Raw genomic sequence first — 53,540 nt, 5'->3', positions numbered from 1 at the left:
GCCGCCGACCAAGCTGACCTCGCTGCAATCGGCGGTGACCGTCGCCGCCGACGCGGTGCCGGGCATGACGCCGAGCTTCGTCGCCTTCCCCGGAACGCTGTTCAGCAGCAAGAGTCATTATGCGGTGTTCCTGAAGGGCGACACACCTGTGACCTCGCGCCTGCTCAAGCCGGCCTTGATCGATGCGGAAACCGGCAAGCTGACCGACAGCCGCGACATGCCCTGGTACGTCACCACGCTGTTCATTTCGCAGCCGCTGCATTTTGGCGACTATGGCGGCATGCCGCTGAAGATCCTCTGGGCGCTGCTCGACGTGCTGACGATCATCGTGTTGGGGACAGGGGTCTATCTCTGGCTGCGCCGGCGCAAGGCCGGCGTCAGCGTCGATCGCGCCATCGCCCAGGGTTCCGCCCTGGATACGCCCGTGCTGTCCAGGTGATCGCTTGAGAAACCATCGGACGCTGCGGCAAATCTTTTCGCTGCCTATACTGATAGGCATCCTCTCCACCGTGGGCCTTGTTGCGGCCCTCGTCGGTGACGGCTGGTGGGACGGCCTGTCATGGACCTCGCTGTCCCTGCCGGTGTTGCTGTATTTTTTCTTCACCATCCGCAGGCAGGCGACGTCGCGCGATTAATTGCTGCGACATTTGTGTGACGTGGCATTCGTGAAATGCCATGAGCAAATTGCCAAGAGAAAGTCGTCTCCATGGCAAACTTCCGACACATGATGGCGGCGAAAAGGGCTCTCCGACATGACGCTGGCGCGGCGGCAAACCGGTTCCGGTTTTGCCGTCGTGCGCATTTAAAAGGGGCCTCGATGTCGCACAAATTCCTGCCCTCGCTGCTGCTCGTGTGCGCGCTGTTTGCCTGCCCCGCGGCGCTTGCCCAATCCAACACCGCGCCGACCGCCGCTGCCCCGGCGGCCAACAGCACCAACGCGCTGACGCCCGATCAGGCGAAGCGGGCGCTGGAGACGCTGCAGGACGACAAGAAGCGCGCGCAGATGATCGACACGCTGCGGGCGATTGCGGGTGCGTCTTCATCGCCGCAGGCCGCCGAGCCCGCGCCCGAAGCGAAGCCGGCCATCCCGCTCACCGCTGACAGTCTTGGCGCGCAATTGCTGCTGACGGTCTCCGAACAGGTCGGCGATATATCGCGCGAAGTCACCTATCTGGTGCGCTCGGTGACGCATTTTCCGGCGTTCTATTATTGGTTCCTGCGAACCGTCAACGATCCCGCGGCTTACGGCCAGATCTTCGACATCGCATGGAAACTGGCGCTGGTGTTCGGCTGCGCTTTCGCCGCCGAATGGCTGGTGTTCCGCCTGATCAAGCGGCCAGTGGCGCTGTTGGAAGCGCGGTTGCCGCAAACCGCGCGCGCCCCGGCGCAGACGCTGGCAATGGTCGATCCGCCGTCCTCCGCCGCTGGCGTCACCGTGGAGCCGGCGTCGCACCGGCGGCGTCTCAGCCTGGCGCGGGCCTGGCAGTCGCTGATCAGGTTGCCGTTCGTGCTGGGGCGGCTCGCGCTCGAACTGCTGCCGGTGCTGGTCTTCGTCGGCGTTTCTACCATGCTGCTGAGCACCGAGATCGGCGATCGCCCGACGGTCCGGCTTGCCATCCAGGCGGTCGTCAATGGCTATGCGCTGTCGCGCGCGCTGATCTGTGCTGCGCGGGCGCTGGCTGGGCCGTACGGCCTGTTTCGGGTCCGCGCCGAGACCGCGGCCTATATCGAGATCTGGGTCCGGCGCATCGTCGCGGTCGGCGTGTCCGGCATCGCCTTTGCAAACGTGGCGCAGCTGCTCGGGCTGAGCCGCGGCGGCTATGCCGCGCTGCTGCGCCTCGTGATGCTGGTCGTGCATCTCTTTATCGTGGTCATCATCCTGCAATGCCGCCGCCAGATCGCCGCCGCCGTTCGCGCGCCTCACGGTCGCACGGGTGCGGCCGCCCAGATACGCAACCGCATTGCCGGTGTGTGGCACTATCCTGCAATCGCGCTCGACCTCGCGCTGTGGACGGTGTGGGCGCTGCACATCCGCAACGGCTATTCGCTGCTGTTGCAGTATTTCGTGGGCGGCATCGCCGTCATCCTGATTGCAAGGCTCGCGATCATCGTGGTGCTGAGCCTGATCGACCGAGGCTTCCGCATCCGCCCCGAGATTCTGCAGCGCTTCCCGGGTCTGGAGACCCGCGCCAACCGCTATCTGCCGCTGCTGCGCAAGATCGTCGCTTCGGTCATCGCCTTCATGGGCTTCGTCGCACTGCTCGAAGTATGGGGCATCGACGCCATCGTCTGGTTCTACGGCGGACAGATCGGCAGCCGGCTGCTGTCGGCGGTGGTGACGATCGGCATCGCTGCGCTCGCGGCCGCCGCGATCTGGGAGATCAGCAACGCGCTGATGGATCGTCAGGTCAATGCGCTGTCGCGCGAGGGGCATTACGCGCGCGCGGCGCGGCTGCGCACGTTCCAGCCGATGCTGCGCACCGCGCTGCTGTGCCTGATCGTCACGGTGGTCGGTCTGACCACGCTCAGCGAAATCGGCGTCAACGTCGCGCCGCTGCTGGCCGGCGCCGGCATCGTCGGCATCGCCATCGGCTTCGGTTCGCAGAAGCTGGTGCAGGACCTCATCACCGGGCTGTTTCTCCTCCTGGAGAACACCGTCCAGGTCGGCGACAACGTCACGGTGTCGGGCCTGTCCGGCACGGTCGAGAATGTCTCGATCCGCACCATTCGCTTGCGGGCCGGCGACGGGTCGGTGCACATCGTTCCCTTCAGCGCGGTGACGACGCTCACCAATTCCAGCCGCGGCGCCGGCAATGCGTCCGTCAGTGTCAATGTTTCCTACAAGGAAGACACCGACCGCGCCGGGCAGATCCTCAAGGACATCGTCGCCGAGATGCGGCGCGAGGACGCATACCGTCACGCGATCCGCGGCGATCTCGAATTGTGGGGCGTCGACAAGGTCGACGGTTCGATGGTCTCGATCGTCGGTCAGATCCGTTGCACCGACAGCGGCCGCTGGCCGGTGCAGCGCGAGTTCAACCGGCGCATGAAGCAAAAATTCCAGGACGCCGGAATCGAAATCGCATCCGCCGGGCAAACCATCCTGATGCACCTCCCGCAGCCTTCCGAAGCCAAGCCGGAGCAGATGCCGCGGCGCGCGGCGGGCTGATGGCGGCGAAGGCCTGTGTCCTGATAAGGGAAACCCCCGACCTCAGATCTTCATTCCTCCCCACCCAAGAACCGCGCCAGCGTCTCGTTGCTGTAATTCTCTCCGGCCGACATCGCGCAGATGCGTGAGAGCTGCACGTAAGGCAGGCCGGTTTCCTCGGCCCAGGCGTTGAACTGCGCCTGCACCTTGGCAAGGTCGCGCTTCGAGGTCACGGTCTCGGCGATATCTAGGCCGGACTCGCGCAGGCACGCCACCATGTCCTTCGACGTGACGAAGCCGTCGAAGCCGATAAAGCGCAGCATCATCTGGCCGGTGTTGCCGCCGAGCCGGCTGCCGCGTTTTGCGAGCAGGTCGAGAAGTCCCGCCTGATCTGAGGAGGGCCAGTTCGCGAGGAACTTGCCGAAGCTGCCGTGCTCTTTGGCGATCTCGCGCACGAAAGCCGCATTTGATCGCACCGACATGATCTTGGCGCCGTTGCGCACGATGCGGGTGTCCTTCATCAGCGCGTCCCAGAATTCGTCCGCCTGCAGCGTCAGCGGCCCGGGCTTGAAGCCGAGGAACGCCTTCTCGAAGCCGGGCCATTTGTTCTCGATCACGCTCCAGGCAAAGCCCGCCGAAAACACCCGCTTGGTCATCTCGGCGAGAACCCGGTCGTCGCCGAGTTTGGCGAGCGCCTTCGCCTCCGGCTTGGGCGGCAGCAGCTGCTGCAGCGCCTTCGGCCCGCCCTTGCGCTTCTCGGCGCGTGCGCGAATGGTCTTGAATGGGATGGTCATGCGGAAAATCCTGCGGGCTGTCTCGGCCTCTGGCGCGGCACTTAGGATGGGTCGAGTGCAGGGCCAACTGATGCGCATCCATCCTACGCAATGATGCCGAGCTTGCGCCACACGAATGGTCGGCTCCCTCCCCCCTTGCGGGGGAGGGTTGGGGAGAGGGGTGGCCACAAGCGAGACTGCCCGTGAGAACCCCTCTCCCTAGCCCTCCCCCGCAAGGGGGGAGGGAACAGAGCGAGTTCGGGGCGAGCTTCAGTGCCTGAGTCGCATCGCTCGCAATCTCAAATGTCGTCGTCGCCTGCGACAAAACAACCCGACGGGCAAATCACTTCTGATTTACGGAAGTCGTGTCAAGCCCCGAAATAAAAAATATTTCTGTTTACCAGAACGAAAATCAGGTGCATATCTTTGCCCATCCCGTCCTGGTCAGAAGGGCGTCGGCCGTCGTCACGGACGTTGGGCGGGTTGCGGTGGACGCTGGTTTACGCCTCGACGACGGCGTGGACAGGCGTACGGCAAAACCGTGTGGTCCTGGCGCCCGTTGCAGGTGTCAAGCTGTCGGGTAGGCGAGAGCTGAACGGCAGCGACGGAGTCAACCAAGAACTCGTCTCCGGGGAGAGCACGGCATAAGCCGTAAAGCCATTGCGCAGGGAAGGCCGGGTGTTCTCCGCTGCCCTGTATGCTCGTGTGCAGCATTTCTTGTGCTAACCGCACGCGAGACCGCGGGTGCAGCGCGCACCCGGTCTTCCCTGCGCCCTCTCGATGAGAGGGCGGGAGTTTCCAGCAAACCTCGGGCGCAATGCGTCGCGAGAATGCGAACTCATATCCAGCTGTCATCACCCGCGCATGCGGGTGATCCAGTATTCCAGAGACGCTCATGATTGAACCGATAGGCCGCGGGGTACTGGATCCCCGCCTCCGCGGGGATGACAGCTCTAGTTGGAGCTACACCATCCCGGTCATTGCGAGCGCAGCGAAGCATCCATGCCGCCACGCAAGAGAGAATGGATTGCTTTGCGGAGCCTGTCATTGGGCGCGCATTCGCGCGACCCGGTGCTCGCAATGACGCGGCGACGCCGCCCCTCAATCAAACAAACTCGAAACCGACTCTTCCGCCGCGGTGCGGCCGATGGCTTCGGCGATCAGCGGCGCGATCGAGAGCGTGCGGATGTTGGCGGCTTTGTTGACCGCTTCCGTCGGCAGGATCGAGTCGGTGATGACGAGCTCTTTCAGCCTGGAGCCGGCGATGCGCGCGGCGGCGCCGCCCGACAGCACGCCATGGGAGATGTAGGCGTAGACTTCCTTGGCGCCGTTGGCGATCAGGGCGTCGGCCGCGTTCACCAGCGTGCCGCCGGAATCGACGATGTCGTCGATCAGGATGCAGGTATAACCGGCGCAGTCGCCGATCACGTTCATGACTTCGGATTCGCCGGCGCGTTCGCGGCGCTTGTCGATGATGGCGAGCGGCGCGTTGATCCGCTTGGAGAGGCCGCGGGCGCGCACCACGCCGCCGACGTCGGGCGACACCACCATCACATTGGCGAGGTCGAAGCGCTCCTTGATGTCGCGCACCATCAGCGGCGAGGCGTAGAGATTGTCGGTCGGGATGTCGAAGAAGCCTTGGATCTGGCCGGCATGCAGGTCGAGCGTCATGACGCGATCGATGCCGGCATGCGTGATCAGATTGGCCACCAGCTTGGCCGAAATCGGCGCGCGCGAGCCGACCTTGCGGTCCTGCCTGGCGTAGCCGAAATAGGGGATCACCGCCGTGATGCGGCGCGCGGATGAGCGGCGCAGCGCATCGGTGATGATCAGCAATTCCATCAGATGGTCGTTGGCCGGAAACGACGTCGACTGGATGATGAACGCGTCCGAGCCGCGCACGTTCTCGAGCACCTCGACGAAGATTTCGTTATCGGCAAAGCGGCGGACGCTGGCCTTGGTCAGCGGCAGATTCAGCCCTTCGGCGATGGCCTTCGCCAAAGCAGGGTTCGAATTGCCGGCGACCAGCTTGATGGAGCCGTTCTTGGCGGACATCGAGGCCTCTCCCCGCGCCTTGCTGGATACGACGTTCAGCATCTCGGATACCTGTAGCCCGGCGGGTTTCGATGCGCGAGGAGATATCAGGCAGGTGGCGCGGCTGGCAACCCGTCGCGGCTGTTTTCCCGGTTAAAAATGAGCCGATACGGGACTTTACGGGGTAGGCTTAATGGCTGCTGAAGCCGAGCGCGGCGACACCGAATGCACCCTCGGCGGGTGGGATCTGCTCCATGCTCGCAACCGCGGAGCCGCGGGGCGAGGGGGCCGGCGCGGGCTGCGGTGCTTCCGGCGCGCCGTTGATCATGCCGCTGAGGCCGCTAAGGCCGGCCTGCGCGATTTTCCGCAGCACGAGATCGTCGGCGGCGGCCCAGGCGTCGCGTCCGGCCTTGCCCGCCGGTTCCTCGCCGGACAGCCGCAGCGCGCGCTGCTGGTTGTTGTCGTAGACGTCCCAGACCCAGGCGATCATGGTCTTGCCGCGCACCACCTGCGCCGAGAGATAGCTGCGCACGCGGTAGGAAGCGCCGCCCTCGCGCGAGACGATCTGCAGGTTCCGCAGTTTCGATTCGCTGTCGATGACCCCGACCATGCGGTCGAAGACGTGCGGCGGCGGACCGTCGATCGATTCGAACGCCACGGTCGAGCCGCCGCCAGCGCTGCTGCTCGCCATCGCGAACGATCCGCTCGCCGCGCCGCCACCGGCGCAGCCGCCGAGCGCACAGGAAACGGCGAGCAGCGCCGCGGCGATCATCGCGCGCGGGGCTCGCAGGCAGGAGGTTGGGATGAGGTCCCTCATTGCCCCCCGATATCGTTAAAAAGCATTAAGGTCTAGGGCAGGGGAGCCACAGCAATGGTTCAAACCCAATCACGGTTCCAAGGCGATGGCGTGAACATGCCGTCCGTAATCCGGCTCTTTGCGATGCACCGAGCGGCGGTAGCTGTAGAAGCGTTCGTCGGAATAGGTGTCGACGCCGATGTCATCGATCATCAGGACGCCGGCATTTTCCAGCCGCATCCGGATGTAGCCGGCAAGGTCGAACATCGAATGCCCGGCGCGCTCCGAGGCAATGAAGTAGGCGGCATTGCCGGCGTCGGCATCCAGAAAACGCTCGACGAATTCGCCGCCGACTTCGTAGGAGTGCTGGCGGATCAGAGGGCCGATCGCCGCGACCGTGCCGCTGCGGTCGGCGCCGAGCCTTTCCATCGCATCCACGGTGGATTCGATGATTCCGGTCAGCGCCCCCTTCCAGCCGGCATGGGCCGCGCCGATCACGCGCGCCGTGGGATCGACGAACAGGATCGGCCCGCAATCGGCTGCGGTGACGCCGATCGCAAGGCCTTCGGTGCGGGTGACCAGGGCGTCGCCGCGCGGCTTGTCCCCGGTCCATGGCCCGGTCGCCACCACGGCGTCGGGCGAATGGATCTGATGCAGGCTGACAAGGCGATCCGGTGCGACGCCCATCTGCTCGGCCATCCGGCGGCGATTTTCCGCGACGTGGGCGGCATCATCGTTCGACCCGAGGCCGCCATTGAGGCCCTCGTAAATCCCGCCGGATACGCCGCCCTCGCGGCTGAAGAAAGCGTGGCGCAAGCCCGGAATGGCCGAAAGCAACGACGATCCGTAGGTCATGACGCCTCTTCGTCGGCAGCGGCCTGTTCGTCGGACAGGCCCGCCACCGAGGTGAGATGCGGCTCGGTGATCGCCAGCACCTTGAACATCGAACCCATGCCGCCGCGGCCGCTATCGGTCAGCCGCTTCAGCGCATTGGAAATATCGGCGGATACTTCCGGCGTGGTCTTGCCCATCAGCGTCAACGCGCGGGTCTCGATGCCGAGCCGCTTGAGGAACTCGCCCTGCGTCACCGGGCCGTGGGTGCGCGCGCCCATATCTTCGGCGGCGCGCACCAGCGCCTGGAAATCGACATGGGCGGTCACGTCGGCCTGTCCTGGATTCTTCAGGGGATCGGCGAAGCTGTGGCGGGCGATGGCCTGGAAGGTGTCGCCGGCGTCGCTGCGCAGATGGCCGTAATCGATGATCAGCGCCGCGCCGTCCTGTTCGCGCACGCGCCTGGCGATCTTCATGATCTCGGCGTCGGGCCGCCATTCGAACACGGCGCCGACCGGGGCGGCCCGCACCAGCGGCGGCAGCAGCACCTCGAAGCGGGGCGTCGGCTCGTCGGCGGCCGCGAATACCAGCTTGCCGCCGTCGTCGAGCTTGACCACGCGCTCGTGCCAGCCGGTCTCGCGCTTCACCACCTGGTGGATCGGCAGCACGTCGAAATATTCGTTGGCGAAAATGACCGCAGGGCCCTCGGGCACGTCGTCGATGCTGTCGTGCCAGCTGAGATTGCGCACGCCCGACAGCGTCGCGCGCTGCTTCTCGCGCAGCACCGGATTGATCTCGACGAGGTGCGTGCTCAGCGACTGATAGAGCGGCGGCAGCACCCGCAACGCGCGCAGCGCGTCCGCCATCATGGTGCCGCGGCCGGGCCCGAGTTCGACCAGCCGCAGCGCCGGCGGCGAGCCGATCGCCCTCCAGACCGAAGCGGCCCACAATCCGAGCAGTTCGCCGAACATCTGGCTTACTTCGGGCGCGGTGGTGAAGTCGCCCTCGCGGCCGAGCGGATCGCGCGACACGTAGTAGCCGTGCTCGGGATGCATCAGGCACAATTCCATGTACCGCCAGACCGGCATCGGGCCTGACGATTGGATCAGCTTCCTGATCTCGGACTGCAGCGGCGAAAGTTCGGTCACGGCCTGCCTTGCGTTAAATTGACTTCTGCGAATGCTCCGGCGCCTTGCGCCATGCCATCACCATCAGGATGGCTCCGGCAATGATCATCGGCACCGACAACAGCATACCCATAGTCAGCCCGCCCCACAAAAATCCAAGCTGCGGGTCCGGCTCACGGAAGAACTCGCTTATTATTCGGGCAATTGCGTAGATCGCGATGAAACTGCCGAGGATCAGGCCCGGCCGTTTCAGGGCGCCCATCCGAATCATGACCGCCAAGATCGTAAACAGCAGGATGCCCTCGAGCGCCGCCTCATAGAGCTGGCTGGGGTGGCGCGGCAGTGGCCCGCCATTTGGGAACACCATCCTCCACGGCACGCTGGAATCGGCCGGCCGGCCCCATAACTCGCTGTTGATGAAGTTGGCGAGCCGCCCGAGGAACAATCCGATCGGCCCGACGCCGGTGGTGATGTCGCCAAGCGACAGGATCGAGATGCCGTGTTTGCGGCAGAACAGCATCACCGCGGCGACGCAGCCGAGGAAGCCGCCATGAAAGGACATGCCGCCGTTCCACAATTCGAGAATCTCGGCCGGGTGCTGCGCAAAATAGGCGGGATTGTAAAACAGCACGTAGCCGGTGCGGCCGCCGACGATGATGCCGATCGTGACCCACAGGATGAAATCATCGAGCTGCACCAGCGTGATCGGCGCCGGCCCGCCCCATAATCTCTCATTTTTGACCAGCGACCGCGCGTAAATCCATCCCAGCACGATGCCGCCGATATAGGCCAGCGCATACCAGCGGATCGCGATCGGTCCGATCGAGAGCGCGATCGGATCGAATACCGGAAAGGCGATGGTCAGAAAGGGCATCTGGCTCACAGGGCTTTGGTGTAGACGGCATAGGCCACGCCGAAAATCGGCGGCGACCCTTACATCGGAACCTTGCGATCAGGTGGCGAGGTTGCGGCGATAGAGCGCCAGCAGCCGTTCCCAATGCCGCTCGGCGGCGTCGCGGTGATAGACCGGCCGCTTCGGGAAGGCGAAGCCGTGATGGGTGCCGGGATAGATCTCGACCTCGTTGTTCGATCCTTTCATGCCCTGCTTCAGCTGCTCGATGATTTCAGCCGGTGCGTAGATGTCGGTTTCAGCGCAGGCGAAATACAATTCGGCCTTGGTCTTGCCGGCGGCAATATGCGGGCTGTCCGGCTGGTCGGTCGCCAGATGCGTGCCGTAGATCGAGGCTGCGGCTTTCACCTGGTCCGGAAAATGCGTCGCCGCGTTGACCGCGTAGCGGCCGCTCATGCAGTAGCCGACGGTACCGACGATGGCAGTGTTCGCGGCCTTTTGAGTCGCGGCATAGGCGAGCAGGGCCTTGGTGTCCTCCATCACCATCGGGATATTGATCGAGGCCATGAACTCGAACATCCGCTTGCGCTCGGGCGCCTCCGGGTCCGGCGGAATCGGCCCCAGCTCCATCACGCCGGAGCGGTAATACATATTGGGCAGCATCACGTAATAGCCTGACGTTGCGAGCCGCCGTGCCATGTCCCGCAGTTCCTCGCGGATCGCCGGCGCGTCCATGTAGAACAGGATGACGGGAAACGGTCCGCCGCGTTCGGGATGGGTGATGAAAGTGGTGGTCTTGCCGTCCTTGGTCTGGATGTCGATCTGCTGGTCGATCATGTGCGTTTCTGTTTTCTGATTTTGGTTCTGGGGTGGGCGCCCGCTACGATTGCAAGGAAAGGAGGGCATGACAAGGCAAGCGGACATCACCTTGGCGTTGAACGGCACTCTTGAACCTGGGCGTTTGGATCGCCATTGTCTTGGTGGAAACAGATCCAGTTGCAGCGACCGGAGCGTTTAGCGATGACCCAGACCAACAATCGGTTTTTCGACGAGATCGGCCGTTTGATGAACGACGCTGCCGGCGCCGCCCAGGGCGTCAAGCGCGAGGTCGATGCGGTCGTTCGCAACCAGGCCGAACGCATCCTGCGCGACCTCGACCTCGTCAAGCGCGAGGAGTTTGATGCGGTCAAGGACATGGCCCGGCTGGCGCGCGAGGAGAACGAGGCGCTGAAGGCCCGCATCGAAGCGCTGGAAGCCAGGCTCGGGGGTTCTCAGCCGGCGACCAGCTGAAGGTCGAACGGGTAGCCGATCGGCCCTTTCTCCCGGAAACGGCAGGGGCAGAAAAATCCCCTGATTTCCTTGTCATTTTGACGCTTTGGGGCTAAAAGCCCGCCACGTCCGCAGCCCCCGCACCCCTGGAGGCTTGCTGTCGGACGCTACCGGGCCGCGTTGCGGCCTTTAACTTTTTAGAAAACAAGGACTTAACACGATGGCGACCGTCAAGGAATTGAAGGCGACCGCGCGTCCGCAGAGCGGCAAGGGGGCCGCCCGGGCAGAGCGTCGCGCCGGGAGAGTTCCCGGAGTGATCTATGGCAACAACCAGCCCCCCGTGACCATCTCGGTCGACGATGCCGAACTGCGCCAGCGCATTCTGGCCGGCCGGTTCCTGACCACGATTTACGACATCGATCTCGAGGGCAAGAAGCACCGCGTGATTCCACGCGACTTCCATCTCGATCCGGTGCGCGACTTCCCGCTGCATGTCGACTTCATGCGGCTCGGTGAAGGCGCCACCATCCGCGTCAGCGTTCCCCTGCATGTGGTGAACGGCGAAACCTCGCCGGGCGTCAAGCGTGGCGGCACGGTCAACATCGTCACCCACACCATCGATCTCGAATGCTCGGTCGACAACATTCCGCAGTATGTCGAGGCCGATGCCGGCGCGCTGGAAATCAGCCATTCGCTGCATCTGTCCGACATCAAGCTGCCCGCCGGCGTCAAGTCGCTGTCGCGTGAAGACGCGACGCTGGTGACCATCGTGCCGCCGTCCGGCTACGCCGAAGAACTCAAGGCGGCTGCGGCGGCTGCTGCTGGCGGTGCTGCGGCTCCGGGTGCTGCTCCGGCGGCGGGTGCGGCTGCTGCGCCCGCAGCGGGTGCTGCTGCTCCGGCGGCGGGTGCGAAGGCGCCCGCGGCTGGCGCCAAGGCGCCTGGCGGCGACAAGAAGAAGTAAGCGAACGCGGGATGCCGCGTCATGCGCCTGTTTGTCGGCCTCGGTAATCCCGGCACGAAGTACGCGAACAACCGGCATAATATCGGTTTCGCGGTCGTCGATGAAATTGCGCGGCGTCATGGTTTCGCACCATGGCGCCGCCGTTTTCAGGGCGAGACGTCGGAAGGCACGCTTGAACGCGAGCGCGTGGTCCTGCTCAAGCCCACGACCTACATGAACGAGTCCGGGCGCGCGGTGCAGGAAGCCGCGAACTTTTTCAAGCTCGGGGTCGGTGAGATCATCGTGTTTCAGGACGAGCTCGAACTGCCGCCGGCGAAAGTGCGCGTCAAGGTCGGTGGCGGCATTGCCGGCCATAACGGGTTGCGCTCGATCTCCTCGCATATCGGCAACGACTATCGCCGGGTGCGGCTCGGGATCGGTCATCCCGGCGTCAAGGAGCTGGTACACAGCCACGTGCTGTCGGATTTCGCCAAGAGCGATCGGCCCTGGGTCGAGGCGCTGTGCGAGGCGGTCGCCGACAATGCCGGCTTGCTCGCGACCGAGCGTGCTTCGACGTTTCAGAACAAGGTGCACCTGGCGCTGCAAGCCAAGGGATTTTTAGACAAGGGCGATGACGGCGCTGTGTAACGCGCCGCCGACCGCCAGCAACAGACTTCAGGACACGTCATGGGATTCAAATGCGGTATCGTAGGCCTGCCCAATGTCGGCAAGTCGACGCTGTTCAACGCGCTGACCGAGACTGCCGCGGCGCAGGCGGCGAATTATCCGTTCTGCACCATTGAGCCGAATGTTGGCGAGGTGGCGGTGCCTGATCCCAGGCTCGACAAGCTGTCGGAGATCGCCAAATCAGCGCAGATCATCCCGACGCGGCTGACCTTCGTCGATATCGCGGGCCTGGTGCGCGGTGCCTCCAAGGGCGAGGGCCTCGGCAACCAGTTTCTCGCCACCATCCGCGAGGTCGACGCGGTGGCGCATGTAGTGCGCTGCTTTGAGGATTCCGACATTACCCATGTCGAAGGCAAGATCGCGCCACTGGCGGATATCGAGACCATCGAGACCGAGCTGATGCTGGCCGATCTCGACAGCCTCGAAAAGCGCGTCGACAACCTCACCAAGAAGGCCAAGGGCAACGACAAGGACGCCAAGGAACAGCTCGACCTCGTCAACCGCGCGCTGGTGCTGCTGCGCGACGGCAAGCCGGCGCGGTTCCTCGAACGCAAGGCGGAAGAAGAGCGAGCCTTTGGCATGCTCGGCCTGCTGACGTCCAAGCCGGTGCTCTATGTCTGCAACGTCGAGGAAGGCTCGGCCAAGGACGGCAACAGCTTCTCCAAAGCGGTGTTCGACCACGCCAGGAAAGAGGGCGCGGTCGCGGTGGCGATTTCGGCCAAGATCGAATCCGAGATCGCGACGCTGTCACGCGAGGAGCGTGCCGAGTTCCTCGATACGCTCGGCCTCGAGGAGGCCGGTCTCGACCGGCTGATCCGCGCCGGCTACCAGCTGCTCGACCTGATCACCTATTTCACCGTCGGGCCGAAGGAGGCCCGCGCCTGGACCATCAACCGCGGCACCAAGGGGCCTGCGGCGGCCGGCGTGATCCATACCGATTTCGAAAAGGGCTTTATCCGCGCCGAGACGATCGCCTATGCCGACTATGTCGCGCTGGGTGGCGAAGCCGGCGCGCGCGATGCCGGCAAGCTGCGGCTGGAAGGCAAGGAATACGTCGTCGCTGACGGCGACGTCATGCATTTCAGGTTCAATACTTGAGAGATCCTAATGCGTCTGGCCCTGGTCGCGGATCGCGCCGAGGTGCTCGTTGATGCGGAATACGATCAGGATGAATTCTGCGGCGATGCGTGAGAACACCACGCCGACCACGACGCTGGCGATCGAGGACAGCAGCACGATGAATCCGCCGAACGGGCTGATCGCCATCGCGGCGAGGCCTGAGAAAATGCCGGATATGCCGAACAGCACGATCAGGCCGATCACCAGCCAGTAAAAGGTCTTGATGATCGTGGGCGTGATAAAACGGTCCCACTGAAACAGATCCTGAAAATCGAACATCGGTGGTTCTCCCGGCAAGTCGAAAGTGATTCGCGTCCAGCTTTGCTCCTGAGAGCACAGGGCCTAGCTCCGAATGCGGTCCCGAGCAAGCCGAAGGCGGGCACTGGTTGCGACGGTGTTCGCCCCGTCGGGCACGAGCCATGCGGGTGGGCGGGTTGAGATTGCTGCAAATAACGGCCACAATCGGGCTTCCGCACTGTAAAATCCCCTCATGACAATGCTCACCTTCGAAGATTTCAAACCCGGCCATTTCGGTACGTTCGGACCGCGCCACGTCACGCGCGAGGAGATCCTGGCTTACGCTGCGGAGTACGACCCGCAGCCGATGCATCTGGACGAAGCGGCCGCAGCCAAGTCGATGCTGAAGGGCCTCTCCGGGTCGGGCTGGCATCTTTGCTCGCTCATGATGCGGATAATGTTCGACGGCTTCATCGGCCGCACCGCGTCGATGGGCTCGCCTGGAGTCAACGAGATGCGCTGGCTCTCACCTCTGCGGCCGGGCGATGATCTGACGCTCGATATCGAGGTCGCGGAGGCGCGAGTCTCGCGCAGCCGTCCCGAGACCGGCATCGTGACGTTCAAGGGCGTGGTCAAGAACGCCGCCGGCGTGACGCTGTGCGAGATGGTGTCGCCGATCATCGTGCGTCGTCGCGCCGATGCCGCGGCGGAATAGGATCTTCGATGCGTTTCTTTGAGGACATTGAAATCGGTTCGCGGCGTGAGCTCGGATCGTTCACCTTCACCGCCGAGCTGATCAAGCAATTCGCCGCACAGTTCGATCCGCAGGCGTTTCACCTCGACGAGGAGGCGGGACGCCAATCGCTGTTCGGCGGGTTGGCGGCGTCAGGATGGCATGTCGGCTCGGTCTGCATGAAGCTCTTGGTCGCCGACGGCCAGCGCCTGACGCGGGAGGCCCTTGCGCGCGGCGAGGAAGTTGCGGTCTGGGGACCGTCGCCCGGCTTTCGCGAACTGCGCTGGATCAGGCCGGTATTGGCCGGTGACACCGTCAGTTTTTCGAGTGTCGTCGAAACCAAGCGTACGTCGGAGAAGCGTCCCGAATGGGGCATCCTGCAGGCCCGCAATACCGGCGCCAACCAGCGCGGCGAACAGGTGTACTCGTTCTTGGCCACCGCGTTCGTGCCGCGGCGGAATGCGGGTTCTTGACCCGAGCCGGTATGCTTAGCGAACCGTGTCTTGGTCCGGGCGCAGTTTACCATTCTGCGAAGCAATTTATTTGCTAACACATTTTGAACTTTCTGCCTGCCATATGAGACCTAGGGGAAGTACCGAGGGCACGTCCATGGCAGATCGCAGTCACCTGAAACTTGTCGGCTTTATTTTCGCTACCGTCACGCTTTGCGTGATGCTGACGACTGCGATGGTGGTGAAGGGTTATGCCGATGGCGGCTACACGCTCGAGAGCACGTCGTCCGTCGAATAAGGTCAGGCTTTGCTAACCATGGCGCTGGATCATACCAGCACTTACCAGCCCTTGGAACTAGGCGACTGTGGTCGCCCGTCGCCGGTCAGCTGTTCCAGATCAGCGTCATCAGCACCACCGCAACCGTCAGCAGTCCGACGAACCGGACCATGAGCGTGCCCATGCCATGTGCCGAATGCGGCAGTGGATGGGTGTTGTTGGGCTGACCGTTTTGCATCTCGTATCCCTGGAAGTTTGCCTACCGTTGGGCATCCGTCCCTTGATCCCGACGCGCCGCTTATAAAGTTCAAAACAGTTACATATCAAACGAAACCGCCGCCTTCTGTTGAAGAAGACGGCGGGTGTAGGATTTTTGCAACGGTCTGGAATCAGTAAAAGATTCCGGATCAGCTGTTGCGCAGCCCGTCGGCGGCGCGCTTCCACTGCGTGACGTTGTCGGCAATCATGCGCGTCGACTTCATCGCCGCCTGGCTGAGCTGCGCATAGCCGGAGATTTCGCGCTGAACGCGCTGACCTTCGGCATGCAAGAGATCGCGCAGGCTCTCGAGTTCCGAAATCAGCTTCTCGATTTCAGCAAGCGAGGTTCCGGCGACGCGCTGGATCAGCGAGTTGACGTTGTTGACGGTGGCTTCCGCACTGGCATCGAGCGGCACGGTTTCCGTGGCACCGGCAGGCGGACGGCGCAGATAGGCGATATCGTTGCGGACGAAGTCGCGGATCCCGGCCTCGACTTCCGACACCGCAGCGAGGTTGCTGTCGACGACATCCTCAGTTGATTCAATTTGTTCGGTTCGATTGGTAGCGTTCATCGGCCATTCCTCTGTTTCGCGAAAAGCGAGCGCGGACGTCCCCCGCACGACGAAGTGAAGCGTTCCTATCAGTAGGGTGGAATTTGACCGCATCTGGGCCAATATGCGGCAATGCTGCATCATTCTGAAAAGGATTGGCGAAGAACTGCAGGGGCTTACCAGCTGCGCTTGAAGCCTGCGCCAAAACTCTTGTTAATGACGCCCGACGGGGTCTCGCCGACCGAACCCGAGATGGTGACGCCGTCGAACAGTTTTTGTTCGGCGCCGACCTTGCGCAGCCATTTGTCGTCCGAGGTCGACAGCGTCTGGCCGGCCATGAAGCTGGTGCCGGTGTCGGCGATGCTCAGGCGCGCCGACTGGTCGGTCTCATAGCTGCGGGTTGGATGGCTGATGATGCCGGGCACCGGAACGATGCCCTGCTGGATCAGATTGTAGCCGTTGTGCAGCGTGAGCGAATATTCCTCGCCGATTGGCAGCGATTTGCTCAAGGAGGTGCCGAGCTTGCCCTGGTCCGCGCCGGGATCGACGCGGGCTTCGACTGACGTCTTGTCCCAGATCGAGCCGACACCCGGCGCCGTGATCGCGGCCCAGGCGGTGCCGGACGATTGCGGCAGGCTGCCGCCATTGGCGAGTTTTTCCGACAGCAATTCCTGGGCCGTCAGCGTGCCTTGCCGGGCAACCGTCATGTCGGCGCCGATCCGCGCATCCCAGAACGGGGTCAGCGACTGCTTGACCGACACCGCGGAGCTGCCGTTCGCCTTTTCGTTCGCCGACCAGGCCGTACCCGCGCTGGTCGCGGCCGCGGCTTTCGACGCGGCGCGGGTTTTTGCGGCAGGCCCGGTCAGGGGCGCGGCATCGAGATCGAGCTGGCTCCAGTCGAGCTTGGAAACGTCGATATCCTTCATGATATCGGGGTCATTGACATCCGGCGCCGCCGCGACGTCGGCCGCTTCCTCCGCCGGCTCCTCGGTATCCTCATCGGCGGGCGGCGTTTGCGCCGCCACGGCCAGCACCGCAGCCAGGCTGAAGCCGGCCACCAGCAACGGCAGCCTGATCCAGCCAAATCGTGTCGTGGAAGTCATAACCCGCCCGCATTCCAAATCGGGCAGAGAATGCGTCGGCGGTGGTGCGAAATTATGGCGAGGGCGCATTCGCGCGCCCTCGCATTCCGTCATGTCCGGGCCGTCAGCGCCGGCGCTGCTTCGCTGCTCGATCAAGCGCGAAGCGCGCGTCACGCTGGTGTCGCAACCACGTCTCCAGGGGCTGGTGAAGAGGACGTGGGTCCCCGCGACCTCTGGCGCGAAGACGCGCTTCGGGCCGGCCATGACGAAAGGAATTGTGGGTCAGACCGCCATTCGCGGCAGATGGATGGGATAACCCGCCGCCTGCTCGACCAGGTCAAAGGTGTCGACCAGCACGCGCAGGTTGGTCAGCCTGCCGGCCTTGAACTGCGCGAAATGCGCGACCCGTAGGCTGATCGGCTTGTTCGAATCCAGCGCGGTCAGTGAGTAGCGCATCATCGATGCGGCGGAATCGACCCCCAGCATGATCGACTCGCGGTCGAAGCGATGGACGCGGATGTTCTCGGCGATCTGCCTGACTACCTCGATCACGGCCGCCTTGCCCCGGCGCGAGCCGAAGAACGGAAACATGTCGATCGGGCCATAGATCGCCCAATCGACATCCTCGTCGAGCAGGGCTTCGAGATCGGCGGGCTGGCGTTCATTGATCGCACGATGCAACGCGCGCGAAAAACGCCAGAGACTATGCTCTGTCATTTGAATTGGTCCTTGAAACTGATTTCAAACGGCAACGGCCCAGGGCGTCCGCGTCGACGCCGTGCCAGTCGCTAAATTCATTGGTATACTAACAATAGGCGTTTTTCGCCAAAATACAACCGACGTTTCTGCATTGCACAAATGCGGGATGCGGCGTGTTTTTACCGCCCTGGCGCCCGTTTTTACCGCCCCCGGCGGCGCGCCGGCTCGCGCTCGATGGCGATCTCGGCGTCCTTGAACGATCACGCCGAACAGTAAAGCGCCCGCGATGCCGCCGATCGCGGCGCCCAGCGGCATGAAGGTGAAGAACACCAGCATGCCGTTATAGCCTTCAAAACTCGTGACTTTAAAGATTTCGACCCAGGCCAGCCCGGCCCCGATTCCAAGCGCTGCACCTCCCAGCGCGCCCAACGCCAAACCAAGCAGAGCCAGCAATGCGATCTTCATATGTTCTTTTGCCCCGGAAAAAGCCTTGTGGTGTGTCGCCGCCGGGGTGGTGAGGTTCAATGTCGCGGGGGAAATAGGCCGAAGGGCCAGGGCCAAAGGCCGGCTCTACTCCGGCTTATCGTTCCTCAGGATCGCGCTGACGTCGCGCTCCAGCACCTGCTCGACCATGTCGAAGGTGTCGATGATCTCGCGGATCTGGGCGATGCGGCCGTCGCGGAAGGTATAAAACGCCGCGATGTCGAACTGCACCATCCGCTGATTGCTGCGCTTGCGGAAGAACGCCCGGATGTTCGCCGCCACCCTGTCGCCCTCGGCGACCAGTATCGGCACCTCACAGCGCATCTCCGAATAGCGGGCGTGAACGGTGGTCCACATTTCGCGCATCGCTTCCGTGCCCTGGCGATGACCCATGTGGGGAAGCAGGTCGACCGGGGCGTTGGCGACGAATTCGACATCGTCGGTGCAGCGCGCCAGCGCGCCCTCGATGTCGCCGGCATAGTAGACGTCGAGGAAATTCAGTAGGCGCTGCCGATGCAGGTCCGCGGTCATCCAGTCTTTCTCCGCCGATATTCAACCTGGCTCGCAGCGGTCGGTTCCTATCGCCATAACACGGCGGCCGATCCGCAAAAGCAGGCACAAAGTCTGACGTCGCCAGTACGGAACCGGTTCACTACCTTGAGCTGGGGCTGGTCATCCTGCGCTTGTCCTGCCCGGTGCTGTGAAGCTGGATTCGAATTTCAAACAGCCTGGACGACGCAGCTATTGCGGAGCGACGTCGTCTATGATTCGTCGTCCCGGGCTTGACCCGGGACCCATACCGCATGATCTCTCGATGAAGCTCAGTAGCAGAGACCGTTCGCAAAACTTCTCCCTGTGGTTATGGGTCCCGGCTCAAGGCCGGGACGACGCGGATATAGTTTCGCGTTCTCGCGGCACATTGCGCCCGAGGTTTGCAGGTGATCTTCACCCCCAAAATCAGAGGGCGCAGGGAATGCCGGATGCGCGCTGCACCCGCGATCTCGTGTGCGATTGTGCTAAGAAAGCTGCACACGAGCATACAGGGCAGCGGAGAACATCCGACATTCCCTGCGCAATGGCTTTACGGCTTATGACGCGCTCTCCCCGGTGAGACGGCCTCTATTGCCACCGTCGCCCCTCGGAAGCGTTGGCTCCCGCAGGACTTAACGCCGTTACGGGCGCCAGGACCACACGCTTTCGTCGTACGCTTCAGCCACGACCGTCAATCGCAACTTCAGCGTCCACCGCAACCCGCCCCTCGTCATGACGACGGCCGACGCCCCTCTTGATAGGACGGGATGGCGATAGATGCGCACTGATTTGGGTCGGACGGCAACAAGAATATTTTTGATTTACAGAAATTTTATGCTTGACATGATTTCGATAAATCAGAATTGATTTGCCCGTCGTGTTGTTTTGTCGCAGTCGAGAAATACTCGCCGTCGTCATTCCGGAGCTCGCGTAGCGAGAGCTTTGATGTGCAATTGCACATCAGAGAATCCATCGGGCGTCGGCGTGTGCGGCCTGATGGATTCCGGGTTCGCGCCAAGAGGCGCGCCCTCAGATGCGCAATTGCGCATCGGGGAATGACGGAGGAGGCGGCTGGGCTGGACTCGTTACTTCAAATTCTGGGCAATGCCGTCGAGGGTCTGAGACCACTTTGAGCTCATGTCCGACTGAGCCTTCGAGGCCCTCGAATAGACGTTGTTCGCTTCCTGAAGCGCGAACTGAAGTTGCTGACCGAGGTCGGACCTTCCGCCGCTGACGCCGTTCAGCTCATCCGTTGCGAGTTCGCGAATGTCATTGTTCAGATTGGTCATGTCATTCCCCTTATTGCCTGGAGCGAGACCATTCCCGCCGCGATGATAGGGGCTACGCGATGCGGTCGTGTCGCTCTGTGACTTCGGGCACATTCTAGACCTGGCTTGGGAGAGCGATTCCCTTTCTGTTCTTGATTTCATTTCGCCACGCGTATTGGATGCGCTGACCATTCCTGGTCGTCCGCAGGCCCTTTGCATGAGCAAAAGACGAAACCGCGTCATCGATATGCCCGCGCCATATCTCCGGCGCGTCTGGCTCGATCCAGCTGCTATCGCCGACCGCGAGGCCTATCCGTTCTGCCTGCCGTTCCTGCGCGATGGGCTCGAACTGGAGTTCGACCGGCCCATCACCATCATCGCCGGCGAGAATGGCACCGGCAAATCCACGCTGCTGGAAGGCATTGCCGTGCTCTCGGGCTTTGACGACGCAGGCGGCGGCAAGGGCTACCGGGCCGTCGACCATTCGGATGCGCGTGAGAAGATGGGAGGGGAGCTTTCTGAGGCGCTGCGCGCGAGTTGGCTGCCGAAGATCACCAATGGCTGGTTCTTCCGCGCCGAGACCTTCTTCTCGATCGCCAGATATCTCGATTCGGTCGGAAGCAGCTCGGACTTCCTGTCCTACTCGCACGGCGAGGGCTTTTTGCGCTTCTTCGAAGAGCGCTGCCAGCGGCAGGGCCTGTTCATCTTCGACGAACCCGAAGCCGCGCTGTCGCCGGCGCGGCAGATGGAATTTTTGAAGTTGATGTACCGCATGGAACAATCGACGCATTGCCAGGTCGTGATGGCAACGCACGCGCCAATGCTGATGGCCTATCCCGGCGCGCGCCTGCTGCGGCTATCGAAGTATGGCCTGGAGCCTGTGACCGTCGAACAGACCGACCACTACCGGGTAATGCGGGAGTTCTGCAACGATCCGGCCGGATTTGTGGAAGCGGTGGTCGACGAGTGGATGCCGCAGCGCCGGGATGTCGACCAGTTCTGATAGCGCCGGGTGAACTTGAAACCGCCGACCGCACTAAGGAAACATGTGAGCGAGCTCGAGCGGCAAGCCACCATCGTAGCGCGCTGTCGCTGTCAATTGCCCGGTGTGATCGAAATCGGAGACGTTTCTTATGAATGAATGGATATCGTTTGCGGTCGCATGGCTGCCGTTCGTACTACTGATCGCGGTGTGGTGCTGGTTCGCGCGCCGCAACGGCATGCAGGCGCGTGGATCTTCCGGCTCGACCACGATCGAGCTTTACGAGCAGCAGGTCGCGGAGACGCGGCGGATGAACGGGTTTCTGGAGCGGACTGCCGCGTCGCTGGAGAAGCGGGAGAGGTAGGGCGCACCAGCGAAGCGAGTTGCGCCGCGCGAGCGTGCTCCAGGCTGAATACGCCGCGCGGTCCGGCGGCGCCACAAACCAGCCTCCTTTGGTATGAAAATGCGTTGCCATAACGCCGCCGCGCGCCTGCGCGGCCATAAGGACCAAGAGGAAACGACATGAGAACGACCGCGAGGGTGGGGGCCGTGGTGGCGGCGCTGGCAGTCATGGGGGTGGCCTGGGCGCACGGGCCGACCCGCCAGAAGGTGCGGGAATCGATCGAGATCAACGCGCCGCCGGCCAAGGTGTGGGCCGTGATCGGCAATTTCCAGGACATGAGCTGGCTGCAGCCGGTCAGCAAGACCGAGGGCAGCAAAGGCAACGAGATCGAGGCCACGCGGCGGCTGACGCTGGCTGGTGGTGCGACCGTCGATGAGGAACTCTATAAGTACGATGCCGAGAAGATGACCTATTCCTACCGGATCACGGCCGTCGACGTGAAGGTGCTGCCGGTCACCAACTATTCGTCCACCCTGACGGTCACGCCCAGCGCCGACGGCAAGGGAAGCAGCCTGGAGTGGGCCGGCGCGTTCTACCGCGGTTTTCCCAACAACGATCCGCCGCCGGAGCTGAGCGACCAGGCCGCCGTGAAGGCGGTGAGCGGGCTTTACAAAGCGGGCCTCGAGGCGCTGAAGAAGAAGGTCGAAAGCGGAAGCTGACCGTGCGGGCTAGAGTCTTGACTTGACGCGTTTTCTGAGCGCGAACCGGGTCCACTTCGCTGGAAAACGCTATGTCGTTCTGGCGGCTGCGGTCGCCAGCATCGGCACGGTCTGGGCCGCCCGGGCCGAGGAGGCGTTCGTCACCAATCAGCTCAGCGAAAATCTCACCGTCGTTGACCTCGCGACGTCGCGGCCGGTCGCGACCATCGCGATCGGCGGCAAGCCGGCAGGGGTAGCCATCACGCCGGATGGACGCTTCGCCTATGTGACGAGCCCCGACGCCAAGGCGCTCACCGTGATCGATGCCGCCGCACGCCAGGTGGTCGGCAAGATCAACGTCGGCGGCGGTCCGCTCGGCGTTGCGGTGGCGCCGGATGGCGGCGCGGTCTATGTCGCCGACTGGTACGCCGCGGCGGTGCGGGTGATCGATCCGAAAGCGCAGCGCGTGATCGCCGATATCGCGGTCGGCGCATCGCCGTCGGGGCTTGCGGTAACACCGGACGGGCGGCTGCTGCTCTCGGCGGACCGCGATGCGGACAGCGTATCCGTCATCGATACCGCCACGCGCGAACGCCAGGCGGTCATCAAGGTCGGCACGCGCCCGTTCGGCATCACGATCGATGCGGAGGGCCGGCGGGCCTACACCGCCAATGTCGGATCGAACGACGTCTCCGTGATCGACATCGCGGATAACCGCGAGATCGGGCGCGTGAAGACGGGCCTGCGCCCCTACGCGGTCGCACTTGCCCAGGGCCGCGGCTTCGTCAGCGACCAGTATGACGGCACCGTCAGCGTGTTCGATCTCGCGACGCTTGCGCCGGTCAAGCGCATCCATGTCGGCGATTATCCGGAAGGGATCGCGGCGACGGCGAATGGCAGGCAGATCATCGTGGCGAACTGGGAGAGCAACTCGATCAGCGTGATCGATGCGGTCGAGCTGAAGGTGACCGGTGAGATCAAGGTCGGCGACGGACCGCGGGCGTTCGGGACGTTTTTGCGGCGGTAGAGGTCGTAGGATGGGTGGAGCCAACGGGTCGCGCGAATGCGCGCCCGATGACAGGCTCCGCGATACCCATCATCCCTCCGCGCGCGGGATTGATGGGTTTCGCTGCGCTCTACCCATCCTACATGCGTCCGTGCGCCGCGGTTGCCGGGCCCGCGCATGCCGGGCTCATGGTGCTATAATGCCGGGAGAACAGAGAAAAACAGGGAGGATGCCATGCCGCATACCCTGGTGCCCAGTGATCGCGTCGAGCAGGCGAACGTCTACGGCCGAGACGGCGCAAAACTCGGCACGATCGAACGACTGATGCTGGACAAGGTGCGCGGAACCGTCGCGTATGCCGTGATAAAAACCGGCGGGCTGCTCGCCACCCATCACCATTATCCCGTGCGGTGGGACGAACTCAGGTTTGATCCCGCGCGTCAGGCCTTCGTGGTCGAGCTGACGTTGGACGATTTGCGCGCCGGCCCGTCCGAGTTCGATGAAGACGGCTTCGACTGGGGCGACCGCTCGCGATCCTACCGGCACCCGCATTATTGGACGGTGTAGGGCGAGGGCGAGCAGCGCGTTACTGCAAAGGACGTCCGCGACACTGGCCGGCCGCGCTACCGCAACTTGCGCACGTGAATATTGATGTCGAGGTCGATGCTGCTGACGCAAGTTTGCTCGGTGCGGTGAGAGCCTCCCGCGTGCCATGGCCCGTTACGCGGATTGGCATTTCTGACGTCGGCAAGCCGCAGGCACCGCCACTGCGGTAGCTTGCCACTGCTTTGTCCGGCAAATTGCCACGCCAGCACGACTTCCTCACCACGCTTGTTGAGACCCAGGATATGCGGGCACAATTCGCGATGGCGGCCTTCATAGGTGCAGACCACCTGCTGTTCGGCCAGGATCGCATTGCGGAACAAGGTGTAAATCGGGCTGGGCATGGACCTAGCTTGTCCAGGCAGAGAGTGGTGTCAATTCAAATGCCCGACCCAGGGGTAACCTGCCGCCCGCGGATAGTGGAGCCTACGCTGTTCTATTCGTTCTCTATCCTTGCTGTTCACCGCTTGACGTAGTATATTTATGCCATGATCCGATCCCGCGACCCGCAAGGTTTGGGACGGCGAACAGCCAAATCAATTTCGCGGGCTGGATTTCGAAGCTGCGATCGATCTGTTGGTGGCATTGAACGTAGCAAAGTCACTCAGCGACTTAAGTCCGTTGAAAAGCGTAGGCCTTCACAAGCTCAAGGGTGATCGCAAGAAGCAGTGGGCGATGACGGTCAACGAGCGCTGGCGTATCTGTTTCGAGTTTCACAAAGGCGATGCCCACGAGGTTGAGATCGTGGACTACCACAAAGGTTGACCGTCATGGCTCCTGTCGTACACCCCGGTCGTTTATTGAAGCGCGAACTAGCCGCTCGCAAGCTCAGTGCCAACCGTTTGTCGCTCGATATCGGCGTACCCTCAGGTCGCGTCACTGACATCCTCAACGGTCGCCGTTCGATTACGGCTGACACGGCGGTGCGCCTTGGACGCTATTTTGGCAATGGGGCGCAGTTCTGGCTCGACTTGCAGGGCCAATATGACATCGGCGTCGTTGAGCGGGAGAAGGGCGCGGAGATTGCGAAGCGGGTGAGGCCGGCGGACGCGGCTTAGGGCGCAGAAGAACGGAATACGCCGCGCTATTCCGCCCTACGAGCCAACCTGCTAAGCGGAAATTGGCGTCAATTCGAATACCAGGCCATGCCTTGCGGCTTCCGCGATTTCACCTCTGCGCAACGCCAGCCGGACGGCATCAAGCTTCTGTGCATCTTCCAAGGAAAGGTATGGCGACCATCCGGTATCGTCCTCGATGAGCTCAACCGGGACTTCTGCCGCATAACGGCCTTCGTGAATGAGTTTGACGGTTTTTCGGAGCATCATTTCTTCCGTCGCATGAAGTCAGATGACCATCGCTCTTGGTCGGGTCGATATGCCGTGACTAGTACCGCAGGAGCCGATTGATCCTTTGGGATTGCCCAAACCACATGAACCGGCCTCCGCAAGATGTCCCACTGTAGAACGAGAACGCTGGGTCCCCGCATTGCCGCCGGATAGTCCTCGACAACAACAGCGGTATCGATACCAGCCAGCACCTCAGTTACCAATATATCATCCTTGGCAAGCTCGTCATAGCCGTGATCGGAAATGCGGAGCAAACCCCGCGTCACAAGAGCCTGAATCTGAGTGAGCGTATCGCTCAAATGGCTCTCCTCACGTCCGGTTGTCTACTCCGCCGCCTCACTCGCCCCCGTACTCTTCCGCGGCTTTCCCGCCGCCCGCTTCAGCACCGGCTCCAGAAACTTGCCGGTATAGCTCCGCGGCGCTTTCACGATATCCTCCGGCGGACCCCAGGCGACGATTTCGCCGCCCCCGTCGCCGCCTTCGGGGCCGAGGTCGATGACCCAGTCGGCGGTTTTTATCACCTCGAGATTGTGCTCGATGACGACGACCGTGTTGCCCTGCGACACCAGCTCGTGCAGCACTTCGAGCAGCTTGGCGACGTCGTGGAAGTGCAGCCCGGTGGTGGGCTCGTCCAGGATGTAGAGCGTGCGGCCCGTTGCGCGCTTTGAGAGTTCCTTTGCCAGCTTGACGCGCTGGGCTTCGCCGCCGGATAGCGTGGTGGCCTGCTGGCCGACATGGATGTAGTCGAGGCCGACGCGGTGCAGCGTCTTGAAGGTTTCGCGGACGCGCGGGACGGCCTTGAAGAACTCGGCGGCTTCTTCCACGGTCATGTCGAGCACGTCGGCGATGCTCTTGCCCTTGAACAGGACTTCCAGCGTCTCGCGGTTGTAGCGCTTGCCCTTGCAGGCGTCGCAGGTGACGTAGACGTCGGGCAGGAAGTGCATCTCGATCTTGATGACGCCGTCGCCCTGGCAAGCCTCGCAGCGACCGCCCTTGACATTGAAGGAGAAGCGCCCGGGCTCGTAGCCGCGCGCCTTGGCTTCGGGCAGGCCGGCGAACCATTCGCGGATCGGCGTGAACGCGCCGGTATAGGTCGCGGGGTTGGAACGCGGGGTGCGGCCGATCGGCGACTGGTCGATGTCGATGATCTTGTCGATATGCTCCAGCCCCTCGATGCGGTCGTGGGGCGCGGCGCCTTCGCTGGCGTTGTTGAGTTTTCGCGCGATCGCTTTGTAGAGCGTGTCGATCAATAGCGTCGACTTGCCGCCGCCGGAGACGCCGGTCACGCAGGTGAACAGGCCGAGCGGAATTTCGGCCGAGACGTTTTTCAGATTGTTGCCGCGGGCGTTGATCACCTTGATGGTTCGGCGATGGTTCGGCGGCTTGCGCTCGGGGATCGCCACCGACAATTCGCCGGTGAGGTACTTTCCGGTCAGCGATTTCGGATTGGCCATGACCTCGGCGGGCGTGCCTTGCGCCACGATGTGGCCGCCATGCATGCCGGCGCCGGGGCCGATGTCGAGCACGAAATCGGCGAGGCGAATGGCGTCCTCGTCATGCTCGACCACGATCACGGTATTGCCGAGGTCGCGCAGCCGCTTCAGCGTTTCCAAGAGCCGCGCATTGTCGCGCTGGTGCAGGCCGATCGATGGCTCGTCCAGCACATAGAGCACGCCTGTCAGCCCCGAGCCGATCTGGGAGGCGAGGCGGATGCGCTGGCTTTCGCCGCCGCTGAGCGTACCGGACGAACGCGACAGCGTCAGGTAATTGAGGCCGACGTCGAGCAGGAAGGACAGCCGCTCGCGGATCTCCTTCAGCACGCGGATGGCGATCTCGTTCTGCTGCGCGTTGAGCGCCTTGGGCACGCTCTCGAACCATTCGCCGGCGCGCTTGACCGAGAGTTCACTGATCTCGCCGATATGCTTGCCGCCGATCTTGACGCACAGCGCCTCCGGCTTCAGCCGGTAGCCGTGGCAGCCCTCGCAGGGAATGTCCGAAAAATACTTTGCCAGCTCCTCGCGCGCCCATTCGCTCTCGGTCTCGCGAAAACGGCGGTTGAGGTTGGTGATGACGCCCTCGAACGGTTTCTTGGTGTCATAAGAGCGCACCCCGTCCTCATAGGAGAACTTGATCTCGTCGTCGCCGGAACCGTGCAGGATCGCGGCCTGCGTCTTCTTCGGCAGGTCCTTCCACTTGGTGTCGAGCGTGAACTTGTAGAACTTGCCGAGCGCGGTCAGCGTCTGGATGTAATAGGGCGAGGACGATTTGGACCAGGGCGCGATCGCGCCCTTGCGCAAGGTCAGCTCCTTGTCGGGGATGACGAGGTCTTCGTCGATATGCTGCTCGACGCCGAGGCCGCCGCAGGCCGGGCAGGCGCCATAGGGGTTGTTGAACGAGAACAGCCGGGGCTCGATCTCGGGAATGGTGAAGCCAGAAACCGGGCAGGCGAATTTCTCCGAAAACAAAATCCGTTCCGGGCCGGTCTTGTTGTGGATCTTTGCCGTTTTCTTGTCGGACTTCTTTTCCTCGGCAGCGCCCGCGGGCGCGTCGGCGTATTCGATCACCGCCAGGCCTTCGGCGAGTTTTAAGGCGGTCTCAAAGCTTTCGGCGAGGCGCTGGCCGATGTCGGGGCGGACCACGATGCGGTCGACGACGACGTCGATGTCGTGCGGGAATTTCTTGTCGAGCGTGGGCGCTTCGGCGAGCTCATAGAAGCTGCCGTCGATCTTGACGCGCTGGAAGCCCTTCTTGAGGTATTCGGCGAGCTCCTTCTTGTACTCGCCCTTGCGGCCGCGCGCGACCGGTGCCAGCAGGTAGAGCCGCGTGCCTTCGGGCAGCGCCAGCACGCGGTCGACCATCTGCGACACCAGCTGGCTCTCGATCGGCAGGCCCGTTGCGGGCGAATAGGGCACGCCGACGCGCGCCCATAGCAGGCGCATGTAGTCGTAGATCTCGGTAACGGTGCCGACCGTCGAGCGCGGGTTCTTCGACGTCGTCTTCTGCTCGATCGAGATCGCCGGCGACAGGCCGTCGATCTGGTCGACATCCGGCTTCTGCATCATCTCGAGGAACTGGCGCGCATAGGCCGAGAGCGACTCGACGTAGCGGCGCTGACCCTCGGCATAGATGGTGTCGAAGGCGAGCGAGGATTTGCCGGAGCCGGACAAGCCCGTGAACACCGCAAGCTTGTCGCGGGGAATCTCGACGTCGATGTTTTTCAGATTGTGCTCGCGCGCGCCGCGGATCGTTATCGCGCGCGTTCCCGAGCCGGCGTTGGTTTGGCGCTTCGCCCTCAGCACTTCATCCATATCGGCATTTCCAGGCGCGTGGAGGCGCGCCACGTTGGGCGCGCATGGCCAGGGAAGACCTTAGCCGGGCGCCGATGGCAGAAAGCTGGAACGTAGGAAGAACGGGCCGGGATTTCCAGTGCTCGCAGCAAGCCATCAACGGTTTGTTTTGCAAGGAGTGCCAGGGAACTGCAATGGCAGCAGATGGCAGCGGAACCGCGGGCAGGATGACGTCGTCGCCGCGAATAAAACCGCAACCAAAAGAAAAAGGCCGGCGCGAGGCCGGCCTTTTGAAATCGTCTGATGCAGCGAAGCTCAATACTTCGCGATCACCGGGCCACCCCAGCGATAGTTGACGCGGACGGTGACGAGATCGACGTCCTGACGGATGCGCTCGTTGAACGTTACGCCGGCCGGGCCGATGGCAGCGACAGCGCCGTTGCTCACAAAGGTATGGGTACGATCCTGCATGAACATGTGATTGTATTCGATGCCGGCCGACCAGTTCGGCGCGAAACCATATTCGAGGCCGACACCGACCACGCCACCCCAGCGGGTATCGTCACCGGTCGTGGCACCCACAACGTTGGCGACATTGCTCCTGATGTCGAAGCGATCCGCGGTCACGGCCGCACCGCCCTTGACGTAGAACAGCACGTTGTTGGCGGCCCAGCCGACCTGACCGGTGAACGTGCCAAATGCGTCGATCTTCGAGCGGATGTTCGTGGCGGGGACGAAGAGGCTCACATTGCTGCCGCGGAAGTCGGCCCAGTTGCCCTGTCCTTCAACGCCGAACACCCAGGTGCCCGCCTGCCAGCGATAACCAATCTGACCACCGGCCGTGCCGCCGGTCGCGTCATGGCAACCTTCGTTGGCAATGAATGCGCCAGCCGCGGTCACTGCGTCCCAGCACTTGCGGCTCGAACCCCAACCACCGTTGGCGCCGATGTAGAAACCGCTCCAGTCATAGACTGCCGCGATCATCGGGGGGGCCTTGGTGTAAGGACGCGCAGCGAGATCAGCCGCAGCGGCGGGAGCCGCAAAGGCAACGAGAGCAACAGTACCAAGCAAAAACTTCTTCATTTCAAATAGTCCCCAGTCCTTTGTCCGCTTCCCGTTGGTCCCGAAGCGTTTTTGTCCAAGACGCGAGCGCCGCGCCGCTGGACAAGCCATACGCCAATTCAACCGGAAATGCCGTCTCCGAAATGCAACACTCGCGGGCGAAGTGCAGACCTTCAAGGTAATGATTTGTTTAGAATATCCGCCATGCAGCTCCGGCTCCGCGCGGCTTCCCGGCACGGAGCAAATACCGGAATACCGGTCGGGTGTGGATGACCTGAGGTTGCGTAGAACAAAACTGGAACAATGCTGCGGGCAATGCTATATGTGGATAACCGCTGCTTTGCCGAGGGATCGCTAAGTCGGGGCGGCCATCGGGCGTATAGGGTCGTCTCAAATGTCCCTGATGCGGATGAGGCGGCTAATCGGGCGGCCCGTGCCGGCCGATTGCAGCGGTGGCGCAGCAGTTTTTGGTACCGATTTTGAGTGGAGAGCGACGATGGCGGGAAGCGTGAACAAGGTGATCCTGGTCGGAAACCTCGGCAAGGATCCGGAAATCCGGCGGACACAGGACGGGCGGCCGATCGCCAATCTGAGCATCGCGACCTCGGAAACCTGGCGCGACAAGGGCACCGGCGAGCGCAAGGAAAAGACCGAGTGGCACCGCGTGGTGATCTTCAATGAAGGGCTCTGCAAGGTCGCCGAGCAGTACCTGAAGAAGGGCGCCAAGGTTTACATCGAGGGCGCGCTGCAGACCCGCAAATGGACCGACCAGAGCGGGGTCGAGAAATACTCGACCGAAGTGGTGCTGCAGGGCTTCAATTCGACCCTGACCATGCTCGACGGCCGCTCCGGCGGCGCGGGCGGCAGCTTTGGCTCCGACGATTCCAGCGGCGATTTTGGCGGCGGCCAGGCCACTTCCGCGCCGCGGCGCGCGGTTGCAGCCGGCGCCGGACGCAACAACGACATGGACGACGACATCCCGTTCTGATCGGGCACCGTTCAGGCCTGACCGGAGCTTGTGAGCCGCCGAAAAATCGGCGGCTCGAGCAAGCTCGGTTGGCTGGTGTTTATTCTTGAGAAGCTGACCCAACAGTTTGATTCAGCTATGTGTCGTTGTGCGCCGCAGCACTTTGACTCCCGCCGATGTAAAGGATATTTACATTAAGAGATCAGTTTAGCGTTTTCCGCCGCGCGTGATGCCGTCGAGCCGGCGGCCGCGGGATGGAGCCTTGGGGAGCGTCCGTCATGAGCCTCGCGCCGTTGCTGGATGCCGCTCCCGCGATCCCGCTTCATGCCTTTGCGGCCATGGCAGCGTTCGCGCTGGGCGTCGTCCAGTTCGCGGCCCCGAAGGGAACGCTGCCGCACCGGACGCTGGGCTGGATCTGGGTTGGCCTGATGGCCGTGGTCGCGATCTCCTCGTTCTGGATCCACGAGATCAGGCTGCTGGGTCCCTGGAGCCCGATCCATCTGCTCTCGATCTTCACGCCGGTCATGCTGGTGCTCGGCGTGTGGTACGCGCGCCGGCACAAGGTCCGCGGCCACAAGATCACGATGATCTCGATCTTTGCCGGCGCGCTGGTCGTTGCGGGGCTGTTCACCTTCGTCCCCGGGCGGATCATGCATGCGGTGGTGTTCGGGCAGTGACGGATTAGCGAATGGCGAATAGGGGTTCCATTCGCTATTCGCCATTCGCTATTCGCCTCTCCATGACGGGCGCTCCGGAACCCGGCGATTGCCCGGTAAGTCCATGAAAAAACGAAGGGAAAAACAGCTGGCCGGGAGCGCCCCGGGGTGGTTAAAAGCCCCCCGATACGCTATATGATTCCCAGCCTAGAACTGACCCGGATTTCCCCCTTTGTCTGACAACGATGAGAACAAGCCCGGCGAGCCGCCGGTGCCTTCCGATATTCGTCCCGTTTCCATTCTGGACGAGATGAAGCGCTCCTACCTCGATTACGCCATGAGCGTGATCGTGGCGCGTGCGCTGCCGGATGCCCGCGACGGCCTCAAGCCCGTGCATCGCCGCATTCTATATTCGATGTACGAGCAGGGGCACACGCCGGACAAGAAGTACGTCAAATCCGCGCGCGTCGTCGGTGACGTGATCGGTAAATATCATCCGCACGGCGACCAGTCGATTTACGACGCGATGGTCCGGATGGCGCAGGAATTCTCCATGCGCGTGCCGCTGATCGACGGGCAGGGGAACTTCGGCTCGGTCGACGGCGATCCCCCGGCTGCCTACCGGTATACCGAAGCGCGCCTGACGAAATCGGCGCTCGCCGTGCTCGGCGACATCGACAAGGACACCGTCGATTTCCAGGCCAACTACGACAATTCGGAGAAAGAGCCGTCGGTTCTGCCGGCCAAGTTCCCGAACCTCCTGGTCAACGGCGCCGGCGGCATCGCCGTCGGCATGGCGACCAACATTCCCCCGCACAATCTCGGCGAAGTCATCGACGCCTGCGTGGCATTGATCGACAACCCGGCGCTTTCCATCGACGAACTCATCAACATTGTGCCCGGCCCCGATTTTCCGACCGGCGGCATCATCCTCGGCCGCCAGGGCATCCGCTCGGCCTATCACCTCGGCCGCGGCTCGATCATGATGCGCGGCAAGGTCTCGATCGACACCATCCGCAAGGACCGCGAAGCGATCATCATCACCGAGATTCCCTACCAGGTGAACAAGGCCACCATGGTGGAGCGCATCGGTGAACTGGTGCGCGAGAAGAAGATCGAGGGCGTCGCCGACCTGCGCGATGAATCCTCCCGCGAGGGCCTGCGTGTCGTCGTGGAACTGAAACGCGAAGCGGTTCCGGATGTCGTTCTGAACCAGCTTTATCGTTTCACGCCGCTGCAATCGAATTTCCCGGCCAACATGCTGGCGCTGGATTCCGGCCGCCCGCTGACCATGAACCTGAAGGACCTGCTGACGCTGTTCATCGCGTTCCGCGAGCAGGTCATCACGCGCCGGACCAAGTTCCTGCTCAACAAGGCCCGCGACCGCGCCCACATCCTGGTCGGTCTGGCCATCGCCGTCGCCAATATCGACGAGATCATTCGCGTGATCCGCGCCTCGCCCGATCCCACCACCGCCCGCGACAGCCTGATGGCGCGGGACTGGCCGGCGCGGGATGTCGAGGCGATGATCACGCTGATCGACGATCCTCGGCACCGGATGACTGCCGAAGGTACCGCGCGGCTGTCGTTCGAGCAGGCCAAGGCCATTCTCGACCTCCGCCTGCAGCGCCTGACTGCGCTGGGCCGCGAGGAGATTTCCGAAGAGCTCGACAAGCTCGCGGTGGAGATCGCCGACTATCTCGAGATTCTGCGCTCGCGTGCGCGGGTGCAGGCCATCGTTAAGGCCGAGCTCGCCGAGGTGAAGGACGATTTCGCCACCCCGCGCAAGACCGTCATCATGGAGCAGGAAGACGAGGTCGAGGACGAGGACCTGATCCAGCGCGAAGACATGGTGGTCACGGTCTCGCATGCCGGCTACGTCAAGCGCGTGCCGCTGTCGGCCTACCGGGCGCAGCGCCGCGGCGGCAAGGGCCGCGCGGGCATGCAGACCCGCGACGAGGATTTTGTTAGCCGGCTGTTCGTGGCCTCGACCCATACGCCGGTGCTGTTCTTCTCCTCGCGCGGCCAGGTCTACAAGGAAAAGGTCTGGCGGCTGCCGATGGCGGCGCCGAACGCGCGCGGCAAGGCGCTGATCAACATCCTGCCGCTGGAGCAGGGTGAACGCATCACCACCATCATGCCGTTGCCGGAGGATGAATCCTCCTGGGGCAATCTCGACGTGATGTTCGCCACGACCGGCGGCAACGTCCGCCGCAACAAGCTGTCCGACTTCGTCGATGTCCGCCGTTCCGGCATCATCGCCATGAAGCTCGACGAGGGCGAGGCGATCGTCGACGTGCAGATCTGCACCGAGCATGACGACGTGCTGCTGACGGCGGCCGGCGGCCAGTGCATCCGCTTCCCCGTCACCGACGTGCGCGTCTTTACCGGCCGCACCTCGATGGGCGTGCGCGGCATTGCGCTTGCCGAAAACGACAAGCTGATCTCGCTGTCGATCCTGCGCCATGTCGAGACCACGTCGGACGAGCGGTCGGCGTATCAGAAGATGCGCCGCGCGGTAGCCGGCGAGACCGGCACCGAGGAGCCCGCCGATGTCGAGGCCGAGGAGATTTCAGGTACGCTCCAGCTCTCCCAGGAACGCTATGCCGAAATGTCGGCGCAGGAGCAGGTGGTGCTGACCGTGTCCGTCAACGGCTTCGGCAAGCGCACCTCGTCCTACGAATACCGCACCACGGGGCGCGGCGGCAAAGGCATCGTCGCGATGTCGGTCAACAACCGCAACGGCAAGCTGGTGGCCTCGTTCCCGGTCGAGGACTCTGACCAGATCATGCTGGTGACCGACAAGGGCCAGTTGATCCGCTGTCCGGTCGAGGGCATCCGCATCGCCGGCCGCTCGACCCAAGGCGTGATCGTGTTCGACACCGCCGAGGACGAGCACGTGGTCTCCGTCGAGCATATCGGTGACGACGGCGAGAATGGCGAGAACGGGAATGGCGGCTAGCGCCTGGTCAAGGCGCGGCCTCATTTCGGAGGAGCTAAATCCGGTTTGAGGCGAGCTTGAAGGAAGTCAGCTTGCCGGGCGCTCGTTGCTCCGCCGGAGCGCCCGGGAGGGTGCGCGGCAGATCGCGAAGCAGGGTGCATGCTGATCGTGCGGCCGGACCAGTACGTGGCGCACGTCCTGCCGCTGCGGCACGCGGCCAACCGACGCTATTGACCCACAGCGGGCATCAGACCGCTTGAGCCGCGCGGGAAATTGCTTACGCTTGCGTTCAGGTCATCGTGGGCAAGATCTACAATGAAACGACGCGAGTTCATCTCGCTTCTGAGCGGCGCGGCGGCTGGTTGGCCGCTAGCGGCGCGCGGGCAACAGTCGGGGAGGGTGTGGCGGATCGGGTATCTGGGATTTGGCCCGGCGTCTAATTGGACGAGGGAAGTTGAGGCTCTGCGGAGCGGCTTGCGCGATCTCGGTTACGTTGAGGGCAAGAATATTCTCATTGAGTTCCGGTGGGCGGAGCGGGCTGATCAAATGCATGATCTCGCCGCCCAACTCACCAGCATGAAAGTTGATGTTATTTTCGCCCCCGCCTCAACCCATGTTGAATCTGCCCGAAAGGTGACCAAAACGATCCCGATTGTCTTCGCAACACATGCAGACCCGGTCGGGCTTGGGGATGTGGCGAGCCTCTCACGGCCGGGCGGCAATATCACCGGACTGTCGATGCTTCTCACTGAACTCTCCGTCAAAGAGCTGGAGATTTTGAGAGAAGCCCTGCCGCACGCAAGGAGAATTGGTGTTCTCTGGAATCCCACGACCCCCTCTCATCCAACCGCTATCAATGCGATTAAAGCTGCGAGCGAAAAACTCGGCGTCGAACTAGTCATAACTCCCGCTGGAACTGTCACGGAAATCGAGAAAGCATTCTCGACAATGACACGAGAAAGCGTCCGTGGTGTTCTCGTCTTGGGTTCCCCGATCTTCAACGCACAGGGACCACTCTTGGCCGAATTGCAATTGAAGTATCGGCTGCCCGCGATATTTGCGTACAGACCAAACGTGGACGCGGGTGGTCTTATGAGTTATGGCGCGGATTTCAGCGACCTCTATCGACGCGCGGCAAGCTACATTGACAAGATTCTCAAAGACGCGAAACCGGCAGACCTTCCAGTGGAGCAAGCGTCAAAATACGTACTAGTCATCAACCTTAAGACTGCGAAAGCACTTGGCCTGATCATTCCGCCGACCTTGCTCGCCCGCGCCGACGAGGTGATCGAGGATTAAGGGCGGGGACGGCCCTGTCGACGAAGCGCTGCGGTTGCGAGCATGCCCGCCTTTGACCAGCGGCGGACCTGGGGCCGATCAGCGCGTGAGCGCCCCTGAATTTGCGTGAGCCACACGTCTGACGCCGGAAACAGTCGTCGCGTCGAACCGATAGCGCGCTTCAATCAACGTGTGAAGAGTTGCTCATCATCATGGGTTAATGGCGGTTTCAGAACGGAAGCGACCGCAGCGGCGACTTGTGCCCTTGCCTGATGCCGACAAGCGGTATGTTGGTCTGGCGGCACGTGGGCCTGCCGCCAAGCGGCCAGCGGTCGTTCATTTCTACACCGGAGAGATTTCAATCCGATAAATTTCCATCTTCTGGCCGATGCCCTTCAAGTTCTCGTAGTCGCGCGACGCCGGTCGGCCTTTGACGACGTCACTGACTCCGGGCGCCTCCATCACCGATTCCGTCAGGCAAATTTCGTTGACGCGGGCGAGACCTTGCACGCGGGCGGCGATGTTCACGTCCTGCCCGACGTAGTCCATCCGGTCGTTGAGCCTTACGGCGATGGCTCTGCCTCTGTGTACACCGACCTTGAGGCCGAGTGGTCGTGAAGCGGTTTGGTTGAACCGTGGCAGTTCTTCGATCATCTCGATGGAGGCAGAACGGCGTCCTGCGGACGCTCGAAGCCAGCCATGACTGCATCGCCGATCGTCTTGACCATGGTGCCAGATCGCTCCCGAATGATCTTGTTCAGGATGTCGAAGTGCTGACGCACCAGAAAATAGGCATTCACGTCGCAAACGCTTTCATACAACGGGGTGGAATCCTTTAGATCGGTGAACAGATAGGTGATGTCGGAGACTGCCAGGCTCTCCCGCTCATCCACCAACTGTGTCTTGTAGAGTTCGCCGAAGCACGGGGTGAGCAGCAGCCGCTTGCCGGAAAGAAACGGCTCATACTCGACCAGATGGGGCTCGAACTGGTAAGGGTATTGGAGGAACCAGAAGCGTCCGCGATCGCTGGTGCGGTTCTCGATCTGAATGGTGTGCTTGCCGGGGCTAAGATCGACCGTCTGTCGAAACGCAAAGCGCCCGTCGCCAAGATCCATTTCTCTCGGTCCAGTCGGCCGATCGGGAACTATGAATCGACCCGATTCGAGCCGGACCAGCGTTCCCTGGGGTTCCGCCGGCTCACCGTTCGCAAAGAAAACCAGAAGCAGCTTGTGGCTGAGATCGAGCACCTCGAAACGGCGGGCGGTTACGTCAAATTCGAACCTGCTCTGCTGATTGGCCTCGATATCGGCAAATCCCCGTGACAGTGCTGCGACGAGTTGCTCGTGCGTCATTCCGTGCGGAGGCTTGAAGTCCTTGGAAAAGTTATAACGCAGGTAGTAGTCCTCCACGGACAGCATCTCAGGATGACGAAATACGATATCGCGGACGGCATTCGAGATCGTAAGGGTGACCTGGATGTAGTCGTCGAGCGCCACATCGTTGAGCGCGTTGCAGAACTCGCACTTGAAACGTGGGTGGACCTGGTCTAGCTCCCGAAAACTGCCTGCAACCTGCGGGCAATAGGCGCAGGTGAGCAGCCACTGCATCTCGAACAGACCGACTTTTGCGGCGTGCACAAACAGCTGGATTCCTTCGGACTCACTTAGGCCGTTTGCTGTCGCGTATTTGATAGGATTGACGCGAAAGAGATCATAGTCGCCGGCGGTGCGCACAAATCGCTCAAGGCCCGAAAGGATATGCGGCGTCCAGCTCGCTATTGAGTCCAGCTCCGTGAGGCGCTGCTTCAGAAGGCTGTCATTGACCAGCGATAGCTCGTTCATCTTGCCACCTCATGGCGAAGGGAAGCGATTACATGCGCTAATGAACCAACTTGGACACGGCAGTCGCCCGCGTCGACCGAGGTCCGGCAGAGACCACACGAAAATCGCGTTGTCGGGTTATCGGATAAACCCAGTCAGCGCTGCTTCGGTGCTCGAAGCGCATACAGCCTTTGATAGATCATCGGCTCCGGTATCCAATCGAGCACGATGTGTCCAAGTGGCAGCTTGATCAGGCTGGCGATAATTCGAGATGAAGGCGGATGCCAGTAAACGGACAGGTTATGAAATCTAAGGGGAGCGAACCCCAGACTAGTGAACTCGTACATCAATCGCTTGTGACTGAAGTGTCTTCTGTAGTCGACGATTGGACCCGAAATCAAAAGTATCTTGCCGGAGTGTTCCTTGGCGACCTTTTCCAAGAACGCTTCTCGCTCGGGCAGGGACAGATAGTAGACGCATTCGAGGGCTGCGATCACGTCGTACCCCTCGAATGAGGCTTGCAAAAAATCGGCGCTTTCAAATCTGGCGTTTGGCAGGTTCAGCGATTTGGCGCGAGCAATTGCTACGTCGCTGATGTCGATGCCAACCACCCAGCGTGCCTTGTCAAAGACAGCTTGCGTCAAGTGGCCTTCGCCGCATCCGAGTTCAAGAACGGATTTGTCCCGGATGAATGGCTTCAGGCATCGGCGCAACACCTTGTCCCTGAATTGGGCGTGGGAAATATGCCAGGGGTCAGGGGTGGCGTAATAGAGATTGAAATCTGCAGCCGTTCGCATGGCTGATTTCCGCTTTTGAAAGACAAGCAATCTTCCCAGTCGCCAAGAACCAAATGTCCGTGGCGCGTTAGCGAGATCCCGGCGCTTCAAGCCTTGCCTTTGGCGGCAACGCCTATTGCATGCTCACCCTTTCGCGCCATCGCGCTTCGAAAGTATCAAACTCCTTCAGTGCCCAGGCTTGCGAGTCCAATGGATTGCCAGGCTTCGCTGTAACCGCGCTTGTAACTGCTGCGGCGGAAACGGGTTGCGGGGATGCTTCCTTTGGCCATTCCAGCAACGATTTCGACAGCATGGGCTTGCCTTCGTACCAGCACTTTCGTCCATCGATCAGACGATAGGACCACCAACGCCCGTGCGTATTCGACGGCATCGCGGCGCTGCATTGTTGTTTGGCCTGCGCGTTTGGCATCCCAACTGGCAAGAGCGTAGCAATCCAAACGGCCAGCGCGATTGGTGAGAGTTTCCTCATTTGCGCACTTGTTGCTGCAAGCGGCTTACAGCGACTACCAAGTCGGGGCGGCCGAGAACTTCCACCAAGCTGTCGAGGATAGTTTCATTGTTCTGCGGCCGGGGCCGAAGGTATTCTTCCAGTATGCGTTGCGCTTCGCTAATCGCCTGAACAGTCAATTGTTGATCGGTCATGTCTTCTTACCCATCAAACAGAACGCGCCCCATAAAAGCGGAGCGAAAAATCAAGACGCTTTTGGGAAATATCCCCGCTATTTTGCCTTATTTGATCAATTTTTGTTTCAATGTGGAACCTCAGCGCGCGATCGCGCGAGCCTCGACCGGCGGATGATTACGTGAAGGCGACCGCACTGAAATCGATTGAGACCAGCAGCATGTCAGTGACGGGTCTGCGATCGGGACCGCGTGCGTAGGCGCGCCGCATGCTCGGAAGGCGAATACCGTCCGCTTCGATATGCGCAAACGTGAGCTGTGCGGCCGGAAAGCCGCCCGCGATGTTCACGCTGTAATCATGACGGCGCAGCATCATGTCCTCGCCGAAGAAGAAGTCCTGCACCATGCAGTGGGTTTCCATCCAGCCGGGGAAGCGGGCGCGCAGCACGCGCCAGGTCTCGGGCCCCTCGCGCCAGGCCTCGGTCTCTTCGACACGGACCCCGTCCATCACCAGCAGGAATGGCGTCGTCAGATATGTCCATACTGCTTCGCCGTTGAAGTAGGCACGGTGCAGCGGATCCCAGGGTGTGTGCATCTGGTGGCCCGCGAACGAATCCCGAGGCGCGTATCGCTCGGCGACCAGCGTACCGTCGAGCTTCTCGATGGCGATCCGATCCGGCGTGAACATCGTCCGCTGATCGGGAGCCCCGAACGGCGTGACGGACGAGCGCTCCTCATGCAGCCACACGGTCATGCGCCGCGGATTGCTATCCTGCAACAGGCCTTTGAGGGGAAAGAGGCCGCCGCCTGTGACCATGGTGGCCTCGACCTTATTGTATCTTTGCCAGCGCTCCAGACCGCCGTGCGCATCGAGAACTCTCGCAAGCAGCTCGTTCATGGCTTTCGTCTCCAATCCCCGGGAGAAATCGGTCAGGATCAGGCCGAAGTTCAGTCCGGTTAGGCGGTCGGCGTTGGTAGCGCCGATAGTTGGTAGCGCCGGGATATGTGGGCGCGCCCGTGACGAGGGCGGCGCCCCCCGGGTAGCGGTGCTCGTGGACATACCCCTTTGTGCGGTTCTAAGTTACGCCGTCCGAATTTGCTGCGATATGACAGATTGAGAGCTATCCTTTCGAAAGTGTATTCGATGGATCGCCTGGAAGCGATGTTGACCTTTCTGGCCGTCCTGGCTCGAAAGCGACAGCCGCGCGCTGCGACAAAGGGAATCCTGATTGGTCTCTCTGCGCTGCTGCTTGCAGGGGCTCAATTCCCCTATGCACGCCTCATCGCACAGGAAGCTATCGGACCGCACCGTTCCGCTCCGCAGCCGACTGTGCTCTCCGCCGACGCAGAGAGAGCAATGGCGTCAACGCCGGGCTCTGAATTCAGAGAATGCGCGCGCGGATGCCCGGTGATGGTTGTGATCCCCGCGGGCAGGTTCATGATGGGCTCACCCGATCACGAACCAGACCGCAGGACCAGCGAAGGTCCGCAGCACGAAGTGATATTTCGCGTACCTTTCGCTGTTTCCAGATTCGAGGTGACGTTCGAGCAATGGGACGCTTGCGTGGCCGCCTCGGCGTGTGCGCGCGCAACCGATGCATGGGGTCGTGGCGCGATGCCGGTGGTCAATGTGAGCTGGGACGACGCCAGGCAGTATGTGAGCTGGCTTTCGCAATTGACCGGCAGAGAGTATCGACTGCCGACCGAGGCTGAATGGGAATACGCCGCGCGCGCCGGCACCAGCAGCCGCTACGCCTGGGGCGAAGAACCCGGCGCGGAAAACGCCAACTGCGCCGGCTGCAGCGACAAGTGGAGCTTGCAGACCGCGCCCGTTGGATCGTTCAAGCCCAACGCCTTCGGCCTGAACGACATGCACGGGAATGTATGGGAATGGACTGAAGACGTTTGGCACGACAGTTACAACGGCGCGCCTGCAGACGGCTCGGCATGGATCGAGGGCGATCGGGATTATCGGACCATTCGCGGTGCGTCCTGGCACAACGAGACGGAACTAGCTCGGGCGGCGGTTCGCTTCGCACGTCACCGCAAGGTTCAGTTCGACACGCTCGGGTTCCGCGTGGCCAGGACAATGAGGCCGTGAGCCGCTGGTGGCGCCGGGGCTAAAGCGAGTCTTCATTGAGCAGGCAAGCCTCGATCATCCGATCCCGTTGTCCGCGGCAACGATGGCCGGCACGCCGAAGAACGCGGCACGCCCCGCGAGGATTTGATGCAGGGGAACGCGGCGACATTCGAGAGCCTGGTTCCATGCAATCAAACTTTTGCCAAACGTCGCCGCTACCTCGACCACCGGCTGGCGGTCGCGATAAAATTGTGGAACTCAATCATGTCGGCATACCCGAGCGTCACGATCGATAGAGACCCGCGTCATCCAGGCGTCGAGGAAAGTCGTGTAGAGACGGCGGGCCGATCCGATCTCGACAGCGTCTTCGTCGCCGCACTTTACGCTGTGCTGGTCGTTCCTGTGATGACGGGGTGGTTGTACGTGCTCGGCTTGTCGTTCTGGAAGGTCATGATCTGGATGATTGCTTGATCATGCCCGATTGTCTGTCCGGCCCCCTCAGGCCCTGCGCGCGGAGCACATGAGATGCTGGACGTCCTTGTTATTTTGGTTTTGCTCGGAGCGGCCTACGCTGCTGGATATTATACGCGTGACCGTATGTCCCGAAAACGGCGTGAGAGCGCCCGCAGATGGAAGAACTACGTAGAGGCGGGGCGGCCGCAGCCCGCGAATACCAACCAGGCTCCCGCCAAACAGGCGCATGGCGATCTCGCTCAAATGCTGAGCCGCTGGGATGACAGGGCCCGAGCGCGTCGATTGCAGCACTGATCCTTCCCTAAAATGGATGCTGATTGCTTCCTGAAACGCCGAAGTCCTCGGGGGGCATCCCGAGGACTTCAAATCAGAGCAATCTGATGGCTAATTGGAAAGGTTGGCGTCTTATGGGGTGCGGTCGGCGGTAACCAAGCGAGCTTCCCGGATAAACGACTTGGAGCCGGCGGCGCGGAGGCAGGAAGCCTCGAAATTCGGCCAAGCCTGCTGCGAGCAATTCTTGCCGACGGTACGGATGTCGAGGCGGTCACCCTTGGCAAGCGCCTGCGGCACGCTGGCTTCGACCGAGGGGGCAAAGCCGGGCAAAATGGTCAATGCGGTGGCGATCAGCGCGGCAAAGGCGATTGCGGAAAGTGCCTTGATCATGACGGTCCCCTGTCATGGGCCGTTCGGCCCGTCGTTTCGTTGATGGATGTGTACCCAGGCGGCGTTTCCGGGTGTCTTCGCCAAGCCCGAAAATGGTTTCGTCCGGGCCGAGTTTTGTTTCGTGGCCCCGGAGAGGACGAAACATTGCCGGCTCGCCTAAGCAGACGCGCCGACCCCCACAGTGGTTCATTGGCCGATCCCAAATAAAAAGGCGGGTTTGCGGGGAACCGGAGCGTTTTCGAGCGAAGCCTGCCCCGGGCTTGATCCGGGGCGGGTACCGATTCGCGTGAAGAAAACGGGTCAAAACAAGAGAGTGGCCGGCTTGCCGGGCCGCCCGGGGCGGGTTAGGAGGGTTCTATGCCCCGTATCGCGCTCTATCCCGGCTCTTTTGACCCCGTCACCAACGGCCATCTGGACGTGGTCCAGCACGCTGTGACCCTGTGCGACCGCCTGATCGTCGCCGTTGCCGTCCATCCCGGCAAAAAGTCGCTGTTTTCGACCGATGAACGCCTGGAGATGCTCAAGGAGGTATGCGCCCCCATCGCGAAGAGCGCCGGTTGCGCCTTCGAGGCCTCCACCTACGACAATCTGACGGTCACGGCGGCCCGCGCGGCCGGCGCCACCATCATGATCAGGGGCCTGCGCGACGGCACCGATCTGGACTACGAGATGCAGCTTGCCGGCATGAACCAGACTATGGCGCCTGAGGTGCATACGGTGTTCGTCCCGGCGTCCCCCGCGGTCCGCCCGATCACCGCCACACTGGTACGCCAAATCGCGGGCATGGGCGGCGACTTTTCCGCGTTCGTGCCGCCCTCGATCGCAGCCAAACTCAAGGCCAAATTCGCCAGCTAGCGCCTGTTCTGCGCTCTCAAAGCCTTACTCTCTCGATCCCGGAGTTTTCATGATCCGCATTCTCGCTTTTGTCGCCGCGCTGATCTGCGCGGCTCCCGCGATCGCCCAGCCGCTGCCGGCCAATCTCGACAAGGCCAATGCGGTCGTGATCGACACGACGAAAGGCCGCATCGTGATCAAGCTGCGGGCCGACCTCGCGCCCCAGCATGCCGAGCGCATCAAGCAGCTGGCACGCGAGGGCTATTACAACAACGTGCCGTTCCACCGCGTCATGGACGGCTTCATGGCGCAGACCGGCGACGGCCAAAACTTCAACGGCACCGGCGGCTCGAAATATCCGAACCTGAAGCAGGAGTTCTCCAAGGTGCCGTTCACCCGCGGCATCGTCGGTATGGCGCGGCGCGGCGACAGCGTCGATACCGCGAACTCGCAATTCTTCATCATGTTCGCGGAAGGCTCGAGCCTGAACGGCCAGTACACCGTGATCGGCGAGGTCGTGTCCGGCATGGATGTGGTCGACAAGCTGAAAAAGGCGCCACCGGGATCGTCCGGTGGACAGGTCACCGACCCTGACAAGATGGTGAAGGTGCAAGTCGCATCCGACATCAAGTGAGCCATGAGAGCGTCACGCAGCAAACCGCTCCTCGGGTTTGCCGCGCTGCTGTTGTGCCTGGTATCGACGGCGCAGGCGCCGGCACAACCGGTGCAACTCGACACGCTCAAGGACATCTTTGTGCGGCTGCATTCGTGCTGGAAGCCACCGCCGCTGTCGCAAGCCAACCCGATCGACATCACCGTGGTCGTCAGCTTCAACCGTCAAGGCGCCATTCTCGGCCAGCCCAAGATTACCTATGAATCGGAACACGCCAGCGATAACGACCGGCTCAAATACCGCATCGCGGTGATGGAAACATTGCAACGCTGTACGCCGTTGCCATTTACCGAGGGACTGGGCGGTGCCGTTGCCGGCCGGCCTTTAGCGGTCCCTTTTCGAACCCGCAAACGTCCACCCAAACCTGATGAGAGAAGAGCATGGCAGCCACAGAAAATACTTTGATCCTTGAGACCACGCAGGGTCCCGTCACCATCGAGATGCGCCCGGATCTGGCGCCGGGCCACGTCGCCCGCATCAAGGAACTGGTGCGCGAAGGGTTTTACGATGGCATCGTGTTCCATCGCGTGATCGAGGGCTTCATGGCGCAGACCGGTTGCCCGCAGGGCACCGGCACCGGCGGTTCCGGCAAGAAGCTGAAGGCCGAATTTAACAAGGAGCCGCATGTGCGCGGCACCACCTCGATGGCGCGCGCGGCGAGCCCGGATTCCGGCGACAGCCAGTTCTTCATCTGCTTCGACGACGCGTCCTTCCTCAACGGCCAGTACACGGTCTGGGGCAAGGTCACGGACGGTATGGAGAACGTCGACAAGATCAAGCGCGGCGAGCCGGTGCAGAACCCGGACAAGATCGTCAAGGCGCATATGGCGGCTGACGCGGGCTGATCATCAGCCGTCATTCCGGGGCGCATCGAAGATGCGAACCCGGAATCTCGAGATTCCGGATTGCCGCGTTTCACGCGGCCTCCGGAATGACGCTGAGAGGCAACGCTGGAGCGCATTGCGCCATGCGCACCGATCTCTTCGACTTCGAACTGCCCCCCGCCAACATCGCGCTGCGGCCGGCGAGCCCGCGCGATTCCGCGAAGATGCTGGTGGTGCAGCCGGACGGCGTGTTGCACGACCGGGCCGTGGCCGAACTGCCGGACTGGCTGCAGCCTGGCGACCAGCTCGTCGTGAACGATACCAAGGTCATTTCGGCCCAGCTCAAGGGACGCCGCATTGGCCGCGAGACCGAACCGAAGATCGAGGCCACACTGATCAAGCGGCTCGACGGCTCGCGCTGGCAGGCGCTGGTCAAGCCGGCCAAGAAACTGGCGCCGGGCGACGTGGTGCGCTTCGGCAATGAAGGCAAGGTCTGCCTGCTCGGCCATCTCGACGCCGAGGTCGAGGCCAAGGGCGAAGAGGGCGAGATCACGCTGTCGTTCTCGTTTCATGGACCTGCGCTCGACCAGGCGATCGCCGACCTCGGCACGCCGCCATTGCCGCCCTACATCGCCTCCAAGCGCACGCCTGACGATCGCGATGCCGCCGATTACCAGACCATGTTCGCGGCCCATGAGGGGGCGGTCGCCGCACCCACCGCAGGGCTGCATTTCACGCCGGCGCTGGAGGCGGCGCTGCGCGAGCGCGGCGTCGGACTGCACCGGATCACGCTGCATGTCGGGGCAGGGACCTTCCTGCCGGTCAAGGTGGAAGAAACGTCGGAACACCGGATGCATGCCGAATGGGGCTCGATCTCGGCCGAGACCGCGGCGGCCTTGAATGCGGCCCGCGCCAAAGGCGGCCGCATCGTCGCGGTCGGGACCACATCGTTGCGGCTGCTCGAGAGTGCGGCCACCGAGGACGGCACCATCCAGCCGTTTGGCGCGGAGACCGCGATCTTCATCACGCCGGGCTATCGCTTTCGCGCGGTCGATATTTTGCTGACCAACTTCCATTTGCCGCGCTCGACACTGTTCATGCTGGTGTCGGCGTTCAGCGGGCTGGAGACCATGAAGCAGGCCTATGCCCACGCCATCGCCGGCGGCTATCGCTTCTATTCCTATGGCGACGCCTGCCTGTTGTTTCGCGCGCGGGAGTGATCGACGCTGCTAGCTTTTTTTGACGCGTTTTCTTCACGCGAACCGGTATCCACTTCGCTCGAAAACGCTCTCGTCTAGCTTCGCTCGACGGCGCGCTCGAGCTTCTTGCTCAAGAACCAGGACAGGCCGAGGAACACGACCAGCAGCGCGAAGGCGACGCCGGAGGAAGCATCGCTCATCATTTTCTCCGAGACCTGACCAAAAGCGTAGCCGGCCGTGACGACCGTGCAGGACCACAGGCCCGCCGCGACGAAATTGAACGCCAGGAAAGTGGACCAGGGCAGCTGCGATATCCCATACGCAAAGCCCGCGACGCCGCGAATGCCGTGCGGAAAACGATGGAACAGGATCATCCAGGCATAGTGGCGGTCGGCCAGCCGGGCTGCGATCTGGACGGCACGTTCCAGCCTCGGAAAGGATCCGAGCCAGCGTGTGCCATAACGCCGCCCGACCCAGAATCTGATCACGTCGCCGGTAAAGGTGCCGAGCCAGCAAATCACGATCAGCGTGCCGAAATTAAGTGCGCCTGCATGCGCGGCGTAGCCTGCGAACAGCGTTAGCAGCAGGCTGTGCGAGGCCGCATAAGCAAACATGAGGCTGTAGGCCGCATCGCCGTGCTGGCGTATGAGATCGAGAAACGATGCGAGATCGGTCGGAAACAGCAAATCAGCTCCGCTTTGACGACTATCCCCCGGTGACACGTCCTGTCGCCGGGGGACCAGGGCGAACGCTACTACGCGGCCGGAGCATTTGAAAGCAAAAGGCGGGCTGGTTTTATGGGCATATTCGCGCAGGGCGCAGGGCGGCCAGAACGCAGCGCACCCACCAACACATTTACGCGGTCGCGTGCCTAGGGGCGCTACAACGGCGGTCCGTCGATCCTTCCTATGTCGATCAACGCGGCTCGCTCGGCTTGTCCCGCTCCCGACTTTCGGCGGCCTGGGCGGCGCATTCATCCATGCCGTGGCACTTGCTCTTGTAATAATAGTACCACGACCCGGCTATCGCGCAGATCAAGACCAGCCCGACGAGATAGACCCAGCTTCGTTTCGGCATCGTCAGCCTTCAATTTCGGTAGCGATCGCGAACTTAACCAACGATTCGCCGTGAAGCCAGCAGGCGACGCGCCTCTCATCGATGTCAGGAATTTCTCATTTCCGACGACGCAACGAAGGCGCGTCAGCTCAAATCCAGGGTTCTTGCAAATGCTCCTGTTGCAGCGCGCGTTGAACCGCCGGTCTGGCCAGAATGCGATTCATGTACGGACCGACATGGGGCCAGCTTGTTCCCGGACGCGGCATTCCACGTGACCATCGACACAGGGTAAGCGCGCAGGCGTCAACTGCCGAGTAAGTATCACCCAACAGCCACTGGCCACCGTGAGATTCGAGCGCACCGTCGAGCAAATCGAACAAGCCATACACCTTCTGTTCGGCACACGCTCGCAACTCGGGAAATATGGCCGGATCGTTGGCCCATTTATGGGGATGCAGATACATCGACAATGCAGGCTGTAACGTACTGGAGGACCACATCAGCCACTTATAAAAGTGCGCGCGTTCGCCAGTCCCTATGGCCGGAGCCAGCTTACAACCCGGATGGGTATCGACCAAATGCAGGCAGATGGCTGCGGACTCGTACAAGACCAGGTCATCCTGCACGAGGACCGGGATCAAACCGTTTGGATTCAGCCGGAGATGATCGGGGCCCTTGTGCGCGCCGCCGCTCAGATTGACAAAAATGAGCTGATACGGAGCCCGATTTCTTCCAGCAATATATGCGGAACGAGGCTGATGAAGCCGGGATAGTAGTAAAGCCGCATCATCAGCGATCTCCTCGCGCACAAAAGCGAGCATGCTTCGCCGCATAAAAATGATGCGCGAAGCGTGGAGTTGGTCAGCGAGATCTAACCTACTCCACGCGTTCACCTCACGCCATCGCGCGCTGCGGCAGCAATTCCGCAATCTGGACGGCGTTCAGCGCGGCGCCCTTCAACAGCTGGTCGGCCGAGACGAACATCGCGATCGAATGACCTGATGGATCGCTAAGATCCTTGCGGATGCGGCCGACCAGCACGTCGTCCTGGCCTGAAGCGTCGATCGGCATCGGGAAGTAATTCTTCGCCCGATCATCGACGATTCTGACACCCGGCGCCTTCGACAGGATCGCGCGTACCTCGTCCTCCGAGATCGGGCGCTCGCATTCGAAAGTGATGGCCTCGCAATGCGCGCGCAGCACCGGCACCCGCACGCAGGTGACGCCGATCGCGATCTTCTCGTCCTCGAAAATCTTCCGCGTCTCCTTGATGACCTTGGTTTCTTCGTCGTTGTAGCCGGTGTCAGGATCGATCGCGGTGTTGTGGCTGAACACGTTGAACGCGTAGGGGAGCGGGATCACCTTGGGCGTAAACGGCCGCCCCTCGAGGCTGGCGCGGGTCGATTCCTTGAGTTCCTCCATCGCCGCCGCACCGGCACCGCTGGCGGCCTGATAGGTCGAGATGATCATGCGCTTGATGCGGTTTTGCCGGTGGATCGGCCACAGCGGCACCAGCGCCGTGATCGCCGAGCAGTTCGGGTTGGCGATGATGCCCTTGTGGTCGCGGATGCGGCCCGCGTTGATTTCGGGAATGACCAGCGGCACTTCCGGATCCATCCGGAAGGCGGACGAATTGTCGACCACGACGGCGCCCGACTTCACCGCGATCGGCGCATACTTCTTCGAAATGCTGCCGCCGGCCGAGAACAGCGCGATGTCGACGCCGTGGAAGGAGTGCGGGGTGAGCTCTTCGATCATCACCTGCTCGCCGCGGAAGTTGACGGTCTGGCCGGCCGAGCGCGCGCTCGCTAGCGCCTTCAGCTTGCCGACGCGGAAATTGCGCTTGTCCATGGTGGCGATGAATTCGGCCCCGACGGCGCCGGTTACGCCGACAATGGCCACTACTGGATCGTTGCTCACGTTCGTCTTCCTTTGGTTTGTGTGTGCTGCAGGCAATAAAAAAGCCCCGGTCCTTTTCAGGCGGGGCTTCGGTTCAGATGATGCGATCGTCAGGTTACGCGCGCACGGCTCCCGAGCCCCCCAAGGGTGCTTTGGTTTTCGCGGTACGTTTGGTGGTCGCGTTCATGGGGCGGACTTATGCGGGAGACTTTTGCCGTCGTCAACGGGTTTTGGAGGGAAAAAGAGGCCGAATGGCCTGTTGAACAGGGCGCGCTTGTTACGCCATAAGCTCACCCATGGACGCTCCCAATCATTTCGAGCTGCTCGCTACCGATGGCCGGGCTCGGCTCGGCCGGCTCTCCACCCCACACGGCGTGGTGCGGACGCCGGCCTTCATGCCGGTCGGCACCGCGGGCGCGATGAAGGGCATGCACTGGCGCGAGGTGCGCGATGCCGGCGCCGATATCGTGCTCGGCAATACCTACCATCTGATGCTGCGGCCGGGGGCCGAGCGGATCGCCGCCCTTGGCGGCTTGCAGAAATTCACCGGCTGGCAGGGGCCGATGCTGACCGATTCCGGCGGCTTCCAGGTGATGTCGCTTTCAGAGCTGCGCAAAGTGACCGAGCACGCCGTGACCTTCCGCTCACATATCGACGGCGCCAAGGTCGAACTGTCGCCGGAACGATCGATCGAGGTACAGCGGCTGCTCGGCTCCGACATCGCCATGCAGATGGACGAATGCGTTCGGCTGCCGGCCGAACGCGCCGACATCGAACGCGCGATGCAGCTCTCGTTGCGCTGGGCCGAGCGCTCAAAACGCGCCTTCGAGAGCGCGCCTCCCGGCTACATGCTGTTCGGCATCGTGCAGGGCGGCGATGTGCCCGAGCTTCGCCACGCCAGTGCGCGCGGGCTGGTCGAGATCGGGTTCCACGGCTACGCGATTGGCGGTCTTGCGGTCGGCGAACCCCAGGCGGTGATGCTTGCCATGATCGAGGAGACCGCGCCCCGGCTGCCACAGGATCGTCCGCGCTATCTGATGGGCGTCGGCACGCCCGAGGATCTGCTGGAGGCGGTGGCGCGCGGCATCGACATGTTCGACTGCGTCATGCCGACCCGTAACGGCCGGCACGGCATGGCGTTTACCCGCTTCGGCCAGATCAATCTGCGCAATGCCCGCCACGCCGACGATCCGAGGCCGCTGGACGAGGAGAGCACGTGGCCGGCGACGCGCGAATACTCGCGCGCATACCTGCATCATCTGGTGCGGTCGGGCGAAACGCTGGGCGCGATGCTGCTGTCTGAAATCAATATCGCGTACTATCAGAGCCTGATGCAGGGCATGCGGGACGCGATCGGCAACGGCAGCTTTGAAGCGTTCAAAAAACAAACGCGCGCCGGATGGGCGCGCGGTGACATTGCTGTGAGGTGAAGACCTCAGTTACAGGCGAACCTCCGGATCGAATGCTTGGTCACGAAGCCGTAACCGCAGGTATCGCAGGTCCAGAGGTAACCGATGACGTGGTCATACATGTAGGCGGAAGCTTCCGCGGCCACCATGGAGTCCGCACATACCGGGCAGGTTGGTAAATCACAGCCACGCGGGTCGGGCCTAGACGCGACGGACAGGACTTCAGCAATTGCTGGCATCGTGACCTCCTTGCGACCTGAAGCGGAAGCTCAACTCACGACGAAAGTATAAACCGATTTATTTGACGTTGTCGCAACACAAATGCGTTGGAACGACTTTATTGGCGAACTTTCGATTTTGCGATGCAGCGAATTTTGACTCTGACGTTTCGGACTTGCGCATCAGCTCGGCCACCTCCTAAGTAAGAGAGCCCCGAATTCCGGGCATATTATCACTATGGGAGCGTTGTAATGGAGGCATCGTCAGCCACGGGTGCAGTGCACCGTCCCGGGCGGGGCAGGGTGTTCGACAGCATCGTCGATGCCGTCGGCGACACGCCGATCGTCCGCTTGCGCAAACTGCCGCAAGCCCACGGTGTCAGCGCTACCATTTTAGCTAAACTTGAATATTTCAGCCCGGCGGCAAGCGTCAAAGACCGCATCGGCGCGGCGATGGTGATCGCCATGGAGAAGGCCGGCGTGATCAACGCCGACACCGTGCTGATCGAGCCGACCTCCGGCAATACCGGCATTGCGCTGGCATTCGTTGCGGCCTCACGAGGCTACCGGTTGAAACTGGTGATGCCGGAATCGATGTCGATCGAGCGGCGCAAAATGCTGGCCTTCCTCGGCGCCGAGATCGTGCTGACGCCGGCGGCGCAGGGCATGAAGGGCTCGATCGCGACCGCCGAAGAGCTGGTGCGCACGACGCCGAACGCCGTGATGCCACAGCAGTTCAAGAACCTCGCCAATCCCGAAATTCACCGCCGCACCACCGCGGAGGAAATTTGGAACGACACCGGCGGCAATATCGATTTCTTTGTCGCAGGCGTCGGAACCGGCGGCACCATCACCGGCGTCGGCCAGGTGCTGAAGCCGCGCAAGCCTTCGCTGCGGGTGATCGCCGTCGAGCCGGAGGAAAGCCCGGTGCTGTCGGGCGGGCAGCATACGCCGCACAAGATCCAGGGCATCGGCGCCGGCTTCATTCCGGACATTCTGGATCGTTCGGTGATCGACGAAATCGTCAAGATCAACTCGGCGACTGCGATCGAGATGTCGCGCGCGCTGGCACGCAACGAAGGCATTCCGGGCGGCATCTCCTCAGGCGCGGCGATCGCCGCCGCGCTCGAGATCGGCAAGCGGCAGGAGGCCGCCGGCAAGACCATTCTCGCCATTGTGCCGTCATTCTCCGAACGCTATCTGTCGACTGTATTGTTTGAAGGAATTTAGCGATGGCGGACCAGCCGAGACGGCCGAGGACCCTGAACGACGCCCGCAGCGAGGCCGAAGCGGCGTTCAAGCGCACCACCACCAAGGTGGTGGAGGCGCCACCGAAGCCGACGGCGCTTCCCGGCGTGAAGGAACTCGTGTCGCTACGCATCGACCAGGATGTGCTCGAATATTTCCAGGAAGGCGGCGCCGGCTGGCAGGACCGGATCAACGCGGCGTTGCGCAAGGCCGCCGGCAAATAGCCCCGCGAAACAGATCCGCGCGAATGCGTCCTGTCCTGGCCCACTTCCGGCTGGTTGTCCTGAGCTGCTTCGGATTGGCGATCGGCGGCTGCCTCGCCGATCCGGCGATCGCGGATCAGGCGCCGTTCACCTGCACGATCCTGCCGGGCGAGGAGATCGCCAGCATCTCGATGACGAACCCGCTCGCCCGCCACGCTTCCTGCATCGTCACGTGCAGATTCTCGACCACCAAATACGATAACAATCCGCAGATCACCTGTGCCAAGTCGGTGCCCGCGGGCAAGGAAGTGGAGATGTGCCGGCTGACGTCGGGCGGCGACAAGTTCGTCAAACTTGCCGAAGGCCGCGCGGATTGCTTGGGGCTATCCAACCCCAGCTCCGAATGAAAAAGCCCGGGATGATCCCGGGCTTTTTGCCGTGAATTGTCTTTGAGCGCTTAGCGCAGCATGCCGCCCACGACGCCGCCGATGAAGCGCCCGGCGCCGGCCGGATCGGGATTACTCTGATACTGGCGTTGAGGCTGAGGTTGGGGCTGTGCCTGCTGCTGGCCACCGCCGCTGGTAGCGCGGCGCTTCGGCCGCTCTTCGTCAGAACTCGCGGTCGGCGGCGCCGCCACGATCTCGGTCAACAGGGCTTTGTGCTGCAGCCTGTTGAGGTAGCCGGTCTTGGGGTAGCCACGGGCGGCCTGCCATCGCGTGATCACGGCCCGGGTCGGGGCATCGAAATTGCCGGACACCTTGGTGTCGAAGCCGAGACCGTTCAGGCGGCGCTGCACGTCGCGGCGCTGGCCCTTGTCGAGGCCAATCTGGTCCTCAGTGGTCTGGTTGGCTTCTTCCTTGAACGTCGCCGGATCGATGCCGGCGGTCAGGTTGCGCGTGGCATTGTCCGGTTTGCTCTCAAGTGAGGCAATCCGTGCCAGCGCCAGCGATTTGAACTGACCGTTGGGATACTGAGCCACGTAAGCGTTGAGCTCTTCCGGCTTGCTCGAATCCTTGATCGAGCGCCAGAACTCGAGCTCGACGTCGCTGCCCGGTGCACCGGCAGCCACAGCCGGCGCCGTTCCGGGCGCGGCAGGCGCGGGCGCACCGTTCAGGTAAACCGCACCGGTCAGGTTGGTGTTGCCCCAGGGCAATTGACCCTTGTTGGTTTCCTCCTGGACCTGAGCGCGGACCTTGGTCATCGCCTGCTGAAGCTCGACGCCAGGCTGGGTGAGGTTGGCGAGCAGCGCGCGGGTGAACGGGCTGTTGCCGCCTTCCTTGCCGTCAAGCGCGGTCTGGCCGGGGCCGGTCGCAAACGCGATCAGCGTGCCTTCGCCGGATTTCATTTCGGCAAGGCCGGTCTGCACCGACACGCTGCGGGTCGACGGCGCGTTGGACTTGATCTTGGCGGCGAACGGATTGTCGCGGCAGGCATCGAGCAGCACCAGCTTGACCTTGGCGTCGCTCATGGTCTGGTCGAGCGTGAGATCGATGTTGATGGCTGCGCCGAGCTTGACGTCCATTTCCGATTTGATGTCGGCGTCGATCGGCAGCAGGTAATTGGTGCCGCCGACGGCGATGCCGTGGCCGGCGTAGAAGAACACGGCCACGTCGGCGCCCTGCGCCTTTTTGCCGAAGTCGAGCAGCTTCTCCGTCATCTTGTCGCGGGTCAGGTTGGAGCCTTCCACCACTTCAAAACCGACATTGCGCAACGCGGCCGCCATCGCCTTCGCGTCGATCGACGGATTGGGCAACGCGGCGACGTGCTTGTAGGTGCCGTTCCCGACCACGAAGGCAACCCGCCTTTCGGCGCTGGCGGCGCCGGCGGTGAAGACCATGCAGATCAAGGAAAGGACAAGGGTTGGGAAGCGCATCAGAAAAATCCCCCTGGCAGAATCGAAAAAAGATTTCGGCGGCAACGTTGGCCGCAGGTTACACGAAAAAAATACACACCGCGCCAGAAAAATGGGCAGCCTGCCCAGATCCGGGAGCCGTATGATTCGCTCTTAAGCTATTGAATCTATCCAATATCTCATGAGATCCAGATCACAATTTGGTGGGTAAAATCCAAATTCAGGTTGCTGCCCGCGCGGGAACCGGATTGGTCGGGCGCAAGTTCAGCAGATTGCCGGCCAGGATCAGGATGGCGCCGAGCACGGTGAACAGGTCGAGCCGCTCCGAATAGATCAGCCAGCCCGCGGTGGCGGTC

The 53,540-nt window shown here is 62.3% G+C and carries 65 protein-coding genes and 1 pseudogene (2 of these 66 running past the window's edge); 33 read left to right on the top strand and 33 right to left on the bottom strand.

Translation table 11 applies throughout. The features are described from left to right. From JQ558_RS09500 to JQ558_RS09490, 3 genes are all read left to right on the top strand, one after another. Window positions 1-439, top strand: partial view of a PepSY domain-containing protein gene (locus JQ558_RS09500; protein WP_212293478.1) — the 3' portion only. It extends 731 nt beyond the left edge of the window; 439 of the gene's 1,170 nt are visible here — the last part of the coding sequence; the start codon falls outside the window, past its left edge; its stop codon occupies window positions 437-439. 4 nt (window positions 440-443) lie between these two features. Beyond that, the gene (locus tag JQ558_RS09495) at window positions 444-635 is read left to right on the top strand and encodes a hypothetical protein (protein ID WP_212209366.1); all 192 of its coding nucleotides are present in this window, start codon (window positions 444-446) and stop codon (window positions 633-635) included. 182 nt (window positions 636-817) lie between these two features. Further along, window positions 818-3,169 carry a mechanosensitive ion channel domain-containing protein gene (locus JQ558_RS09490; protein WP_212293477.1) on the top strand — a complete coding sequence of 784 codons (2,352 nt, stop codon included), beginning with the start codon at window positions 818-820 and terminating at the stop codon, window positions 3,167-3,169. Between the two features lie 50 nt (window positions 3,170-3,219). Here the strand turns inward: JQ558_RS09490 and JQ558_RS09485 are convergent, their stop codons facing one another. From JQ558_RS09485 to JQ558_RS09455, 7 genes are all read right to left on the bottom strand, one after another. Further along, entirely contained in the window at window positions 3,220-3,942 is a 723-nt protein-coding gene (locus JQ558_RS09485) for a DNA-3-methyladenine glycosylase I (RefSeq protein ID WP_212293476.1), read from the bottom strand. Between the two features lie 1,080 nt (window positions 3,943-5,022). Continuing rightward, window positions 5,023-5,976: a ribose-phosphate pyrophosphokinase gene (locus JQ558_RS09480; RefSeq protein ID WP_212273956.1), complete on the bottom strand. Its 954-nt coding sequence runs from the start codon at window positions 5,974-5,976 to the stop codon at window positions 5,023-5,025. A 169-nt stretch (window positions 5,977-6,145) separates the two neighbouring features. Further along, window positions 6,146-6,772, bottom strand: a complete 627-nt coding sequence (locus tag JQ558_RS09475) for a hypothetical protein (protein WP_212293475.1) — start codon at window positions 6,770-6,772, stop codon at window positions 6,146-6,148. 69 nt (window positions 6,773-6,841) lie between these two features. Beyond that, the gene (gene pgeF, locus JQ558_RS09470) at window positions 6,842-7,606 is read right to left on the bottom strand and encodes a peptidoglycan editing factor PgeF (RefSeq protein WP_212273942.1); all 765 of its coding nucleotides are present in this window, start codon (window positions 7,604-7,606) and stop codon (window positions 6,842-6,844) included. Beyond that, a complete protein-coding gene (locus tag JQ558_RS09465; RefSeq protein WP_212207186.1) occupies window positions 7,603-8,730 on the bottom strand; it encodes a class I SAM-dependent methyltransferase in 1,128 nt (375 codons plus the stop codon). The genes pgeF and JQ558_RS09465 overlap by 4 nt, the downstream gene beginning before the upstream one ends. A gap of 13 nt (window positions 8,731-8,743) precedes the next feature. Beyond that, window positions 8,744-9,583 carry a prolipoprotein diacylglyceryl transferase gene (gene lgt, locus JQ558_RS09460; RefSeq protein WP_212273941.1) on the bottom strand — a complete coding sequence of 280 codons (840 nt, stop codon included), beginning with the start codon at window positions 9,581-9,583 and terminating at the stop codon, window positions 8,744-8,746. 78 nt (window positions 9,584-9,661) lie between these two features. Continuing rightward, window positions 9,662-10,396, bottom strand: coding sequence for a dienelactone hydrolase family protein (locus tag JQ558_RS09455; RefSeq protein ID WP_212293474.1), 735 nt, complete (start codon window positions 10,394-10,396; stop codon window positions 9,662-9,664). A gap of 183 nt (window positions 10,397-10,579) precedes the next feature. Here JQ558_RS09455 and JQ558_RS09450 point away from each other — a divergent pair, with 183 nt between their 5' ends. From JQ558_RS09450 to ychF, 4 genes are all read left to right on the top strand, one after another. Next, window positions 10,580-10,849, top strand: coding sequence for an accessory factor UbiK family protein (locus tag JQ558_RS09450; RefSeq protein WP_211998495.1), 270 nt, complete (start codon window positions 10,580-10,582; stop codon window positions 10,847-10,849). A 199-nt stretch (window positions 10,850-11,048) separates the two neighbouring features. Then, on the top strand, window positions 11,049-11,789 hold the full coding sequence (locus tag JQ558_RS09445; RefSeq protein WP_212207189.1) for a 50S ribosomal protein L25/general stress protein Ctc: 741 nt from the start codon (window positions 11,049-11,051) through the stop codon (window positions 11,787-11,789). Between the two features lie 21 nt (window positions 11,790-11,810). Then, on the top strand, window positions 11,811-12,416 hold the full coding sequence (gene pth / locus JQ558_RS09440) for an aminoacyl-tRNA hydrolase (RefSeq protein ID WP_212293473.1): 606 nt from the start codon (window positions 11,811-11,813) through the stop codon (window positions 12,414-12,416). A gap of 39 nt (window positions 12,417-12,455) precedes the next feature. Further along, complete coding sequence (ychF, locus tag JQ558_RS09435) at window positions 12,456-13,553, top strand: redox-regulated ATPase YchF (RefSeq protein WP_212207191.1); 1,098 nt, start codon at window positions 12,456-12,458, stop codon at window positions 13,551-13,553. Between the two features lie 6 nt (window positions 13,554-13,559). Here ychF and JQ558_RS09430 read toward each other — a convergent pair whose 3' ends face one another. Next, window positions 13,560-13,853 (bottom strand): DUF4282 domain-containing protein, encoded by a 294-nt coding sequence (locus tag JQ558_RS09430; RefSeq protein WP_192737670.1) that lies wholly within the window; start codon window positions 13,851-13,853, stop codon window positions 13,560-13,562. Window positions 13,854-14,064: 211 nt separating this feature from the next. On the opposite strand from JQ558_RS09430, the gene JQ558_RS09425 reads away from it, so the two are divergent. From JQ558_RS09425 to JQ558_RS09415, 3 genes are all read left to right on the top strand, one after another. Further along, window positions 14,065-14,526, top strand: coding sequence for a MaoC family dehydratase (locus JQ558_RS09425; RefSeq protein WP_212293472.1), 462 nt, complete (start codon window positions 14,065-14,067; stop codon window positions 14,524-14,526). An 8-nt stretch (window positions 14,527-14,534) separates the two neighbouring features. Then, a complete protein-coding gene (locus tag JQ558_RS09420; RefSeq protein WP_212207193.1) occupies window positions 14,535-15,017 on the top strand; it encodes a MaoC family dehydratase in 483 nt (160 codons plus the stop codon). A 136-nt stretch (window positions 15,018-15,153) separates the two neighbouring features. Beyond that, a complete protein-coding gene (locus JQ558_RS09415; RefSeq protein WP_212207194.1) occupies window positions 15,154-15,294 on the top strand; it encodes a hypothetical protein in 141 nt (46 codons plus the stop codon). Between the two features lie 85 nt (window positions 15,295-15,379). Here the strand turns inward: JQ558_RS09415 and JQ558_RS37835 are convergent, their stop codons facing one another. The 7 genes and pseudogenes from JQ558_RS37835 to JQ558_RS09385 all read right to left on the bottom strand — a co-directional run bounded on the left by JQ558_RS37835 (window position 15,380) and on the right by JQ558_RS09385 (window position 20,166). Continuing rightward, window positions 15,380-15,511 carry a hypothetical protein gene (locus tag JQ558_RS37835; protein WP_283813723.1) on the bottom strand — a complete coding sequence of 44 codons (132 nt, stop codon included), beginning with the start codon at window positions 15,509-15,511 and terminating at the stop codon, window positions 15,380-15,382. Between the two features lie 169 nt (window positions 15,512-15,680). Next, on the bottom strand, window positions 15,681-16,103 hold the full coding sequence (locus JQ558_RS09410) for a hypothetical protein (RefSeq protein ID WP_212293471.1): 423 nt from the start codon (window positions 16,101-16,103) through the stop codon (window positions 15,681-15,683). Between the two features lie 155 nt (window positions 16,104-16,258). Next, a complete protein-coding gene (locus tag JQ558_RS09405) occupies window positions 16,259-17,185 on the bottom strand; it encodes a hypothetical protein (RefSeq protein WP_212293470.1) in 927 nt (308 codons plus the stop codon). Between the two features lie 261 nt (window positions 17,186-17,446). Beyond that, entirely contained in the window at window positions 17,447-17,881 is a 435-nt protein-coding gene (locus JQ558_RS09400) for a nuclear transport factor 2 family protein (RefSeq protein WP_212293469.1), read from the bottom strand. A 182-nt stretch (window positions 17,882-18,063) separates the two neighbouring features. Further along, window positions 18,064-18,328: pseudogene (locus tag JQ558_RS09395) on the bottom strand (hypothetical protein). A 105-nt stretch (window positions 18,329-18,433) separates the two neighbouring features. Beyond that, on the bottom strand, window positions 18,434-18,877 hold the full coding sequence (locus tag JQ558_RS09390) for a nuclear transport factor 2 family protein (protein WP_212293468.1): 444 nt from the start codon (window positions 18,875-18,877) through the stop codon (window positions 18,434-18,436). 1,085 nt (window positions 18,878-19,962) lie between these two features. Beyond that, window positions 19,963-20,166, bottom strand: coding sequence for a hypothetical protein (locus JQ558_RS09385; protein ID WP_212293467.1), 204 nt, complete (start codon window positions 20,164-20,166; stop codon window positions 19,963-19,965). Between the two features lie 196 nt (window positions 20,167-20,362). On the opposite strand from JQ558_RS09385, the gene JQ558_RS09380 reads away from it, so the two are divergent. From JQ558_RS09380 to JQ558_RS09360, 5 genes are all read left to right on the top strand, one after another. Further along, window positions 20,363-21,148 (top strand): AAA family ATPase, encoded by a 786-nt coding sequence (locus tag JQ558_RS09380; RefSeq protein ID WP_212210443.1) that lies wholly within the window; start codon window positions 20,363-20,365, stop codon window positions 21,146-21,148. 130 nt (window positions 21,149-21,278) lie between these two features. Beyond that, window positions 21,279-21,491, top strand: coding sequence for a hypothetical protein (locus JQ558_RS09375; protein ID WP_212293466.1), 213 nt, complete (start codon window positions 21,279-21,281; stop codon window positions 21,489-21,491). Window positions 21,492-21,649: 158 nt separating this feature from the next. Further along, the gene (locus JQ558_RS09370) at window positions 21,650-22,189 is read left to right on the top strand and encodes an SRPBCC family protein (RefSeq protein ID WP_212210439.1); all 540 of its coding nucleotides are present in this window, start codon (window positions 21,650-21,652) and stop codon (window positions 22,187-22,189) included. Window positions 22,190-22,268: 79 nt separating this feature from the next. After that, entirely contained in the window at window positions 22,269-23,195 is a 927-nt protein-coding gene (locus JQ558_RS09365; protein ID WP_249119593.1) for a cytochrome D1 domain-containing protein, read from the top strand. Window positions 23,196-23,408: 213 nt separating this feature from the next. After that, entirely contained in the window at window positions 23,409-23,741 is a 333-nt protein-coding gene (locus JQ558_RS09360) for a PRC-barrel domain-containing protein (RefSeq protein ID WP_212293465.1), read from the top strand. 56 nt (window positions 23,742-23,797) lie between these two features. On the opposite strand, the gene JQ558_RS09355 is transcribed toward JQ558_RS09360, so the two are convergent. Further along, complete coding sequence (locus JQ558_RS09355) at window positions 23,798-24,121, bottom strand: hypothetical protein (protein WP_212210436.1); 324 nt, start codon at window positions 24,119-24,121, stop codon at window positions 23,798-23,800. Window positions 24,122-24,356: 235 nt separating this feature from the next. Here JQ558_RS09355 and JQ558_RS09350 point away from each other — a divergent pair, with 235 nt between their 5' ends. After that, the gene (locus tag JQ558_RS09350) at window positions 24,357-24,542 is read left to right on the top strand and encodes a type II toxin-antitoxin system RelE/ParE family toxin (protein WP_312014973.1); all 186 of its coding nucleotides are present in this window, start codon (window positions 24,357-24,359) and stop codon (window positions 24,540-24,542) included. Window positions 24,543-24,547: 5 nt separating this feature from the next. Beyond that, entirely contained in the window at window positions 24,548-24,835 is a 288-nt protein-coding gene (locus JQ558_RS09345) for a HigA family addiction module antitoxin (RefSeq protein ID WP_212210434.1), read from the top strand. A 51-nt stretch (window positions 24,836-24,886) separates the two neighbouring features. Here the strand turns inward: JQ558_RS09345 and JQ558_RS09340 are convergent, their stop codons facing one another. From JQ558_RS09340 to JQ558_RS09325, 4 genes are all read right to left on the bottom strand, one after another. Further along, on the bottom strand, window positions 24,887-25,099 hold the full coding sequence (locus JQ558_RS09340; protein ID WP_212210519.1) for a hypothetical protein: 213 nt from the start codon (window positions 25,097-25,099) through the stop codon (window positions 24,887-24,889). Then, window positions 25,099-25,422, bottom strand: a complete 324-nt coding sequence (locus JQ558_RS09335; RefSeq protein WP_212210432.1) for a DUF4258 domain-containing protein — start codon at window positions 25,420-25,422, stop codon at window positions 25,099-25,101. Before JQ558_RS09335 ends, JQ558_RS09340 begins: the two co-directional genes overlap by 1 nt. A gap of 24 nt (window positions 25,423-25,446) precedes the next feature. After that, window positions 25,447-28,431, bottom strand: coding sequence for an excinuclease ABC subunit UvrA (gene uvrA / locus JQ558_RS09330; protein WP_212293464.1), 2,985 nt, complete (start codon window positions 28,429-28,431; stop codon window positions 25,447-25,449). Between the two features lie 294 nt (window positions 28,432-28,725). After that, window positions 28,726-29,493, bottom strand: coding sequence for an outer membrane protein (locus JQ558_RS09325; RefSeq protein ID WP_212210428.1), 768 nt, complete (start codon window positions 29,491-29,493; stop codon window positions 28,726-28,728). Window positions 29,494-29,968: 475 nt separating this feature from the next. On the opposite strand from JQ558_RS09325, the gene JQ558_RS09320 reads away from it, so the two are divergent. The 4 genes from JQ558_RS09320 to JQ558_RS09305 all read left to right on the top strand — a co-directional run bounded on the left by JQ558_RS09320 (window position 29,969) and on the right by JQ558_RS09305 (window position 35,335). Beyond that, window positions 29,969-30,460 (top strand): single-stranded DNA-binding protein, encoded by a 492-nt coding sequence (locus JQ558_RS09320; RefSeq protein ID WP_212210426.1) that lies wholly within the window; start codon window positions 29,969-29,971, stop codon window positions 30,458-30,460. 257 nt (window positions 30,461-30,717) lie between these two features. Continuing rightward, on the top strand, window positions 30,718-31,116 hold the full coding sequence (locus JQ558_RS09315; RefSeq protein WP_212210518.1) for a DUF2306 domain-containing protein: 399 nt from the start codon (window positions 30,718-30,720) through the stop codon (window positions 31,114-31,116). A gap of 211 nt (window positions 31,117-31,327) precedes the next feature. Beyond that, window positions 31,328-34,057, top strand: a complete 2,730-nt coding sequence (gene gyrA, locus JQ558_RS09310) for a DNA gyrase subunit A (protein WP_212274919.1) — start codon at window positions 31,328-31,330, stop codon at window positions 34,055-34,057. Between the two features lie 294 nt (window positions 34,058-34,351). Further along, window positions 34,352-35,335, top strand: a complete 984-nt coding sequence (locus tag JQ558_RS09305; protein WP_212293463.1) for an ABC transporter substrate-binding protein — start codon at window positions 34,352-34,354, stop codon at window positions 35,333-35,335. A 321-nt stretch (window positions 35,336-35,656) separates the two neighbouring features. On the opposite strand, the gene JQ558_RS37830 is transcribed toward JQ558_RS09305, so the two are convergent. The 4 genes from JQ558_RS37830 to JQ558_RS09290 form a co-directional block, all read right to left on the bottom strand. After that, window positions 35,657-35,968: an adenylate/guanylate cyclase domain-containing protein gene (locus JQ558_RS37830; protein WP_283814166.1), complete on the bottom strand. Its 312-nt coding sequence runs from the start codon at window positions 35,966-35,968 to the stop codon at window positions 35,657-35,659. Further along, window positions 35,965-37,155, bottom strand: coding sequence for a DUF5939 domain-containing protein (locus JQ558_RS09300; protein ID WP_283814165.1), 1,191 nt, complete (start codon window positions 37,153-37,155; stop codon window positions 35,965-35,967). The genes JQ558_RS37830 and JQ558_RS09300 overlap by 4 nt, the downstream gene beginning before the upstream one ends. Window positions 37,156-37,289: 134 nt before the next feature. After that, window positions 37,290-37,931 (bottom strand): trans-aconitate 2-methyltransferase, encoded by a 642-nt coding sequence (locus tag JQ558_RS09295; protein ID WP_212293462.1) that lies wholly within the window; start codon window positions 37,929-37,931, stop codon window positions 37,290-37,292. 112 nt (window positions 37,932-38,043) lie between these two features. Continuing rightward, window positions 38,044-38,400 carry a hypothetical protein gene (locus JQ558_RS09290; protein WP_249119586.1) on the bottom strand — a complete coding sequence of 119 codons (357 nt, stop codon included), beginning with the start codon at window positions 38,398-38,400 and terminating at the stop codon, window positions 38,044-38,046. Window positions 38,401-38,411: 11 nt separating this feature from the next. Between JQ558_RS09290 and JQ558_RS09285 the strand changes: the two genes are divergently transcribed. After that, the gene (locus JQ558_RS09285) at window positions 38,412-38,738 is read left to right on the top strand and encodes a hypothetical protein (protein ID WP_212210418.1); all 327 of its coding nucleotides are present in this window, start codon (window positions 38,412-38,414) and stop codon (window positions 38,736-38,738) included. Here the strand turns inward: JQ558_RS09285 and JQ558_RS09280 are convergent. After that, window positions 38,731-39,450 carry a hypothetical protein gene (locus JQ558_RS09280; protein WP_212293461.1) on the bottom strand — a complete coding sequence of 240 codons (720 nt, stop codon included), beginning with the start codon at window positions 39,448-39,450 and terminating at the stop codon, window positions 38,731-38,733. The two genes, JQ558_RS09285 and JQ558_RS09280, sit on opposite strands and share 8 nt — an antisense overlap. A gap of 246 nt (window positions 39,451-39,696) precedes the next feature. On the opposite strand from JQ558_RS09280, the gene JQ558_RS09275 reads away from it, so the two are divergent. Further along, window positions 39,697-40,653 (top strand): formylglycine-generating enzyme family protein, encoded by a 957-nt coding sequence (locus JQ558_RS09275; protein WP_212293460.1) that lies wholly within the window; start codon window positions 39,697-39,699, stop codon window positions 40,651-40,653. A 126-nt stretch (window positions 40,654-40,779) separates the two neighbouring features. Then, window positions 40,780-41,103, top strand: coding sequence for a hypothetical protein (locus JQ558_RS09270; protein WP_212293459.1), 324 nt, complete (start codon window positions 40,780-40,782; stop codon window positions 41,101-41,103). Window positions 41,104-41,511: 408 nt separating this feature from the next. On the opposite strand, the gene JQ558_RS09265 is transcribed toward JQ558_RS09270, so the two are convergent. Next, window positions 41,512-41,769 (bottom strand): hypothetical protein, encoded by a 258-nt coding sequence (locus JQ558_RS09265; RefSeq protein WP_212293458.1) that lies wholly within the window; start codon window positions 41,767-41,769, stop codon window positions 41,512-41,514. Window positions 41,770-42,126: 357 nt separating this feature from the next. On the opposite strand from JQ558_RS09265, the gene coaD reads away from it, so the two are divergent. From coaD to queA, 5 genes are all read left to right on the top strand, one after another. After that, window positions 42,127-42,624 carry a pantetheine-phosphate adenylyltransferase gene (gene coaD / locus JQ558_RS09260; RefSeq protein WP_212210409.1) on the top strand — a complete coding sequence of 166 codons (498 nt, stop codon included), beginning with the start codon at window positions 42,127-42,129 and terminating at the stop codon, window positions 42,622-42,624. A gap of 49 nt (window positions 42,625-42,673) precedes the next feature. Beyond that, window positions 42,674-43,237 (top strand): peptidylprolyl isomerase, encoded by a 564-nt coding sequence (locus tag JQ558_RS09255; protein WP_212210407.1) that lies wholly within the window; start codon window positions 42,674-42,676, stop codon window positions 43,235-43,237. Window positions 43,238-43,240: 3 nt separating this feature from the next. Then, window positions 43,241-43,681, top strand: coding sequence for a hypothetical protein (locus JQ558_RS09250; protein ID WP_212210405.1), 441 nt, complete (start codon window positions 43,241-43,243; stop codon window positions 43,679-43,681). Next, complete coding sequence (locus tag JQ558_RS09245) at window positions 43,657-44,121, top strand: peptidylprolyl isomerase (protein WP_212293457.1); 465 nt, start codon at window positions 43,657-43,659, stop codon at window positions 44,119-44,121. Before JQ558_RS09250 ends, JQ558_RS09245 begins: the two co-directional genes overlap by 25 nt. Before the next feature lie 122 nt (window positions 44,122-44,243). Continuing rightward, complete coding sequence (queA, locus tag JQ558_RS09240; RefSeq protein ID WP_212293456.1) at window positions 44,244-45,320, top strand: tRNA preQ1(34) S-adenosylmethionine ribosyltransferase-isomerase QueA; 1,077 nt, start codon at window positions 44,244-44,246, stop codon at window positions 45,318-45,320. Between the two features lie 74 nt (window positions 45,321-45,394). On the opposite strand, the gene JQ558_RS09235 is transcribed toward queA, so the two are convergent. From JQ558_RS09235 to JQ558_RS09220, 4 genes are all read right to left on the bottom strand, one after another. Further along, a complete protein-coding gene (locus JQ558_RS09235; protein ID WP_212274913.1) occupies window positions 45,395-45,985 on the bottom strand; it encodes a DedA family protein in 591 nt (196 codons plus the stop codon). A gap of 229 nt (window positions 45,986-46,214) precedes the next feature. Further along, complete coding sequence (locus tag JQ558_RS09230; protein ID WP_212274912.1) at window positions 46,215-46,376, bottom strand: hypothetical protein; 162 nt, start codon at window positions 46,374-46,376, stop codon at window positions 46,215-46,217. 128 nt (window positions 46,377-46,504) lie between these two features. After that, window positions 46,505-47,176: a glutathione S-transferase family protein gene (locus tag JQ558_RS09225; protein WP_212293455.1), complete on the bottom strand. Its 672-nt coding sequence runs from the start codon at window positions 47,174-47,176 to the stop codon at window positions 46,505-46,507. 73 nt (window positions 47,177-47,249) lie between these two features. Then, window positions 47,250-48,275, bottom strand: a complete 1,026-nt coding sequence (locus JQ558_RS09220; RefSeq protein ID WP_212293454.1) for an aspartate-semialdehyde dehydrogenase — start codon at window positions 48,273-48,275, stop codon at window positions 47,250-47,252. Between the two features lie 275 nt (window positions 48,276-48,550). Between JQ558_RS09220 and tgt the strand changes: the two genes are divergently transcribed. Continuing rightward, complete coding sequence (gene tgt / locus JQ558_RS09215; RefSeq protein ID WP_212293453.1) at window positions 48,551-49,684, top strand: tRNA guanosine(34) transglycosylase Tgt; 1,134 nt, start codon at window positions 48,551-48,553, stop codon at window positions 49,682-49,684. A gap of 5 nt (window positions 49,685-49,689) precedes the next feature. Here tgt and JQ558_RS37175 read toward each other — a convergent pair whose 3' ends face one another. After that, on the bottom strand, window positions 49,690-49,902 hold the full coding sequence (locus tag JQ558_RS37175) for a hypothetical protein (protein WP_212210396.1): 213 nt from the start codon (window positions 49,900-49,902) through the stop codon (window positions 49,690-49,692). Between the two features lie 231 nt (window positions 49,903-50,133). Here JQ558_RS37175 and cysK point away from each other — a divergent pair, with 231 nt between their 5' ends. From cysK to JQ558_RS09200, 3 genes are read left to right on the top strand one after another with little or no spacing between them, the layout of a single operon-like run. Continuing rightward, window positions 50,134-51,111 carry a cysteine synthase A gene (gene cysK / locus JQ558_RS09210; protein WP_212293452.1) on the top strand — a complete coding sequence of 326 codons (978 nt, stop codon included), beginning with the start codon at window positions 50,134-50,136 and terminating at the stop codon, window positions 51,109-51,111. Window positions 51,112-51,113: 2 nt separating this feature from the next. Continuing rightward, entirely contained in the window at window positions 51,114-51,353 is a 240-nt protein-coding gene (locus JQ558_RS09205; RefSeq protein ID WP_192736086.1) for a BrnA antitoxin family protein, read from the top strand. Window positions 51,354-51,376: 23 nt separating this feature from the next. Beyond that, window positions 51,377-51,739 carry a hypothetical protein gene (locus JQ558_RS09200; RefSeq protein WP_249128274.1) on the top strand — a complete coding sequence of 121 codons (363 nt, stop codon included), beginning with the start codon at window positions 51,377-51,379 and terminating at the stop codon, window positions 51,737-51,739. A 50-nt stretch (window positions 51,740-51,789) separates the two neighbouring features. Here the strand turns inward: JQ558_RS09200 and JQ558_RS09195 are convergent, their stop codons facing one another. Both JQ558_RS09195 and JQ558_RS09190 read right to left on the bottom strand, forming a co-directional pair. Continuing rightward, complete coding sequence (locus tag JQ558_RS09195; protein ID WP_212293451.1) at window positions 51,790-53,205, bottom strand: caspase family protein; 1,416 nt, start codon at window positions 53,203-53,205, stop codon at window positions 51,790-51,792. Between the two features lie 199 nt (window positions 53,206-53,404). Further along, window positions 53,405-53,540, bottom strand: partial view of a DMT family transporter gene (locus tag JQ558_RS09190; RefSeq protein WP_212293450.1) — the final stretch only. The gene runs 743 nt beyond the window's last position; only the last 136 of its 879 coding nucleotides appear in the window; its start codon lies beyond the right edge, outside the window; the stop codon is at window positions 53,405-53,407.

It is taken from the genome of Bradyrhizobium sp. AUGA SZCCT0160, assembly GCF_018130105.1.
Classification (GTDB): domain Bacteria; phylum Pseudomonadota; class Alphaproteobacteria; order Rhizobiales; family Xanthobacteraceae; genus Bradyrhizobium.
This window is presented reverse-complemented; position numbering and strand designations above follow the sequence as displayed.

What these genes read in the sequence shown, in the direction of transcription:
- JQ558_RS09490 (WP_212293477.1), top strand. Translation starts at nt 818, where the DNA reads ATGTCGCACAAATTCCTGCCCTCGCTGCTGCTCGTGTGCGCGCTGTTT.
- JQ558_RS09485 (WP_212293476.1), bottom strand. Translation starts at nt 3,942, where the DNA reads ATGACCATCCCATTCAAGACCATTCGCGCACGCGCCGAGAAGCGCAAG.
- JQ558_RS09480 (WP_212273956.1), bottom strand. Translation starts at nt 5,976, where the DNA reads ATGTCCGCCAAGAACGGCTCCATCAAGCTGGTCGCCGGCAATTCGAAC.
- JQ558_RS09475 (WP_212293475.1), bottom strand. Translation starts at nt 6,772, where the DNA reads ATGAGGGACCTCATCCCAACCTCCTGCCTGCGAGCCCCGCGCGCGATG.
- pgeF (WP_212273942.1), bottom strand. Translation starts at nt 7,606, where the DNA reads ATGACCTACGGATCGTCGTTGCTTTCGGCCATTCCGGGCTTGCGCCAC.
- lgt (WP_212273941.1), bottom strand. Translation starts at nt 9,583, where the DNA reads ATGCCCTTTCTGACCATCGCCTTTCCGGTATTCGATCCGATCGCGCTC.
- JQ558_RS09455 (WP_212293474.1), bottom strand. Translation starts at nt 10,396, where the DNA reads ATGATCGACCAGCAGATCGACATCCAGACCAAGGACGGCAAGACCACC.
- JQ558_RS09450 (WP_211998495.1), top strand. Translation starts at nt 10,580, where the DNA reads ATGACCCAGACCAACAATCGGTTTTTCGACGAGATCGGCCGTTTGATG.
- JQ558_RS09445 (WP_212207189.1), top strand. Translation starts at nt 11,049, where the DNA reads ATGGCGACCGTCAAGGAATTGAAGGCGACCGCGCGTCCGCAGAGCGGC.
- pth (WP_212293473.1), top strand. Translation starts at nt 11,811, where the DNA reads ATGCGCCTGTTTGTCGGCCTCGGTAATCCCGGCACGAAGTACGCGAAC.
- ychF (WP_212207191.1), top strand. Translation starts at nt 12,456, where the DNA reads ATGGGATTCAAATGCGGTATCGTAGGCCTGCCCAATGTCGGCAAGTCG.
- JQ558_RS09430 (WP_192737670.1), bottom strand. Translation starts at nt 13,853, where the DNA reads ATGTTCGATTTTCAGGATCTGTTTCAGTGGGACCGTTTTATCACGCCC.
- JQ558_RS09425 (WP_212293472.1), top strand. Translation starts at nt 14,065, where the DNA reads ATGACAATGCTCACCTTCGAAGATTTCAAACCCGGCCATTTCGGTACG.
- JQ558_RS09420 (WP_212207193.1), top strand. Translation starts at nt 14,535, where the DNA reads ATGCGTTTCTTTGAGGACATTGAAATCGGTTCGCGGCGTGAGCTCGGA.
- JQ558_RS09415 (WP_212207194.1), top strand. Translation starts at nt 15,154, where the DNA reads ATGGCAGATCGCAGTCACCTGAAACTTGTCGGCTTTATTTTCGCTACC.
- JQ558_RS37835 (WP_283813723.1), bottom strand. Translation starts at nt 15,511, where the DNA reads ATGCAAAACGGTCAGCCCAACAACACCCATCCACTGCCGCATTCGGCA.
- JQ558_RS09410 (WP_212293471.1), bottom strand. Translation starts at nt 16,103, where the DNA reads ATGAACGCTACCAATCGAACCGAACAAATTGAATCAACTGAGGATGTC.
- JQ558_RS09405 (WP_212293470.1), bottom strand. Translation starts at nt 17,185, where the DNA reads ATGACTTCCACGACACGATTTGGCTGGATCAGGCTGCCGTTGCTGGTG.
- JQ558_RS09400 (WP_212293469.1), bottom strand. Translation starts at nt 17,881, where the DNA reads ATGACAGAGCATAGTCTCTGGCGTTTTTCGCGCGCGTTGCATCGTGCG.
- JQ558_RS09390 (WP_212293468.1), bottom strand. Translation starts at nt 18,877, where the DNA reads ATGACCGCGGACCTGCATCGGCAGCGCCTACTGAATTTCCTCGACGTC.
- JQ558_RS09385 (WP_212293467.1), bottom strand. Translation starts at nt 20,166, where the DNA reads ATGACCAATCTGAACAATGACATTCGCGAACTCGCAACGGATGAGCTG.
- JQ558_RS09380 (WP_212210443.1), top strand. Translation starts at nt 20,363, where the DNA reads ATGAGCAAAAGACGAAACCGCGTCATCGATATGCCCGCGCCATATCTC.
- JQ558_RS09375 (WP_212293466.1), top strand. Translation starts at nt 21,279, where the DNA reads ATGAATGAATGGATATCGTTTGCGGTCGCATGGCTGCCGTTCGTACTA.
- JQ558_RS09370 (WP_212210439.1), top strand. Translation starts at nt 21,650, where the DNA reads ATGAGAACGACCGCGAGGGTGGGGGCCGTGGTGGCGGCGCTGGCAGTC.
- JQ558_RS09360 (WP_212293465.1), top strand. Translation starts at nt 23,409, where the DNA reads ATGCCGCATACCCTGGTGCCCAGTGATCGCGTCGAGCAGGCGAACGTC.
- JQ558_RS09355 (WP_212210436.1), bottom strand. Translation starts at nt 24,121, where the DNA reads ATGCCCAGCCCGATTTACACCTTGTTCCGCAATGCGATCCTGGCCGAA.
- JQ558_RS09345 (WP_212210434.1), top strand. Translation starts at nt 24,548, where the DNA reads ATGGCTCCTGTCGTACACCCCGGTCGTTTATTGAAGCGCGAACTAGCC.
- JQ558_RS09340 (WP_212210519.1), bottom strand. Translation starts at nt 25,099, where the DNA reads ATGCTCCGAAAAACCGTCAAACTCATTCACGAAGGCCGTTATGCGGCA.
- uvrA (WP_212293464.1), bottom strand. Translation starts at nt 28,431, where the DNA reads ATGGATGAAGTGCTGAGGGCGAAGCGCCAAACCAACGCCGGCTCGGGA.
- JQ558_RS09325 (WP_212210428.1), bottom strand. Translation starts at nt 29,493, where the DNA reads ATGAAGAAGTTTTTGCTTGGTACTGTTGCTCTCGTTGCCTTTGCGGCT.
- JQ558_RS09320 (WP_212210426.1), top strand. Translation starts at nt 29,969, where the DNA reads ATGGCGGGAAGCGTGAACAAGGTGATCCTGGTCGGAAACCTCGGCAAG.
- JQ558_RS09315 (WP_212210518.1), top strand. Translation starts at nt 30,718, where the DNA reads ATGAGCCTCGCGCCGTTGCTGGATGCCGCTCCCGCGATCCCGCTTCAT.
- JQ558_RS09305 (WP_212293463.1), top strand. Translation starts at nt 34,352, where the DNA reads ATGAAACGACGCGAGTTCATCTCGCTTCTGAGCGGCGCGGCGGCTGGT.
- JQ558_RS37830 (WP_283814166.1), bottom strand. Translation starts at nt 35,968, where the DNA reads ATGATCGAAGAACTGCCACGGTTCAACCAAACCGCTTCACGACCACTC.
- JQ558_RS09300 (WP_283814165.1), bottom strand. Translation starts at nt 37,155, where the DNA reads ATGAACGAGCTATCGCTGGTCAATGACAGCCTTCTGAAGCAGCGCCTC.
- JQ558_RS09295 (WP_212293462.1), bottom strand. Translation starts at nt 37,931, where the DNA reads ATGCGAACGGCTGCAGATTTCAATCTCTATTACGCCACCCCTGACCCC.
- JQ558_RS09290 (WP_249119586.1), bottom strand. Translation starts at nt 38,400, where the DNA reads ATGAGGAAACTCTCACCAATCGCGCTGGCCGTTTGGATTGCTACGCTC.
- JQ558_RS09280 (WP_212293461.1), bottom strand. Translation starts at nt 39,450, where the DNA reads ATGAACGAGCTGCTTGCGAGAGTTCTCGATGCGCACGGCGGTCTGGAG.
- JQ558_RS09275 (WP_212293460.1), top strand. Translation starts at nt 39,697, where the DNA reads ATGGATCGCCTGGAAGCGATGTTGACCTTTCTGGCCGTCCTGGCTCGA.
- JQ558_RS09270 (WP_212293459.1), top strand. Translation starts at nt 40,780, where the DNA reads ATGCAGGGGAACGCGGCGACATTCGAGAGCCTGGTTCCATGCAATCAA.
- JQ558_RS09265 (WP_212293458.1), bottom strand. Translation starts at nt 41,769, where the DNA reads ATGATCAAGGCACTTTCCGCAATCGCCTTTGCCGCGCTGATCGCCACC.
- coaD (WP_212210409.1), top strand. Translation starts at nt 42,127, where the DNA reads ATGCCCCGTATCGCGCTCTATCCCGGCTCTTTTGACCCCGTCACCAAC.
- JQ558_RS09255 (WP_212210407.1), top strand. Translation starts at nt 42,674, where the DNA reads ATGATCCGCATTCTCGCTTTTGTCGCCGCGCTGATCTGCGCGGCTCCC.
- JQ558_RS09250 (WP_212210405.1), top strand. Translation starts at nt 43,241, where the DNA reads ATGAGAGCGTCACGCAGCAAACCGCTCCTCGGGTTTGCCGCGCTGCTG.
- JQ558_RS09245 (WP_212293457.1), top strand. Translation starts at nt 43,657, where the DNA reads ATGGCAGCCACAGAAAATACTTTGATCCTTGAGACCACGCAGGGTCCC.
- queA (WP_212293456.1), top strand. Translation starts at nt 44,244, where the DNA reads ATGCGCACCGATCTCTTCGACTTCGAACTGCCCCCCGCCAACATCGCG.
- JQ558_RS09230 (WP_212274912.1), bottom strand. Translation starts at nt 46,376, where the DNA reads ATGCCGAAACGAAGCTGGGTCTATCTCGTCGGGCTGGTCTTGATCTGC.
- JQ558_RS09225 (WP_212293455.1), bottom strand. Translation starts at nt 47,176, where the DNA reads ATGCTCGCTTTTGTGCGCGAGGAGATCGCTGATGATGCGGCTTTACTA.
- tgt (WP_212293453.1), top strand. Translation starts at nt 48,551, where the DNA reads ATGGACGCTCCCAATCATTTCGAGCTGCTCGCTACCGATGGCCGGGCT.
- JQ558_RS37175 (WP_212210396.1), bottom strand. Translation starts at nt 49,902, where the DNA reads ATGCCAGCAATTGCTGAAGTCCTGTCCGTCGCGTCTAGGCCCGACCCG.
- cysK (WP_212293452.1), top strand. Translation starts at nt 50,134, where the DNA reads ATGGAGGCATCGTCAGCCACGGGTGCAGTGCACCGTCCCGGGCGGGGC.
- JQ558_RS09205 (WP_192736086.1), top strand. Translation starts at nt 51,114, where the DNA reads ATGGCGGACCAGCCGAGACGGCCGAGGACCCTGAACGACGCCCGCAGC.
- JQ558_RS09200 (WP_249128274.1), top strand. Translation starts at nt 51,377, where the DNA reads ATGCGTCCTGTCCTGGCCCACTTCCGGCTGGTTGTCCTGAGCTGCTTC.
- JQ558_RS09195 (WP_212293451.1), bottom strand. Translation starts at nt 53,205, where the DNA reads ATGCGCTTCCCAACCCTTGTCCTTTCCTTGATCTGCATGGTCTTCACC.